The sequence below is a fragment of the Streptosporangium sp. NPDC023963 genome (assembly GCF_040639135.1).
Classification (GTDB): domain Bacteria; phylum Actinomycetota; class Actinomycetes; order Streptosporangiales; family Streptosporangiaceae; genus Streptosporangium.
Map to the genome: position 1 here is coordinate 242556 of NZ_JBEZZK010000003.1, position 57671 is coordinate 300226.

The 57671-nt window shown below is 71.7% G+C and carries 46 protein-coding genes (1 of these 46 only partly in view); 21 read left to right on the top strand and 25 right to left on the bottom strand.

Annotated elements, in window-relative coordinates:
- Window positions 1-162: 162 nt before the first annotated feature.
- The 5 genes from AB0F88_RS12370 to AB0F88_RS12390 all read right to left on the bottom strand — a co-directional run bounded on the left by AB0F88_RS12370 (window position 163) and on the right by AB0F88_RS12390 (window position 5366).
- Complete coding sequence (locus AB0F88_RS12370) at window positions 163-1611, bottom strand: trehalose-6-phosphate synthase (protein WP_362681290.1); 1449 nt, start codon at window positions 1609-1611, stop codon at window positions 163-165.
- A gap of 55 nt (window positions 1612-1666) precedes the next feature.
- Window positions 1667-2446, bottom strand: coding sequence for a hypothetical protein (locus AB0F88_RS12375; RefSeq protein ID WP_362681293.1), 780 nt, complete (start codon window positions 2444-2446; stop codon window positions 1667-1669).
- A gap of 288 nt (window positions 2447-2734) precedes the next feature.
- Window positions 2735-3034 carry a DUF4193 domain-containing protein gene (locus AB0F88_RS12380; RefSeq protein WP_030914836.1) on the bottom strand — a complete coding sequence of 100 codons (300 nt, stop codon included), beginning with the start codon at window positions 3032-3034 and terminating at the stop codon, window positions 2735-2737.
- 272 nt (window positions 3035-3306) lie between these two features.
- Window positions 3307-4716: a HAMP domain-containing sensor histidine kinase gene (locus tag AB0F88_RS12385; protein ID WP_362681296.1), complete on the bottom strand. Its 1410-nt coding sequence runs from the start codon at window positions 4714-4716 to the stop codon at window positions 3307-3309.
- Window positions 4713-5366 carry a response regulator transcription factor gene (locus AB0F88_RS12390; protein WP_350976070.1) on the bottom strand — a complete coding sequence of 218 codons (654 nt, stop codon included), beginning with the start codon at window positions 5364-5366 and terminating at the stop codon, window positions 4713-4715. The genes AB0F88_RS12385 and AB0F88_RS12390 overlap by 4 nt, the downstream gene beginning before the upstream one ends.
- A 222-nt stretch (window positions 5367-5588) precedes the next feature.
- On the opposite strand from AB0F88_RS12390, the gene AB0F88_RS12395 reads away from it, so the two are divergent.
- A complete protein-coding gene (locus AB0F88_RS12395) occupies window positions 5589-5753 on the top strand; it encodes a hypothetical protein (RefSeq protein WP_362681299.1) in 165 nt (54 codons plus the stop codon).
- Window positions 5754-5899: 146 nt separating this feature from the next.
- Here AB0F88_RS12395 and AB0F88_RS12400 read toward each other — a convergent pair whose 3' ends face one another.
- Both AB0F88_RS12400 and AB0F88_RS12405 read right to left on the bottom strand, forming a co-directional pair.
- Complete coding sequence (locus AB0F88_RS12400; RefSeq protein WP_362681302.1) at window positions 5900-6694, bottom strand: inositol monophosphatase family protein; 795 nt, start codon at window positions 6692-6694, stop codon at window positions 5900-5902.
- A 154-nt stretch (window positions 6695-6848) separates the two neighbouring features.
- A complete protein-coding gene (locus AB0F88_RS12405) occupies window positions 6849-8870 on the bottom strand; it encodes a S9 family peptidase (RefSeq protein WP_362681305.1) in 2022 nt (673 codons plus the stop codon).
- Window positions 8871-8963: 93 nt separating this feature from the next.
- Between AB0F88_RS12405 and AB0F88_RS12410 the strand changes: the two genes are divergently transcribed.
- Complete coding sequence (locus AB0F88_RS12410) at window positions 8964-9932, top strand: ferrochelatase (protein WP_362681308.1); 969 nt, start codon at window positions 8964-8966, stop codon at window positions 9930-9932.
- 186 nt (window positions 9933-10118) lie between these two features.
- Here AB0F88_RS12410 and AB0F88_RS12415 read toward each other — a convergent pair whose 3' ends face one another.
- Window positions 10119-11615: a lytic murein transglycosylase gene (locus AB0F88_RS12415; protein WP_362681311.1), complete on the bottom strand. Its 1497-nt coding sequence runs from the start codon at window positions 11613-11615 to the stop codon at window positions 10119-10121.
- A gap of 222 nt (window positions 11616-11837) precedes the next feature.
- On the opposite strand from AB0F88_RS12415, the gene AB0F88_RS12420 reads away from it, so the two are divergent.
- The 3 genes from AB0F88_RS12420 to sepH all read left to right on the top strand — a co-directional run bounded on the left by AB0F88_RS12420 (window position 11838) and on the right by sepH (window position 16267).
- Window positions 11838-12284: a hypothetical protein gene (locus AB0F88_RS12420; RefSeq protein WP_362681314.1), complete on the top strand. Its 447-nt coding sequence runs from the start codon at window positions 11838-11840 to the stop codon at window positions 12282-12284.
- A 142-nt stretch (window positions 12285-12426) separates the two neighbouring features.
- The gene (locus AB0F88_RS12425; RefSeq protein WP_362681317.1) at window positions 12427-13746 is read left to right on the top strand and encodes a D-arabinono-1,4-lactone oxidase; all 1320 of its coding nucleotides are present in this window, start codon (window positions 12427-12429) and stop codon (window positions 13744-13746) included.
- A 598-nt stretch (window positions 13747-14344) separates the two neighbouring features.
- Window positions 14345-16267 carry a septation protein SepH gene (gene sepH / locus AB0F88_RS12430; RefSeq protein WP_362681320.1) on the top strand — a complete coding sequence of 641 codons (1923 nt, stop codon included), beginning with the start codon at window positions 14345-14347 and terminating at the stop codon, window positions 16265-16267.
- A gap of 57 nt (window positions 16268-16324) precedes the next feature.
- Here the strand turns inward: sepH and AB0F88_RS12435 are convergent, their stop codons facing one another.
- A complete protein-coding gene (locus tag AB0F88_RS12435; protein ID WP_362681322.1) occupies window positions 16325-17983 on the bottom strand; it encodes a PH domain-containing protein in 1659 nt (552 codons plus the stop codon).
- 383 nt (window positions 17984-18366) lie between these two features.
- A complete protein-coding gene (locus tag AB0F88_RS12440; RefSeq protein ID WP_362681326.1) occupies window positions 18367-18975 on the bottom strand; it encodes a PH domain-containing protein in 609 nt (202 codons plus the stop codon).
- A 243-nt stretch (window positions 18976-19218) separates the two neighbouring features.
- On the opposite strand from AB0F88_RS12440, the gene AB0F88_RS12445 reads away from it, so the two are divergent.
- The 9 genes from AB0F88_RS12445 (at window position 19219) to AB0F88_RS12485 (ending at window position 31139) form a co-directional block, all read left to right on the top strand.
- Complete coding sequence (locus AB0F88_RS12445) at window positions 19219-20205, top strand: ATP-binding cassette domain-containing protein (protein WP_362681329.1); 987 nt, start codon at window positions 19219-19221, stop codon at window positions 20203-20205.
- Window positions 20202-21011: an ABC transporter permease gene (locus AB0F88_RS12450; protein ID WP_362681332.1), complete on the top strand. Its 810-nt coding sequence runs from the start codon at window positions 20202-20204 to the stop codon at window positions 21009-21011. The genes AB0F88_RS12445 and AB0F88_RS12450 overlap by 4 nt, the downstream gene beginning before the upstream one ends.
- Window positions 21012-21074: 63 nt before the next feature.
- On the top strand, window positions 21075-24458 hold the full coding sequence (locus AB0F88_RS12455; RefSeq protein WP_362681335.1) for a DEAD/DEAH box helicase: 3384 nt from the start codon (window positions 21075-21077) through the stop codon (window positions 24456-24458).
- A gap of 15 nt (window positions 24459-24473) precedes the next feature.
- Window positions 24474-24779, top strand: a complete 306-nt coding sequence (locus AB0F88_RS12460) for a pentapeptide repeat-containing protein (protein WP_362682478.1) — start codon at window positions 24474-24476, stop codon at window positions 24777-24779.
- A 165-nt stretch (window positions 24780-24944) separates the two neighbouring features.
- Entirely contained in the window at window positions 24945-25511 is a 567-nt protein-coding gene (locus tag AB0F88_RS12465; protein WP_362681338.1) for a YbhB/YbcL family Raf kinase inhibitor-like protein, read from the top strand.
- Window positions 25512-25694: 183 nt separating this feature from the next.
- Complete coding sequence (locus AB0F88_RS12470; protein WP_362681341.1) at window positions 25695-27311, top strand: hypothetical protein; 1617 nt, start codon at window positions 25695-25697, stop codon at window positions 27309-27311.
- Between the two features lie 72 nt (window positions 27312-27383).
- A complete protein-coding gene (locus tag AB0F88_RS12475; RefSeq protein ID WP_362681344.1) occupies window positions 27384-29642 on the top strand; it encodes a bifunctional SulP family inorganic anion transporter/carbonic anhydrase in 2259 nt (752 codons plus the stop codon).
- Between the two features lie 68 nt (window positions 29643-29710).
- Window positions 29711-30703 carry an NAD-dependent epimerase/dehydratase family protein gene (locus tag AB0F88_RS12480; protein WP_362681347.1) on the top strand — a complete coding sequence of 331 codons (993 nt, stop codon included), beginning with the start codon at window positions 29711-29713 and terminating at the stop codon, window positions 30701-30703.
- Between the two features lie 7 nt (window positions 30704-30710).
- Complete coding sequence (locus AB0F88_RS12485) at window positions 30711-31139, top strand: VOC family protein (protein ID WP_362681350.1); 429 nt, start codon at window positions 30711-30713, stop codon at window positions 31137-31139.
- 304 nt (window positions 31140-31443) lie between these two features.
- Here AB0F88_RS12485 and AB0F88_RS12490 read toward each other — a convergent pair whose 3' ends face one another.
- Entirely contained in the window at window positions 31444-31680 is a 237-nt protein-coding gene (locus AB0F88_RS12490) for a hypothetical protein (RefSeq protein WP_362681353.1), read from the bottom strand.
- Between the two features lie 28 nt (window positions 31681-31708).
- On the opposite strand from AB0F88_RS12490, the gene AB0F88_RS12495 reads away from it, so the two are divergent.
- The gene (locus tag AB0F88_RS12495; protein ID WP_362681356.1) at window positions 31709-32662 is read left to right on the top strand and encodes a hypothetical protein; all 954 of its coding nucleotides are present in this window, start codon (window positions 31709-31711) and stop codon (window positions 32660-32662) included.
- A gap of 402 nt (window positions 32663-33064) precedes the next feature.
- Window positions 33065-34237 carry a methyltransferase, FxLD system gene (gene fxlM, locus AB0F88_RS12500; RefSeq protein ID WP_362681359.1) on the top strand — a complete coding sequence of 391 codons (1173 nt, stop codon included), beginning with the start codon at window positions 33065-33067 and terminating at the stop codon, window positions 34235-34237.
- A gap of 48 nt (window positions 34238-34285) precedes the next feature.
- Here the strand turns inward: fxlM and AB0F88_RS12505 are convergent, their stop codons facing one another.
- From AB0F88_RS12505 to AB0F88_RS12525, 5 genes are all read right to left on the bottom strand, one after another.
- Window positions 34286-34807 carry a hypothetical protein gene (locus tag AB0F88_RS12505; RefSeq protein WP_362681362.1) on the bottom strand — a complete coding sequence of 174 codons (522 nt, stop codon included), beginning with the start codon at window positions 34805-34807 and terminating at the stop codon, window positions 34286-34288.
- Between the two features lie 132 nt (window positions 34808-34939).
- Complete coding sequence (locus AB0F88_RS12510) at window positions 34940-36640, bottom strand: trehalase family glycosidase (RefSeq protein WP_362681365.1); 1701 nt, start codon at window positions 36638-36640, stop codon at window positions 34940-34942.
- A gap of 36 nt (window positions 36641-36676) precedes the next feature.
- The gene (locus tag AB0F88_RS12515; RefSeq protein ID WP_362681368.1) at window positions 36677-37495 is read right to left on the bottom strand and encodes a carbohydrate ABC transporter permease; all 819 of its coding nucleotides are present in this window, start codon (window positions 37493-37495) and stop codon (window positions 36677-36679) included.
- The gene (locus AB0F88_RS12520) at window positions 37492-38355 is read right to left on the bottom strand and encodes a sugar ABC transporter permease (RefSeq protein ID WP_362681371.1); all 864 of its coding nucleotides are present in this window, start codon (window positions 38353-38355) and stop codon (window positions 37492-37494) included. The genes AB0F88_RS12515 and AB0F88_RS12520 overlap by 4 nt, the downstream gene beginning before the upstream one ends.
- A 120-nt stretch (window positions 38356-38475) precedes the next feature.
- The gene (locus tag AB0F88_RS12525; RefSeq protein WP_362681374.1) at window positions 38476-39741 is read right to left on the bottom strand and encodes an extracellular solute-binding protein; all 1266 of its coding nucleotides are present in this window, start codon (window positions 39739-39741) and stop codon (window positions 38476-38478) included.
- Window positions 39742-40055: 314 nt separating this feature from the next.
- Here AB0F88_RS12525 and AB0F88_RS12530 point away from each other — a divergent pair, with 314 nt between their 5' ends.
- A complete protein-coding gene (locus AB0F88_RS12530; protein WP_362681377.1) occupies window positions 40056-41081 on the top strand; it encodes a LacI family DNA-binding transcriptional regulator in 1026 nt (341 codons plus the stop codon).
- A gap of 97 nt (window positions 41082-41178) precedes the next feature.
- On the opposite strand, the gene AB0F88_RS12535 is transcribed toward AB0F88_RS12530, so the two are convergent.
- Both AB0F88_RS12535 and AB0F88_RS12540 read right to left on the bottom strand, forming a co-directional pair.
- Entirely contained in the window at window positions 41179-42630 is a 1452-nt protein-coding gene (locus tag AB0F88_RS12535; protein WP_362681380.1) for an arabinofuranosidase catalytic domain-containing protein, read from the bottom strand.
- A gap of 123 nt (window positions 42631-42753) precedes the next feature.
- The gene (locus tag AB0F88_RS12540) at window positions 42754-44655 is read right to left on the bottom strand and encodes a ricin-type beta-trefoil lectin domain protein (RefSeq protein WP_362681383.1); all 1902 of its coding nucleotides are present in this window, start codon (window positions 44653-44655) and stop codon (window positions 42754-42756) included.
- 943 nt (window positions 44656-45598) lie between these two features.
- Between AB0F88_RS12540 and AB0F88_RS12545 the strand changes: the two genes are divergently transcribed.
- The 3 genes from AB0F88_RS12545 (at window position 45599) to AB0F88_RS12555 (ending at window position 48295) form a co-directional block, all read left to right on the top strand.
- Entirely contained in the window at window positions 45599-46054 is a 456-nt protein-coding gene (locus AB0F88_RS12545) for a DoxX family protein (protein WP_362681386.1), read from the top strand.
- A gap of 296 nt (window positions 46055-46350) precedes the next feature.
- Window positions 46351-47361 carry an ATP-binding cassette domain-containing protein gene (locus AB0F88_RS12550; RefSeq protein ID WP_362681389.1) on the top strand — a complete coding sequence of 337 codons (1011 nt, stop codon included), beginning with the start codon at window positions 46351-46353 and terminating at the stop codon, window positions 47359-47361.
- A gap of 172 nt (window positions 47362-47533) precedes the next feature.
- A complete protein-coding gene (locus AB0F88_RS12555) occupies window positions 47534-48295 on the top strand; it encodes an ABC transporter permease (RefSeq protein WP_362681392.1) in 762 nt (253 codons plus the stop codon).
- Between the two features lie 173 nt (window positions 48296-48468).
- On the opposite strand, the gene AB0F88_RS12560 is transcribed toward AB0F88_RS12555, so the two are convergent.
- From AB0F88_RS12560 to AB0F88_RS12575, 4 genes are all read right to left on the bottom strand, one after another.
- On the bottom strand, window positions 48469-50508 hold the full coding sequence (locus AB0F88_RS12560; RefSeq protein WP_362681395.1) for a glycosyl hydrolase family 28-related protein: 2040 nt from the start codon (window positions 50506-50508) through the stop codon (window positions 48469-48471).
- A 159-nt stretch (window positions 50509-50667) separates the two neighbouring features.
- Window positions 50668-51069: a hypothetical protein gene (locus tag AB0F88_RS12565; protein ID WP_362681398.1), complete on the bottom strand. Its 402-nt coding sequence runs from the start codon at window positions 51067-51069 to the stop codon at window positions 50668-50670.
- A gap of 164 nt (window positions 51070-51233) precedes the next feature.
- A complete protein-coding gene (locus AB0F88_RS12570) occupies window positions 51234-51881 on the bottom strand; it encodes a response regulator transcription factor (RefSeq protein WP_362681401.1) in 648 nt (215 codons plus the stop codon).
- A complete protein-coding gene (locus tag AB0F88_RS12575) occupies window positions 51872-53338 on the bottom strand; it encodes a sensor histidine kinase (RefSeq protein ID WP_362681404.1) in 1467 nt (488 codons plus the stop codon). The genes AB0F88_RS12570 and AB0F88_RS12575 overlap by 10 nt, the downstream gene beginning before the upstream one ends.
- Before the next feature lie 330 nt (window positions 53339-53668).
- On the opposite strand from AB0F88_RS12575, the gene AB0F88_RS12580 reads away from it, so the two are divergent.
- Window positions 53669-54295 carry a hypothetical protein gene (locus tag AB0F88_RS12580; RefSeq protein ID WP_362681406.1) on the top strand — a complete coding sequence of 209 codons (627 nt, stop codon included), beginning with the start codon at window positions 53669-53671 and terminating at the stop codon, window positions 54293-54295.
- Here the strand turns inward: AB0F88_RS12580 and AB0F88_RS12585 are convergent.
- The 3 genes from AB0F88_RS12585 to AB0F88_RS12595 all read right to left on the bottom strand — a co-directional run.
- Window positions 54275-55420, bottom strand: a complete 1146-nt coding sequence (locus AB0F88_RS12585) for a carboxylesterase family protein (RefSeq protein WP_362681409.1) — start codon at window positions 55418-55420, stop codon at window positions 54275-54277. The two genes, AB0F88_RS12580 and AB0F88_RS12585, sit on opposite strands and share 21 nt — an antisense overlap.
- A 295-nt stretch (window positions 55421-55715) precedes the next feature.
- Window positions 55716-57098 carry an ATP-binding protein gene (locus AB0F88_RS12590; protein WP_362681412.1) on the bottom strand — a complete coding sequence of 461 codons (1383 nt, stop codon included), beginning with the start codon at window positions 57096-57098 and terminating at the stop codon, window positions 55716-55718.
- A 270-nt stretch (window positions 57099-57368) separates the two neighbouring features.
- A protein-coding gene (locus AB0F88_RS12595) for an FMN reductase (protein WP_362681415.1) crosses the window boundary here: on the bottom strand, window positions 57369-57671 show its 3' portion. 309 nt of this gene lie beyond the right edge of the window; only the last 303 of its 612 coding nucleotides appear in the window; its start codon lies beyond the right edge, outside the window; its stop codon occupies window positions 57369-57371.

Below are 57671 nucleotides of genomic sequence, written 5' to 3' on the forward strand. Positions count from 1 at the left end.
GCCTCCGCTGCGGCGCCGCCGCTTCGTACGGCCTGGCGGGAGGCCGGAACGACGCGGTCGCACCGGCCTTCCTCCGGGGATGTCGCTCCCCGGCGCGGCGAGGCCCGGAGGGACTCGACCGCGCCGGGGCTCCGTGTGTATCCCGGTGATCCCGGCGAGAGGTCAGGAGGGTTCCGGGGACTCCGACGGCTCCAGGGCCTCCGGGTGCAGCTGGGAACCCGGGGACGCCGTGGACCCCGAGGACTCCAGCGAGGTGAGGAACTCCTGCGCCCAGCGGTCCACGTCGTAGGTGGACACCCTCCGGCGCAGTGACCGCATCCGGCGTGACAGGTCGTGCGGGGTGGCCCGCATCGCGGTCAGCATCGCCCGCTTGAGGCCGTCGACGTCGTAGGGGTTGACCATGAACGCCTGGCGCAGCTCGTCGGCCGCCCCGGCGAACTCGCTGAGAACCAGGGCGCCGCGCAGGTCGTTGCGGCAGGCGATGTACTCCTTGGCGACCAGGTTCATCCCGTCGCGCAGCGGCGTCACCACCATCACGTCCGCCGCGAGGTAGAGCGCGGCGAGCTCGTCCCGGCCGTACGACTGGTGCATGTACTGCACGGGCTGCTGCCCGAGCTCCCCCTGCTCGCCGTTGATCCGGCCGACCTGGAGCTCGATCGAGTCGCGCAGCCGCATGTACTCCTCGACGCGTTCCCTGCTCGGGGTGGCGATCTGTACGAACGCCGCCTCACCCGGCTTGATCGCCCCCTCGGAGAGCAGCTCGCCGAACGCCTTCAGGCGCTGGCCGATGCCCTTGGTGTAGTCGAGCCTGTCGACGCCGAGCAGCAGGCACTCGGGGTCGCCCAGCTCCGCGCGGATCTCCCTGGCCCTGGCGATGATGTGCGGCTCCCTGACCAGGGAGTCGAGCTCGCCGAAGTCGACGGAGATGGGGAACGCCCCGGCGCGCACCACCCGGTCCCCCACGTAGATCTCGTGCTTGTGGTGCTGGAGACCGAGCAGGCGGCGGCAGAGCCGGATGAAGTTGGACGCCCCGCCGGGGCGCTGGAACCCCACCATGTCCGCGCCGAGCAGGCCCTCGACGATCTCGCGCCGCCACGGCAGCTGGGAGAACAGCTCGACCGGCGGGAAGGGGATGTGCAGGAAGAAACCGATGCGCAGGTCGGGGCGGAGCTTGCGCAGCATGGCCGGGACCAGCTGGAGCTGGTAGTCCTGGATCCACACGACGGCGTTCTCCGCGGCCTCCGCGGCCGCGGCCTCGGCGAAGCGCTCGTTGACGGTGCGGTAGGCCTCCCAGGTGACCCGGGAGTAGGCGGGAGCGGCGACCACGTCGTGGTACAGCGGCCAGAGGGTGGCGTTGGAGAAGCCCTCGTAGTAGAGCTCGACCTCGGATTCGGACAGCGGGACGGGGACGAGCTGCATGCCGTCGTGTTCGAAGGGTTCGAGGTTCTCGTCGGGGGCGCCGTGCCAGCCGACCCAGGCCCCCTCCCTGCGCTGCAGGACGGGGGCGATCGCGGTGACGAGGCCGCCGGGACTGCGCCGCCACATGTCCTCACCGACTCGGTCGACGGGGAGACGGTTGGCGACGATCACAAATGCGCTGCGGCCCAGCACAGATTCCTCCAGGTAGTCGGGGGCTTACTGAATTAACTACCCGTTTGAGAGGTTTCTATGACTTCCCAGGCGGGAGGGCACGGTTGACCCTCAGATCGGCCCGTACGACCTCGCCGAGCTTCTTCGTGGCGGCGCGGTTGAGGAACCCTCCGGCCACGGCGCCGGTGAGGAACGGGCCGAAGGTGGTGAGGTGGCGCCCGAGGGTGCGCATCAGCCTGTTGCGCAGGGCCGTCTTGGCCGCGGTGCCCAGGGCGACGGTCATCGTCCCGGGTGCCATGGGGTCGACGCCGCGCTGCTTGGACCAGGCCATCGCGAAGGCCATGGCACGCTGGGAGCCGGTGCCCGGCACCTGGATCCCGTACACCTCGTGGAGTTCGGCGATGAGCTTCACCTCGATCGCGGCCACGACGAGCGTCTCGGCCACGAGCTGGGCGGGGGCGGAGAGCAGGAGGGGAGGAGCGGCGAACTCGGCGGCGGCGACGGCCCCGCCGATGGCCCCGACCGCCATGGTCGCCTTGGTCGCGGTGCGTACCAGGTCGTCGGCGAGCGCCTCGGAGGTGCGACCGTGATGATGCTCGGAAAGGGTGTGCAGGTCGCGGATGGGGATGCGGGGTGCCACGGCCATGAACACGTCGGTCAGCCAGCGGCCCCGGCCCTCTCCCGACTCCTTGGCCCTCTTCGCCCCTCGCGCCAGTGATTTCGTGAGACGGCCGAGCAGCCGCCGCCGCTCGGCCCCGTCCATGTCCCCCGGCTCGGCGAGCCTGCCGACGAGCTCGGCCACCTCCTGGTCGGACCGGCCGCCCGCGGCCGCCTCCCGATCGGATCCGTCGTCCACGGGTACTTTCCTGCCGGATCCGCCGTCCGCGGCCGCTCCGTGACCAGGCGCGCCGTCCGCGGGCGCCTCCCGGCCGGCCCCGCCGTCCGCGGCCCCCTTGTGATCGGGACCGTCGTCCGCGGCCACTTCGTGATCAGGCGCGCCGGCCGACTCCCCGGCCGTGGAGTCGTCCGGCGCGGCACCGGTCCGCCTGTTCTCTGACGTCATGTCTCGGAACCTCCTCAAGGCTGTCCTGAGGCCCTACCCATACTTGGAAGAGCACACCTCGGACAGGCCATCGGAATCATCTCAAGCCGCGCATTCCCGGCAGATCTGCTGGCCGTTCTTCTCAACGGCGAGTTGACTGCGGTGGTGCACCAGGAAGCAGCGCGCACAGGTGAACTCGTCGGCCTGACGAGGAATCACCCGGAGCGAGAGCTCCTCATTTGACAGGTCCGCGCCCGGCAGTTCGAGCGATTCGGCGAGATCGGTCTCGTCGATGTCGATGCTGCCCGAGGACTTGTCGGTACGGCGGGCCTGCAGTTCCTGAAGACTGTCCTCGCTGAGGTCGTCGTCGGTCTTGCGTGGGCTGTCGTAATCGGTAGCCATCGGTCTGCTCCATCCCCCTCATCTATCTGTCTGCGCTCACTCGCGCGTGTGTAACGTTCGAGAGGCACGACTTGTGCCCGATCCGCCAGAGAGATTCCTGCTTCGGTACCCTGCCGGAATGGTCACTGAACCTCCCTACACGTGAGGGACGTACTGCCAATGGCCACGGTTAGCCAAATATGGCGTAAACCACAGCATCGGCGGCATGCACCACCGTGTTCGACGGCACATCCAACCACATGTACGGCGTGAACGAGACGCCCCCCGCCGGATCAACGTGACTGAAGTCGCACGGTGACCACCAGACCCCCTCCGTCCCTGGGTATGGCGGTCACGTTGCCCCCGTGGGCGCGCACGACCGCGCGGACGATGGACAGCCCGAGCCCCGCCCCCTTGTCCGAGTCGACCCGGTCGGCGTTGAGCCGCCGGAACGGCTCGAAAAGGCTGTTCACCTCGTACGCGGGCACATGCGGCCCCGTGTTGGCCACCTGAACAACCAAGGCACCCTCCACCATTCCCGTCCTGACCCACAGACGTCCGGAATCGGAGAGATTGTGCTTTATCGCGTTCTCCACCAGGTTGGCCACGCACCGCTCGAGCAGCACCGGATCGCCGACGGTCTCGGCGCTGCGAAGCTCGGGGATCACGGTGACCCCGGCCTCCGCGGCCCGCGTGGCGAGCTGGTCGACGACGGTCTCGGCCACGTCCTTCATGTCCACCGGCTTGCGCACGCTCAGCTCGCGCTCGCTGCGGGCCAGCAGCAACAGGCCCTCGATCAGGCGCTCGTTGCGGGCGTTGACCTCCAGGAGGGTGCGGCCCAGCGCCTTCAGGTCACCCGACGCCTCCGGATCACCCAGGGCGATCTCCAGGACCGTCCGGTTGATCGTCAGGGGGGTGCGGAGCTCGTGCGAGGCGTTGGCCACGAACCTTCGTTGTGTGTCGAACGCCACATTGAGCCTGGTCAGCATCGCGTCGAAGGTGTCGGCCAGCTCCTTCAGCTCGTCGTCGGGCCCCTTGAGGTCGATCCGCTCGTGGGCGAGCGTGGAGCTCGACAGCTTGCGGGCCGTGGCGGTCATCTGCTGGATCGGCTTGAGCGCCCGGTCGGCGACGATGTAGCCGATGATGACGGCCAGGATGCCGACCCCCAGCAGGGCCAGCAGGGCGCGGGCCAGCAGCTCCCGCTGCGCCCCGGAGATCGCGGCGTGCTGCTGCCAGTACCACTGCTGCTTGAAGATGGCCGCCGCCTCCGGCCCCACGAGCTCCCGCAGCTCGTCGTACGGGAAGGGCGGCCACCCCGAGGAGAGCGCCCAGCCCACCATCAGGTAGATCACGGCCATCAGCAGGGCACCGGCGATGAAGAACAGCGCGGCGTAGGTGAGGGTGAGCCGCCACCTGATGCTGAGCCGGTCCAGGACCGTCCGCAGCCGGTCCAGCGGGGTCCGCGGGGCCGGGGCGGCACCCTCCGGGGGCGGCCCGTCCCAGGCGGGCGGGCCGGTCGGCGGCGGGGGCCGCTCGGCCGGCCTCCCCTCCTTCCCGGGGGGCCCGGACTCCAGCTGCTCGCTCTTCCAGGTGCCCCGCTCGGAGTGGGGGCTGATCATCGGGTGGGTCGGCACCGACTCGCGGTTCTCGCCCACCGGGACGAACGTCGGGCGTTCCTCTCCCCCGCCTGCCGGAGTGCTCACAACTTGTACCCGACCCCGGGCACCGTCTCGATCACCTGAGGCTCGCCCAGTTTCTTCCTCAGCGTCATCATGGTGACGCGCACCACGTTGGTGAACGGGTCGATGTTCTCGTCCCACGCCTTGTCCAGCAGGTCCTCCTGGCTGACGACCGCGCCCTCGGCGCGCATCAGCTCCTCCAGGACCGCGAACTCCTTCTTGGTGAGCGCGATCTCACCGCCGTCCCTGGTCACCAGCCGCTTGCCCGGGTCCAGGCGGACCCCCGACCGCTCCAGCACCGGCGGCAGCGCCGGGGCGGAACGGCGGCCCAGCGCCCGCACCCGCGCGACCAGCTCGACGAACACGAAGGGCTTGGCCAGGTAGTCGTCGGCGCCCAGCCCCAGCCCCTCCACCTTGTCGTCGACGTCGCCGGAGGCGGTCAGCATGAGGATCCTGGACGCGGTGCGGGAGGCCACGAGGCGGCGGCAGACCTCGTCGCCGTGGACCTTGGGCAGGTCCCTGTCCAGGACGATGACGTCGTAGTCGATGTATCCCGTCCGTTCCAGCGCCCCGGCGCCGTCGTAGGCCACGTCCACGGCCATCGCCTCGCGCCGGAGCCCGGTCGCGATCGCGTCGGCGAGCACCCGCTCATCCTCAACCACAAGCACTCGCACGGCTTATGGCACCTCCCGTCACATTCCCTGAGCAACCGCCGGCCCGGCTCCCCATTCTCGCCTCACCACCTGTAAGCACACGGTAAGGCCCTCACGAGAGGGGACACCGCGTGTGATGTCGGGAACACGTAGGTTTAGCTCGTGGTTCACCCTGGGTACAGCCGGTTCCAGTCTCTATCGCGGTACCTTCCGTCCCCATGAGCCCGTGAGAAAGAAGGTGAGATGGGCGAGTTCACCACCACAATCGAACACCGCCTCGACCAGGCACGCAGGAATCTGCAGGAGGCCAGGACCTCCGGCGACGACTACCTCGCCGACACCTTCACCGCCGAGATCGAGGATCTCCACCGTCTGGCCACAGACAACGGCGTCCCCATTCAGCGCTGATGGGAAGGAGCCCCCCGGCCCACCGGCCGGGGGGCTTTTTCGTGCCCTCTTCCCCTCTTTCCCTCGCCCCGTCGATCGGGAGCCGGGAGCTGAGAGCCGGGAGCCCTCACGACCGGGGCGGACGGCCGGGCGGGGGAACACCGGGGTCAGGCGTCGCGTTCCGGGTCGAGCGGGAGCAGCAGGTCGTGCAGTTCCTCGAACAGGCCGGGTGCCGCGCACAGGGTGAGGCCGGGGCCGGCCGGCCTGCCCTCCAGCCCGCCGACCCTGGCCCCCGCCTCGGCGGCGATGAGCCCGCCGGCCCCGTAGTCCCAGTACTGGGGGCCGCGCTCGTAGTAGCCGTCCACCCGCCCCGCCGCCACCGCGCACAGGTCGGAGGCGGCCGAGCCGCCCCTGCGGATGTCGCGCACCCGGGGCAGCACGTGGCGGAGCACCTCCGCCTGCACCTCGCGCCGCCCGCTCTCGTAACCGAACCCGGTGGCGATCAGCGCCCGCTCCAGCGGCACGCCGGTGTTGCAGCTCAGGCGCTCCCCCGCCAGCCACGCGCCCCCGCCCCTGACGGCGGTGAACACCTCGCCGCGGGGCACGACGTTGACCACTCCCGCGATCACCTCGCCGTCCACCTCGACCGCGATGCTGACCGCCCACTCGGGCACCCCGTACAGGAAGTTGACCGTCCCGTCGATCGGGTCGACGACCCAGCGGACCCTGCCGTCGCCGGTGGGACCACCCTCCTCGCCGAGGATCGCGTCGTCGGGCCTGACCGCCTTGATCCTGTCTCGGATGAGCTCCTCCGAGGCCCGGTCGAGGGCGGTCACCACGTCGGTGGGGCTGGACTTGGTGGCCAGCACCTCGGGGCGGGGCGGCCGCTTGGCCAGCAGCATCTCGCCGGCCTCCCTGGCGATCTCCTCCGCCAGCCGGCCGAAGGTCACGGCGCTGTCCACGATCCGCTCCTCACTCGTTCCAACGGATCCACGATGGCACCCGTCGCCCCCATATGCCCAGCCGGGCGTACCGCATTCCCCGCTCGTCCCGCCCGCCCCCGGGTCCTCCGTGGCCGCTCCCGCCGCACGGCGACCCCCGCTCGCCGCGCCGGGCTCACGACAGCGACTCCGGGCGCTTCCACTCGCGCCCGAGGACGTGCTGGGCGAGGAAGGCCAGGATGGTCTCGTACCAGACGACCGCGTTGCCCGGCTTGAGCACCCAGTGGTTCTCGTCGGGGAAGTACAGGAACTTCGACTCCACCTCCGAGCGCTGCAGGTCCCACCACAGGCGCAGCGCCTCCCCGATGGGCACCCGATAGTCCTTGTCCCCGTGGACGACCAGCATCGGGGTGGAGATGTTCTCCAGCGACAGGTGCGGGGAGAGCTTCGCGTACAGGCTGGTTCCCGGGGAGCCGAACTCGCGCTGCCAGTACATGGACGCGTCGGTGGTGCCGGCGAACTGGTCGAGGTTCCAGAGCGAGGCGTGGGTGACGATCGCCTTGAACCTGCCGGTGTGCCCGGCGACCCAGTTGGCCATGTAGCCGCCGAACGAGCCGCCCATGGCGGCGGTCCTGGCGGGGTCGACCTGGGGCAGCTCCAGGGCGGCGTCGGTGATCGCCATCAGGTCGGCGTGGGTCCGCGGGCCCCAGTCGGCCCAGCCGCGCCGGATCATGTCCGGTCCGTAGCCGGTGGACAGGCACGGATCCGGCAGCAGCACGGCGTAACCGTGCTGGGCCATGATCCACGGGTTCCAGCGCCAGGACCAGTCGTTCCAGCTGGACAGCGGGCCGCCGTGGATCCACAGCAGGAGCGGGGCGGGGTTCTCCGCCGAGGCGCCCTCCGGCAGCACCAGCCAGGCCCTGATCTCCGCGCCGTCGTCGGCGGTCACGGTGACCTCGGTGAGCGTGCCGGGCAGCTCCGGCTCGGGGGCGGGGGAGGCGAGCTTCCCGACCGTGCCGTCCGGGGCCACCCTGACCGGGGCCGCGGGAGCGTCCACGGCGCTGCGCAGCGCGTAGACGGCCCCGTCGGGCGCGACGTTGAGCGAGGAGTAGGCGGCGTCGTCGGCGGTGAGCCGCTCCGGCGCGGACCCGTCGGCCGGGACCCGGAAGATCGGGCGGCGGCCGCGGTCGTCGGCGGCCACGAACAGCGAGCGGGAGTCGGGCGCCCAGGCGATGTCGGACGGCCAGAGCTCGCCGCCCGCCGGATGGCCCTCTCCGGTGGCCATGTCGACGATCCACAGGGTGCTCTCGGGGATCCGGTCGATGTCGGCGTGGTTGTTCCTGACGCACGCGACCAGGCGCCCGTCAGGGGAGATCTTGACCGGCTCGTCGAAGTCGTGCTCGTCCGCGGCGGCCAGGACCCGCCGGGCGCCGCCGTCGTTCGTGTCGATGGCGACCAGCTCGAAGCGGAGCTCGCCCCGCGGCATCGACACGCCCCAGGTCGTCACGACCGTGGAGCCGTCCGGTGTCACGTCGCACGCGCTGTGGCTGGACAGCGCCTTGCCCGGCTCCGGGGTGAGGTCCCTGACCTCGGTCAGCCGCTCGCCGTCGCCCAGGGTGCCCGCGAACAGCCGGGGCTCTCCGGGGCCGAGGTCGTGATCCCAGTAACGCACCGGGTAGCTCTCGTGCAGGATCGCGCTGATCCCCGCGTCCTTGCGCGTCTTGCGCCGCTCGGCCTCGCCCGCCTCGTCGCCGGGGAGCACGTCGGAGCCGAAGACCACGGTCTTGCCACCGGTCACGAACCCGGCGATGCCCCCCGGCCGGGAGGCGACCTGCCGGGCCTCGCCCCCCGCCGCGGGCAGCAGCCAGAGCGCGGGGACCTCCTCGTCGGTCTCCTTGACGGTCGGGTCGGGCCGGCGCGAGCCGAAGAGCAGGTCGCCGTCCTGCGTGAACGCGGCCCCGGCCTCGCCCTTGACGGATCTGGTCAGCCGGTACGGCCGGCGGCCGTCGAGAGGGATCTCCCACAGGGAGGTCCCGTAGGATCTTCCGTCGGGATTGAGCGCCTGCACCACGCTGACCAGACGCGCTCCGTCGGGGGATAGCCGCAGGGATGCCACCCGCGGCAAGCCGACATAATCGCGGATGTCGTTAAATGGGGTCACGGTTTCGAACCTACCTCGGCGATCGTCTCCGAACATGCATCCGAACACGCATCCACAAACCTTGTTGATAACGAACTACTCAAGGTGACCAGGCAAGAGGACACCCCGGCATGCGGTTTGATGAATGCCATGGGGAATTACGACGCGCTTCTCGTCGTCTCGTTCGGGGGACCTGAGAAGCCGGACGACGTGATGCCGTTCCTGGAGAACGTGGTCCGGGGCAGGGGGATCCCGCGTGAGCGGCTGCTGGAGGTCGAGGCGCACTACCAGCGCTTCGGCGGGGCCAGCCCGATCAACCAGCAGTGCCGCGACCTGATCGCGGCCGTGGAGCCGACCGTCGACCTTCCGGTCTACTGGGGCAACCGCAACTGGCATCCCTACCTGGAGGACACGCTCCGCCAGATGGCGTCGGACGGGGTGCGCAGGGCCGCGGCCTTCGTCACCTCCGCCTACAGCTCGTACTCGGCCTGCCGCCAGTACATCGACGACATCGCGCTGGCCAGGGCCGCGGTCGAGGGCGCCCCGGAGGTCGTCAAGCTCCGGCACTACTTCGACCACCCCGGGTTCGTCGCGGCGATGGCCGACCACACCCGCGAGGCCCTGGACCGGCTGCCCGCCGGGCTCCGGGACTCCGCGCGGCTGGTCTTCACCGCGCACAGCATCCCGGCCTCGATGGCCGCGACGGCCGGACCCGGCGGCGGGGCGTACGAGGCGCAGCTGCGCCGGGCGGCGGCGCTGATCACCGCCGAGGTGAGCGGCGGCGGCGACAGGGAGTGGGACCTGGTCTGGCAGAGCCGGAGCGGCGCCCCGCACATCCCGTGGCTGGAACCCGACGTCTGCGACCACCTGCCGGAGGTCGACGCCCCGGCGGTGGCGCTGGTGCCGATCGGCTTCGTCTCCGACCACATGGAGGTCGTCTACGACCTCGACGTGGAGGCCGCGGAAACGGCGAGGAAGATCGGCCTGCCGCTGGTCAGGGCGTCCACGGCCGGCACCCACCCGCGGTTCGTCTCGATGGTCGGGGAGCTGCTCGCCGAGCCCGAGCCCGTCGCGTGCGCGGCCACCTGCTGCCCGGCCCCGCCGCGCCGCCGCGGGTGACCGCGCGACCGCGGACGGTCGCGGGGCCGTAGGCGGTCACGGGACCGCGAGTGGTCGCGGCACGGCCGGTCACGGGGCCGTAGGCGGTCATGGCACGGCCGGTCGCAGGGTCGCGAGTGGTCACGGGCACTGCCCGGTCGCGAGCGTGGCCGGGCGCGGGTGCTCCGGCGGACAGGTGCGGGCGCCTCAGGGGTAGGCGGCGGCGTAGCCGCGGGAGATGCCCATGACCTTGGAGACGTACGACCAGGAGTGGTTGTAGAACCAGATGGCCTTCTCCAGCTTCTTGCCGCCCCGGCCCGCCCCGTTGGCGCACAGGTAGTTGGCCGCGCCGGGGACCGCGTCGTAGGGGTTCCAGATGTCGGCGATGCCGTCGCCGTCGCCGTCCACCCCGTAGGCCTTCCAGGTGGCGGGCATGAACTGCATCGGTCCCTGCGCGCCCGCCGAGGAGGGGCCGTTGTTGCGCCCGTGCGAGCTCTCCACCTGGCCGATCGCGGCCAGGACCGTCCAGGAGAGCCCCGGGCAGACTCCGGCCGCCTTGCGATAGAGCTCCAGGTAGCTGCCCGGCCTGCCGATCGCGACCCGCCGCACCCGGCCGGCGCCCGCCCTGCCGGTCGTCGCGCCGGTGGTGGGCTTCAGGGTGGGTTTCACCGTACGGGCACCGCCGACGGCGACCACCTGGGAACCCGGGCCCAGCAGCCTGCCCACCCGGGTCCTGAGGACGCCGGCGGCCCTCTCCGAGCTGTGCACGAGCAGCGCCACGCCCGGCAGCAGGCCCAGCCTGCGGCCGGTCTCCTCCCCCACGATGCCGTCCACACCGGGCAGGCCGAATCCGGCGGAGGCCGCGGCCCGGAGCCGGGGGCCGCCGTCCACCTGGTACTCCGAGCCGAGGACCAGTCCGAGGCGGCGTGCCGCCGCGCTGTCGGCGACGAACTCCCCTCTGGCGAGAGCGTTCCAGATCCCCTGCTGTTCGGCGACGGCCCTGGGTGCCCACGCACGGAAGCGGGCCGGATCGACCGCGATGAGGTTGAGCCCGATCCCGGACACCTTGACCGCCCCTCCGTCGAAGGAGTCGATCTTCTGGACGTACTTGAGCCGGGAGATGTCCTCCTTGGTCTGCTCGGTCAGCGTCGAGGGGGAGATCACCAGCAACCTGGGCGGGGTGGAGGCGGGTCCGGGAGTTCCCGTCGTCCCCGGTTCGGGGACGGGGGTCCGCCCGGCTTCCGGCCCGGGGGTCGGTCCCGGGGAGGCGGGGTCGCTCGAGCCCGAATCCCGCGGGTCCGGGTTCCGCGGGCCTGAACTCCGCAGGTCCTGGTTCTGCGGGTCCTGGTTCTGCGGGGTCTGGCTCCGCGGGTCCTGATTCTGCGGGTCCTGGCTCCGCGGGTCCTGGCTCCGCGGGTCCTGATTCTGCGGAGCCGGGTCCTCTCCGGCCGGAGCGTCCGGATTCGGCTCGGGGCTCGGGTCCGGGTTCGCCGGGACCGTGGGAGAGCCGGTCACCGGCGCGATCGCCGCCAGGTCCCGGATGCGGGACTCCACGACGGCGCTCTCACCGGAGGCCGCGGAGGCAGCGGGAGCGGAGGGGCGACCGGCGTTGATCACCGCGAGCGCGACGCCGCCGAGGGCGAGAAGGGCGGTCATGACCACTACTACTGGGACGAACAACCGCAACCCGGGAAGACGTGACACCGCGCTCACGTTAGCTCCAACGGACCGTGTCGTGAGCCGTTGCCCGGAAAATCACGTGCCGGTCGGCGGTTCTGGGCGAATCTAGGCGAAATCGTCGGCCCGTTCCACGCGCGCAGGGCGGCAGGGAGATGATCGGCGGTCGGGCCGTACCGGGGGCTCTCCAGCACGCCCGGCGTCAGGGGTTTCGCCGCCGCGGGATTCTTCGGGCGGATACCCGTGTCGATGCTCGGCATCGGCGTCATTCTGCTCATCGAGGCGCTCACCGGCTCCTACGCGACGGCGGGCGCGGTCGCGGCCGTCGTCGGCGTCTCCTCGGCCGTCGCGGCCCCGCCGTCAGGGCCCGTCGCGGCCCCGCCGTCAGGGCGCCTGGTGGACAGGTTCGGCCAGGCCAGAGTAGTCATCCCGCTCACCCTGACGCACGGCGCCACGCTGACCGGCATGACGCTCCGCACCCACCACGGCGCCCCCGCCGGACGCTCTTCGCCACCGGCGGCGCGGCCGGCGCGACCGCGCCCTCGCCCGGCTCGCTCCGTACGCGCCCGCCGGTCGCACCTGCCGGCCGGCTCGGGGAGGCCGCACACGGCGTTCTCCTTCGCCCGCGCCCTACCGGCCGTGACGATCGGCGTCGGCGGTTTCACCTGGTTGCGGACCCCTGTCGCCCGGCAGTGATCGTGAGTATCGTTCATATTCCCTGGCGAACCACACGAACGTGAACCGGCGGCGACCCACCTGATCCCGGGCGGGACTCCCCCACGAGCGGGGCGTCGGCGTCCCCGGACGGCGGGGTGCCGCCCGCGGAGCAGGAGTGACCATGGGCGAGACCTTCCGTAACTGGGCCCGGAACCAGTCCGCCACCCCCGCGGAGGTCCGCGCGCCCGCCTCCGCCGAGGAGGTCGCGCGGGCCGTGCGGGACGCCGCCGCGGCGGGCCGCCGGGTACGCATGACCGGCACCGGCCACTCGTTCACCCCGGTGGCGCTCACCGACGGCCTCCTGCTGCGCCCCGGCGCGCTGACCGGGATCCGCGAGACCGGCGACGGCTGGGTGACGGCCGAGGCCGGGACGACGGTCGGCGAGCTCAACCGGGAACTGCACCGGATGGGCCTGGCCCTGGCCAACATGGGCGACATCGACGCCCAGACCGTGGCCGGGGCCATCCAGACCGGCACCCACGGCACCGGCAGGGACGTCGGCGGGATGGCCGACCAGGTGCTGGCGCTGGAGTTGGTGCTCGCCGACGGGGAGATCGTCACGGTCCGCGGCGACGGCGACGGCGACGGGAAGATCCGCGGGGTGGCCGAGCGGGACCTGTTCGACGCCGCCAGGGTGAGCCTGGGCGCGCTCGGCGTGGTGACCGCGGTGACCTTCCGGGTGGAGCCGGCCTTCCTGCTGCACAGCGTCCGGGAGCCGATGACGCTGACCGCGATCCTCGGCTCCCTCGACGCGCTCGTCGCCGGCAACGAGCACCTCGACTTCTTCTGGCTGCCGCACACCGACACCTGCCTGACCAAGCGCAACAACCGCAGCCCCGGCCCGGCCCGGCCCCCGGCCGCGCTGAAGCACTGGCTCGACAACCACTTCATGGAGAACACCCTGTTCGGCGCGCTGTGCGGGGTCGGCGGACGCTACCCGGGCGCCATCCCCCGGCTCAACGCGCTCTCGGCCGCGACGCTGTCGGCCTCGGCCCACACCGACGCCTCGCACCGGGTCTTCACGAGCGTGCGGGAGGTGCGCTTCCTGGAGATGGAGTACGCCATCCCGCGCGAGCACCTCGGCCAGGCCCTCCGCGAGGTCCGCGACCTGCTGGAACGGCGGGACTGGAAGATCAGCTTCCCGATCGAGGTGCGGGTCACCCCGGCCTCGGACGCCTGGCTGTCCACCGCCTACGGCAGGGACTCGGCCTATCTCGCCTGCCACGTCTACCGGCCGACACCGAACCCGGCCTACTTCGGGGGCGTCGAGGAGATCATGACGAGGCTCGGCGGCCGGCCGCACTGGGGCAAGCTGCACACCCGCGACGCGGCCTACCTGGCACAGGTATATCCCCGTTTCGCTGACTTCCTGGCGGTACGGGATGTTCTTGACCCGGGCCGTACCTTCGCCAACGACCACCTCGACACCGTCCTGGGCTGAGGGACGGTGCCCTGCGCCCCCCTGCCGCACGGTCCCCGGACCGCGCCCCGTTCCCCCGAATCGGCCGCTTCTCACCAGCTTTCGGTAAAGGGTGGCGCAAAGGCTCGCTCGAAGAGTGACGCGTCCGCGTGTCCCGTCGTTCCCCGGGCGCGCACGAGGGGCAGATTCGCAGACGCCCGTGCCGCTCGACCCCGAGGGAGTCCGCTGGAGATGACCTTCTCCCGCCGTCCATGTCAGCCGCCGCCGCGTCCCGTCGTCACGGACCGCGACGACCGGCCCCCGCACATCGCCGCAATCGCGGCATACCCGCCCTGGACCGGCGGACCGGCCTCACCGCCATCTCCCGGTTCTTGGTGGAAGTCCGCAGCGGTTCCCGGTGTTATCCGTGAGAATCCCTTGAGGACCCCGAAGTTGCTGCTCCAGACCGGTGCCCTGTAATTAGATGAATGGAGCAAATGTGACCGGCGTCACATCGCTGCGAGCCCCATCCAGGAAGGCGATGTTCGGACATGCCGGGTACGGTGCTGGCAGGCAACCGGCACACGCGAGAGACTCAAGGGTCCGGGGGAAGATTGAGCACGACGACGAAGGGACTCGCATGCAGGAGCTCCGACTCGTCGCGGTGAGTGAGGACGGGACCTATCTCGTGCTGGCGACAGCCGGCCGGGGCACCCGGTTCACGCTGCCCGTCGACGACCGGCTCCGTGCTGCCGTCCGCGGCAACTTCTCCCGTCTCGGCCAGTACGAGATCGAAGTGGAGAGTCCGTTGCGCCCCAAGGAGATCCAGGCCCGGATCCGTGCCGGCGAGACCGCGGAGGAGATCGCCAACACGGCGGGAATCCCGGTCGAGCGCGTGCGGTGGTTCGAGGGCCCCGTGCTCCAGGAACGTGAGTACATGGCACAGCAGGCGCAGCGCTGCGCCGTACGCCTGCCCGGCGACTCCGCTCCCGGTCCCACCCTCGGCGACCTGGTCGCCGAGCGGCTGACCCGCCGCGGCGTCCCCGCCGACGAGATCGAGTGGGACTCCGCCAAGCGGGACGACAACATGTGGCGCATCAAGCTCGGTTTCGTGTGGAACGGTCACACGCGCAACGCCGAGTGGCTCTTCGACCCGCGCCGGCGCCACATCACGCCCCACGACGACGAGGCCCTGCGGCTGTCCAGCGGCGAGGACGTCGAATCGTTCGAGGACACCACGGTCACGCCGTTCGTTCCGCGCGTGGCCAAGCTCGCGCCGGTGCCGCCGCTGGCACCCGAGCCGCTGAACCAGCCGCCGGTGGCCTTCCCCTCGGTCCTGCGGCACGAGGCCCCGGCCCAGCCCCGGCCCGCCTACGCCCAGGCTGAGTCCTCGGCGTCCTCGGCGTCCTCGGCGTCCTCGGCGTCCTCGGCGCCCCCCGCGTCCTCGACGCCTCCCGCGCCGGTCGCGCCCTCGGCGTCCCCGGCCGCCTACCAGCAGCCGCCCATGCCCCCGCTCCCCGCCGGATACGAGGCGCCGAGGGTGTCGGTGCCGCCGCTGCGCGCTCCCGACCCGGCCGGACACCAGCCGGAAAGGGCCGCCGAGCCCGCCTCCCCCGCGGCCCAGGGTGCCGATCCCGTCACGCGGGTCAGGCCCCCCGAGCCCGTGCTGCCCGAACCCCTCGCCCCGTACCCGCCCCCGTACGAGCCGGTCGCCCCGGCCGCGCACGAGCCCGTCACGTACGAGCCGGCCGCGTACGAGCCGGTCACACCGGCCGCGTACGAGCAGCTCACCGCCCCGGAGCCGGAGCCCCCGGCACCCGTCGCGCCGCGGCCCGTCCCGGCGCCGCAGCCCGCCGCGCCGGTGGCCGGACCGCCCTCGGCGACCGCGCCGGAACCGGCGCCCGCCGCGCACGGACCCGCCGCGGGGGAACAGGTCGTTGCGCGGGAGCCGTCTCCCGAGCCCGGACCGGCTACTCCCCCCGGGGAGGCGGTCACCGGGCCGGAGCCCGTGGCCGAGCCCGCGGCGGCGAAGACGGCGGAGGTCGTGCGGGCCCCGGAGGTGGCGAAGACCCCGGAGGTCGTGAAGGCTCCCGAGGTCGCCGAGGTCGCGAAGCCCTCGCCGCCCCCCGCGGCGGCCACACCCGAGCCGGCCGGGCCCGCTCCGGCCGCCGTCCCGTCCGGCCCCTCCGACCAGCGATCCCCCGCCGCCGGAAAGGCCGTCGAGCAGGCTTCCGCGAAAGCGGAGAAGACCGTCGCGGCGAAGGAGACCCCCGCCTCCGAACCCGCGCCGGAGACCGGATCGGCCCAGGAGGGTTCGATAGCTGTACCGGCGGCGCGCGTCAGCGTGGACGAGCGGGCCAAGGCCGAGCCGGGCAGGCAAGAGACACAGGGGGACACGGGGGCAATGCAGGAGACCAAGGTCGACAAGCCCGCGGCGGAGAAGCCCGCGGAGCCGCCGAAGCCGGCACCGGCTCCGGCGCGGCCTGCCAAGAAGTCCCGGGGACGGCGCGCGTCCGTGCCCACCTGGGACGAGATCATGTTCGGCGCTCGCCGCCAGGACTGACCGCACCGCACCAGGCGGGGGTGACCGGGACACCGGTCGTCCCCGCCTCGTCGTATGTCAGCCGCCCCCGGCGGCGTCCGGAGCGGTGGGGACCTCAGGAGCGGTGAAGGCGTCCGGGATGAGGAACGGGGTGAGCCAGGCGGGGGTGACCTCGGCGGCGAAGGCGGGCCCCTCGGCCTCGCCGACGTCCAGGGCCGCGTAGCCGCCGGTGCCCGCCCCCACGCCCGCGGTCACGGTCAGCAGGCCGGCGCGGCGCTGGAACCAGGTCTGGCTCAGGGTCCAGCCGACCACGGCCCGCCGCTCCACCACCGCCTGGGAGCGCCGCAGCGACCCCGACCGGACCGACAGGCGGCTCCCGTCGTACGTGTGGCCGAGGGACCGGTACCGGTCGAGGCCGAGCGGTACGCCCAGCAGCGCGAGGAGCAGGGCGGGCACCGCGAGCGCCCACCAGATCCCGGACCACAGCAGGGCGGCCGTCACCGTACAGGCGGCGATCACCAGCCAGGGGAAGATCGCCCGGAACAGCCTGCGCCTGCGCGCCGCCGGCGGGTGCGGCCGCAGCCCGGTGGCGATCGGGCCGATCGCCTCGCCCACCACGCCGAGCACGACGTCCCTCGGGGCCACGGGCATCAGCTGGCCCCGGGTCTCCGAGTCGCCGAGACCGGTCACGATCGCCCACGCGCGGCCGAGCCCCGCCCGGCGCTCGGCCGGTCCCTCGACGAACTCGAACCCCCGCACCCTGCGCCGCTCCAGCGACACGCTCCTGCGCGTGATCAGACCGCGCCCGGCGATCAGGTATCCCTCGCCGGCGCGGAGGGTGAAGTCCCAGTTGAACACCGCGTACATGATCACAGCGATCACCGGCATGGCCAGGACCAGCAGCACCGCGGCCGCGACGAGCAGGGGCGGGTGCTGCCAGATCCACTCCCCCAGACTCACCACGACCCGCCTGTCGATCCTGAACTCGCTGCCCCACTGGAACGCCAGGCCCACGGCACCGGCCACCAGCGCGAACGGGGTCAGCAGGTAGGCGCCGGAGAGGGGGCCGTACGCGAGCCACTTCCTCGGCATCACGAAGAACACCCGGTCGGGGGTCGTGTCGCCCACCTCGTGGCGGGTGGAGGATCCGGCGCCTCCCCTCCGCGACCCGGCGGGCACGCCGGACGTGCCGGACACACCGGCGGTGAGCTCGGTGGGACCTGAGGCGGCCCCGGCCGCCGAAGCCGCCCCGCGCGCCTGGACACGTCTCGCCGTCCGGGCGCGCGCGTGCCAGAGCAGCACGGCCTTGAGCCGCTCCCCCTCCTCGACGGTGACCCCGTCGAGCTCGCCCTCCTGCTTCTCGTCCCCGCCCGCGCCGGTGTCGATCCGCAGGACGGCGATGCCGAGCAGGCGGTGCAGCGGCGGGGCGCTGACGTCGACGCCGCGGATCCGCTCCAGCGGGATCGTCCGCACCGACCTGCTGATCAGTGACCGGGTGAGTTCCAGCCTGTCGCCGACGATCTGGTAGGTGAAGGTGACCCAGCGCACGGCCGCGAACACGACGGAGCCGACGACGGCCGTCGCCGCCCATCCGAACGACCCGAGGGAGAAACCGCCGAGGAACAGGACACCGGCCAGCGGCAGGAGGAGCGAGGGCAGCATCCTGATCGGATCGGTCAGCAGCACCTTCGGGCTGAGCCGCAGGGGCCTCTCCGTCGGCGTCCTCTCCGCCGGCACGCCTCCCGTCCCCTCCGCACCCGGCGCGACCGGGACCCCTTCCGGCACGGCTCCCGCACCGGCCACGTCACCGCCGGGCGTACGCGGGAAGCCCGGCCCGTCATCGCCGGGCGTACGCGGGAGACCCGGCCCGTCACCGCCGGGCACACGCGGGAGACCCGGCCCGTCACCGCCGGGCACACGCGGGAGACCCGGCCCGTCACCGCCGGGCACGCGCGGGAGACCCGGCCCGTCACCGGGGGAACCCGGGGCGCCGCCGTCGGGGGCGGCCCACGCTCCCGCCGGGGGACCGTCCGGCCCGGCCTGCGGGTCGGAGCCGGCCGGCGGATGCCCGTCAGGCACGTGTGCGGCCGGTGGACGGCTGGAGTCGGAGGAGGATTCGGTCATGTCGCGTCGTCCCTGAGCTCTTCCGCACGGCGGGCGAGGTTCTCGGCCAGCTCGGCGGCGATCTCGTACTCAAGACCCTTGATGGTGGACGAGCCCGCGTGGGAGGCGGTGCGGATCTCGACCGTGGCCAGGCCCAGCAGGCGCTCGAACCAGCCCTGTGCCTTGTCGACCGTCTGGATCCTGCTGACGGGGACGAACACCCATTCCCTGCTGAGCCACCCGGAACGGGCGTAGACGACGTCCCCGCTGAGCTCCCACCGGTGCACGGCGTACCGCCAGAACGGCTCGATGAGCGTGCCGGGGACCAGGAGCAGCACCACCAGCCACGGCAGCCACCGGATGTTGTCGAGCGCCCAGCCCGGCAGCCAGGACCACGGGTCCTCGTCGATCCACCCGGCCAGGAAGAAGGAACCCCCGGCCAGGAGAACGGACCAGAACAGCCCTTCCAGCAACCACAGCACGATGGCCTTGCGGGAGACCGGGTTGGCGGGGGCGCGCAGGGAGACGCCGGTGCGCCCGGGAACGCCGGCGCGGCGCTCACCCGGCAGATCGGCCGCCTTGGCCTCCTCGGAGGCGGCACTGTGCTCATCGGCTCGGTCGCTCACGCTGCCAGCCTAAACGCTCTTGTCCCGGCGGGGCGTTCCGGCCGCGTCACGGTAGGGACTCCTCCCGGCACGGGGGAGGGCGGCCCGGCGGGCCCGGAAACGGGCGCCTCGGCAGGAGGTCTCCCGCCGGCCGTTCTCCGGCGATCAACCGGGGTTTCCTCATTTCCGCCCCAGCCGAGTCCCAAAAAGTGTCGGTGCCGCAGTGCATGCTGGAGGTCCGATGATTACTGAGAGGTGCGAACGATGACCTATGCGATCCAGGCCGAGGGCCTGGTGAAGCGCTACGGGGAGACCCGCGCGCTGGACGGGGTGGATCTCGTCGTGCCGCAGGGGCGGCTGCTGGGCGTGCTGGGGCCCAACGGGGCGGGCAAGACCACCGCGGTGCGCATCCTGGCGACCCTGCTGCGTCCCGACGCCGGCACCGCCAGCGTCGGCGGCTACGACGTGATCCGCCAGGCACACCAGGTGCGCTCGCTGATCGGCCTGACGGGCCAGTACGCCGCCGTCGACGAGATGCTCACCGGCGTCGAGAACCTGATGATGATCGGCCGCCTGCTGGGCATGACCCGTGCCGACTCCCGGGCGCGCGCGAGCGAGCTGCTGAAGCGCTTCGACCTGTCCGACGCCGGAGGGCGCGCCACCAAGACCTACTCCGGCGGCATGCGCCGCCGTCTCGACCTGGCCGCCAGCCTGGTCGGCCGCCCCCAGGTGCTCTTCCTCGACGAGCCCACCACCGGGCTCGACCCGCGCAGCCGCACCGAGCTGTGGAGCGTGGTGCGCGGCCTGATGGCCGACGGCGTCACGGTGCTGCTCACCACCCAGTATCTGGAGGAGGCCGACCAGCTCGCCGACGACATCGTCGTCTTCGACCACGGGAAGGTCATCGCCTCCGGCACCTCCGACCAGCTCAAGGCGACCACCGGTGCCCAGGTCCTGGAGGTGCGCCCCCTGCAGGCCGAGCACCTCGACCTGGTCGGCAAGATCATGGCCGACGTGCTGGGCGAGGCGCCCGACCTCGGCGGGGGCAGGGCCACCGCGCCCGTCCACGACCCCGCCGTCGTCCCCGCGATCGTGCGCCGCCTCGACGACCAGGGCGTCGTCGCCTCGGAGCTCGCGCTGCGCAAGTCCAGCCTGGACGAGGTCTTCCTGTCCCTCACCGGCCGCCTGCCGGACGACGAGAGCGCCCCCGATGACGAGGGCACCCCCCGGAAAGAAGAGGCCTTCGCATGACCACGCTCACGACGACCATCCCGCAGGTGGCCGCCAAGCGCGTCACTCCCCTGGCCACGCTGCAGCAGACCATGACACTGGCCTGGCGCAGCCTGGTCCAGATCAAGCACAACCCGTGGGAGCTGCTGGATCTGAGCATCCAGCCCATCATGTTCCTGCTGCTGTTCACCTACGTCTTCGGTGGCGCCATCTCCGGATCCACCGGCGACTACCTGCAGTTCGCCCTGCCCGGCCTGCTCGTGCAGAACGCCCTGTTCTACACGCTGTCCACCGCGATCGGTCTCAACACCGACATCACCAAGGGCGTCTTCGACCGGCTGCGCAGCCTGCCCATCGCCCGCACCGCGCCCCTGTCGGGGCGCATCATCGCCGACACCGTCAAGCAGGTGTGGGCGTTCGCCCTGCTGATCGGTTTCGGCATGGTGCTGGGCTTCCGGGTGACCACCAGCGTCTTCGGCCTGCTGGGCGCGCTGGCCCTGCTGGTCGTGGTCGCCCTGGCGATGTCCTGGATGTCGGTGCTGATCGGGCTGAAGGCCTCCAGTCCCGAGAAGGTGCAGATGATCTCCTTCTCCACGATGATGCCGCTCACCTTCACCAGCAGCGCGCTGGTGCCCTCCGCCACCTTCCCCTCCTGGCTGAAGACCTGGTCGGACATCAATCCCGTCACGCACCTGGCGGACGCCATCCGCGGTCTGCTCATCGGCGGCGACGTCGGCCAGGCCGCCTTCTTCTCGCTGCTCTGGGCCGCCGGTTTCGCCGTGGTCTTCGCCCCGCTGGCGATCCGGGCATTCCGCAGCCACGTCTAGTCTGTCGGCAGGCCGGGCTCGGGGGTGACGCCCGCCGCACGACGGAGAACTAGGGGTGGTCGCGTGCTCGTGGTCCATGGCGTGTGGGTGGACGGGTTCGTGGGGGTCTGGGCGGAGGACACCGCCCAGACCCCCACGTCTGTCTCCCGTGCGGCCCTGCGCCCGCACCCCTTCGCGGCGTCCACGACCGCGCTGGTCGCCGCTCTCGGTGGCGTTTTGGGGGATTTATCAAAAGAAGCCGTGAATGAGCCGCTAAGCGAAGTTTTGGGTGGGGCCCTCCCCCGAGGTGCGGGCGGGGGCCGCGGGGGCGGTACGGGCCTCCAGGGGGTCGCCACGGGCATCCCTGCCGCCACGGGCGTCCCCTCCGCCGCGCGCGTCCCAGGTGCCACGAGCGCCGGGGGCGTCGCGACCCCGGCGAACGCCACGGCCGTCGAGGGGGAGCTGGTCGTCCTGCTCCCCGGTTCGGCCTCGGGCCCGCTGCCCTCTCCCGAGTCCGGCCTGGCGAGCCGGGCCCGGAGTCCGAAGATCTCCGCCTGGCGGGTCCCCGCCCTGCTGTTCCGTCCGGCCGTCGCGCTCGGCCTGCTCGGCTCGCTGTCGGGCCTCGGCCCCGTCCCCGCCGGTCCCACCGCCGGGAACGGGGGCGGGACCGAGGATCTCGCGTGGGAGCCCGCCCTCTCACTGCGCTACCTCGCGGTGGTCGCCGAGCACGCTCGCGGCCTGGTCCGGCGCGGCCGGATCCTGCCCCAGCTCGCCTTCGAGGGCGGCGTCCATGCGGCCCGCTGGCGCCCGGTGCTGACCGGCGCCGACCTGGCCGCACTGCCCGGTCTCGCCGCCGCGATGCCGCCGGTGTGCAGGGCGGCGGTGCGCGAGAGGCCGGCGGGAGAGGTGCTGGGCGAGGCTCTGGACGGCCTGGTCGACGGCGCGGCGCGGCTGTCGCTGCCCGGCCGCCTGATCCTCGGCAACCGTCCCGGCCCCAAGACCGCCCTGCCCGACCGCTGGCTGTACGCGCTGACCGGCGAGGACGCCTCGCTCCCCGGTGCGAGACAGGACGAGGTCACGGCGCTCGGCGAGGCCCTCACCGGCTGGCTCAGGTCGGCACACGAGCTGGGCGGGCCGGTCAGGGTCTGCTTCCGGCTGATCGAACCCGCCGGCGACGGCGACTCCTGGAGGGTCGAGTTCGGCCTGGCCCCGGCGGATGACCTGGACACCGTCCCCGGCGAGGGACGCGAAGGCGGCGAAGAGCTCCCGGGAGGCCCGGAACGCGAAGGCGGCGGAAAGCTCCCGGGAGACCGGGAACGCGAAGGCGGAGGGAACGGCGAGGACGGCGGGACCGGGCGGGGGCGTCCGGACAGCGGGCCCGTCCGGTACCTGTCGGCCGAGCGGATCCGGGCCGGTGAGCGGGCGCCGTGGCTGCCCGAGCGGCCCGAGGAGCTGATCCGCGCCGACCTCGGCCGGGCCGTACGCCTTCATCCCGACCTCTACGTCGCGTTGCGCGCCCCCGAGCCGGTCGCCCTGACGGTCGAGACGGCGTGGGCGTTCTCGTTCCTCCGCAACGGCGCGCCCATGCTCAGGGCGGCGGGATACGGCGTGCGGCTGCCGGCCTGGGCCGGACGGCAGGGGCTGGGCCTGAAGCTGACCACCCGCACGCTCACCGGCGACGGCGAGGGCGAGGGGTTCGGCCTCGGCGGGCGGGTGAGCGTCCGGCTGGACGTCGCCGTCGGCGACCACACGATCGGCGCGGAGGAGCTGGCCGATCTCGCCGGGCTCCGCGTCCCCCTGGTGCGGGTCAAGGACCGGTGGGTCGAACTGGACGACCAGCAGGTCAAGGCCGCCCTGAAGGTGATCGAGCAGCGCGGCCGCGGCGAGAGGACCGTCGCCGAGGTGATCCGCGAGGTAGTGGAGGGCGGCGACGAGAGGCTGCCGCTGATCGCGGTCGACGCGGACGGCCTGCTGGGCGACCTTCTCTCCGGCGAGGCCGACCGCCGTCTCACCCCGGTCGCCACGCCCCGGGCGCTGCGCGGATCCCTTCGCCCCTACCAGGAGCGCGGCCTGTCCTGGCTGAGCTTCCTGTCCGGGCTCGGCCTGGGCGGCATCCTGGCCGACGACATGGGCCTCGGGAAGACGATCTCGACCCTCTCGCTCCTGCTGGCCGAGCGCGAGACCGGTACGCCCGGCCCGACGCTGCTGGTCTGCCCGATGTCGCTGATCGGCAACTGGCAGAAGGAGGCGTCCAGATTCGCCCCGTCGCTCCGCGTCCACGTCCACCACGGCGGCGCGCGCAGGCGCGACGAGGAGCTGGCCGCCGCCGTGCGTGAGGCCGACCTGGTCGTCACCACGTACGGCACCGCGCTGCGGGACCTGGGGGCGCTCGCGGGACTCGGGTGGGAGCGGGTGGTCTGCGACGAGGCGCAGGCGATCAAGAACAGCTCGGCGCAGCAGTCCAGGGCGGTGCGGTCCATCCCCGCCCGCACCCGGCTGGCGCTGACGGGCACGCCGGTGGAGAACCACCTGGCGGAGCTCTGGTCGATCATGGAGTTCTGCAACCCCGGCCTGCTCGGCCCGGCCAGACGGTTCAGGACCCGCTACCAGGAGCCGATCGAGACCCGGCGCGACCCCGACGCCACCGCGGCGCTGAAGCGGGCCACCGGCCCGTTCGTGCTGCGGCGGCTCAAGACCGACCGCTCGATCATCTCCGACCTGCCGGACAAGCAGGAGATGAAGGTCTGGTGCACGCTCACCCCGGAGCAGGCGGAGCTGTACAGGGCCGTGGCCGGCGAGATGCTGGGGAAGATCGACGCCTCTACGGGCATCGAGCGGCGTGGCAACGTGCTGGCGACCATGACGAAGCTCAAACAGGTCTGCAACCACCCGGCCCAGCTGCTGAGGGACGGCTCGCGCCTGGCGGGCCGGTCGGGGAAGCTGGCCCGGCTGGAGGAGCTGGCCGAGGAGATCGTCGAGGAGGGCGACAAGGCCCTGGTCTTCACCCAGTACGCCGCGTTCGGCGCGCTGCTGCAGCCCTACCTGGCCGCCCACCTGGACCGGCCGGTGCTGTGGCTGCACGGCGGGCTGTCCAAGGGCAGGCGCGACGCGCTGGTGGAGCGCTTCCAGAACGACGACGAGCCGATGCTGTTCCTGCTGTCGCTCAAGGCGGCCGGCACCGGCCTGAACCTCACCGCCGCCACCCACGTCGTCCACGTGGACCGATGGTGGAACCCCGCCGTCGAGGACCAGGCGACCGACCGGGCCTTCCGGATCGGCCAGACCAGAAACGTCCAGGTCAGAAAGTTCATCTGCCTTGACACGCTGGAGGAACGGATCGACGAGATGATCGAACGCAAGAAGGCGCTCGCCCAGAGCGTGGTCGGCACCGGCGAGGACTGGATCACCGACCTGTCCACCGACCAGCTGCGCGAGCTGTTCCGGCTCGGCCCCGGGGCGGTGAGCTGACGTGGCCGGCACCGGATCCGGCGACAGGCCGCGGGACGGGCGGACCTCCGGGAAACGAGCTTCCGGGGAACCAACCTCCGACGAACGGGCCTCCGGGAAACGAACCTTCGAGGAACAGACCTCCGAGGAGCGGACCTTCGAGGAGCGGATCGGGGACTTCTACTCCCCCGCCGTCTCCCTGAACCGCCTGCGGCCCCGGCCCGACGTCACCGGGGCCCCGGCCGACCTGCTGCTGCGGGCTCTCGAGCCGCCCGCGGTCAAGGTGCGGCACATCCCGCTCGTCGATCTGCTCAGGAAGCCCTACCGGGAACTGGGCGGTGACTGAGGCTCCGGAACCCGGCGGTCCGGCGGGCGGGCGAAACTCGTTTTGGAAGTCACTCCAACCCCTTCCGTCCCTCGATTTTCCCATATTTCCGGATTTTTCCCCGCAGCAGAACCTCGCGATCCGGTCTGCACATCTTCCAGACCCGCGTAGCATCATCGGGCATGGGGCAGCCGAAAACGTCTACGCGCCGCCTGCGGCACATCTCGAAGGTGACGGTGGCCGCGGCGCTCGTCGTCATGTCCTCGGGCTGCGGGATGGCGAACGGCATGGCCTCGACGGAACGGTTGCAGCTGGAGCCGATCGCCGTCTCCAGCCCTCAGGTCAGAGACGGCGGCCCCCTGCCGTCCGACTACTCGTGCAAGGGTTCGGCCGGTAACCCGCCGCTCCGCTGGTCTCGCGTGCCGGAGGGAACGGAGTCCGTCGCGATCGTGGTGGACAACAACTCCCGGACCGGCGGCGAGGTGAACTGGGTCGTTTTCGGCATCGATCCGCGGACTAACGAGCTACCGGAGGGTAGCGTCCCGGTGGGAGCCGTCGAAGGGAGCACGACGAGTGGCAAGGTGGGCTATAGCCCTCCGTGCGACACCCAGGAGAACTATCGTTTCACTGTCTACGCGCTGAACGGCAAGGTCGAGCTTCGCAAGGGATCCCTCCTCGACAAGACCTTGAAGAGCATCGCGGACAAGACGATCGCCTGGGGACGGCTCACCGCGGCGCACATCGAGTGACTGGTCAAACACCGGAGGTAGTAATGGTTACCGATTCTTCACTTAGGGTGTGACAACGCTCATAGTGGTCCGACACAATCAGATCCAATGTCCAAGCGCAGGTGATGCATGGGGGCAGGTCGCGTCGATGGCCGCGCGACCTCACCGGCGCCGCTGTAAGGCCATGGCCTTGAGGGTGGTGCAATGATCGCGGTCGTAGTAAGCCTGGTCGCCGTCGTGCTCCTCGTGCTCGTCGTCGTGGCACTGGGAATGCGGTCGATGAACCGCAGGGAGAGCGCACTCCCCGCGGAGCGTCTGCGGGAGATGGCGGAGAAGGAGGCGCTGACTCCGACCATGTCCAGCGACGACTTCGCCACCAGAGAACCGAAGATGAACCATTTCACCCCCGACCTGACCCCGTTCGACGAGCCGAAGCCGCCACGCCAGCCGCGGCCGCCGAGCTCGCGGGGCAAGCGCGGGCTGAACGAGTTCGGCCAGGTGGACGACTACGACGACGACTACTGGACGCGGCTCCAGGCCGACGAGGGCGGTTTCGGAGGGTCCTTGGCGGCTCGGATGGGCGCGAGCCGTCCCGTCGAGCAGGACGACCAGAAGGTCGACGCCGACGCGGTGACCGTGCAGGCTCCGCTGCCGACCAGGCCCCAGCCGTCCCGCGGCACCCCGCAACGCCCCTCGGCCCCGCCGGCCAGGCCCGCCGCCGAACCGGCCATCGCCTCCGCCTCGTTGCCCTCCGGTCTCTCCGACCTGGTGGCCCCGGTCCAGCCGAACCCGGCTCCCACGGCCGCCTCGCTCGCCGAGCAGAAGACCGTGACCTTCGCGGCTCCCACTCCCGGCGCCTTCGGCGAGTCCCGCCCCTCCCGGGCGAGCTCCCGTCGCGGCGGCAACAGGGCGTCCTCGCAGCCGGCCGCCCAGTCCGCCCAGGGCAACGGCGGTTCGCCCCGGTCCGCCCAGGGCGGCCCGTCCCGGCCCGACCCGCTGAACGACCCGCTCGGCGCCTCCTACTCCCGCCGCGGCGCGGGCTCCGCGGCGAACGGCGCGGGATCCCGGCCCAGCGGCGCCGCCTCCCCTGCGGCCGCCAACGGCGCCCCCGGCGCCCGGCCCGGCCCGACCGGCGGCCGTCCCGGCGGCAGTGTCGGTGGCAGTGTCGGTGGCACTGCTCCGATGCCCCCCATGGGGCCCACGACCAGCGGCGGCTTCCCCGCCGCGGCCGCTCCCGACCCGCTCGCCTCCTCCTACCGCACCCCGGCGCAGCCGCCCAAGACCGGCAACCCGGCGGACAACCCGTGGGCTCAGGCCACGAACCCCTCGTCGGGGGGCTGGCCGGCGGCGAACACCGCCGACATCCTCGACGACCCCGGCCCGTCCTACTCCTCCTACCAGACGCCGGTCTACAACGCTCCGCCCGCCGGCTCGTACGAGGTCAGCTCGGGCTGGGCCACCATCGAGGACGACGCGATCACCGGCCCGAGCCCGGCGGTCTCCACCTCGACCGGCCCCTCCCGGACCTTCTCCTCCACCCCGGACCGTCCGGCCGACCCGCGGGGCGGGGCGACGGGCGGATCGCCGGGCGGGTACGGCTACGAGCCCCGGCAGGCGAGCCCGGCCAGCCCGGCCGCCTGGCCGGAGCCCGGCACTCCCCACGGGAGTGACGCGGCGAGCTGGCCGAGCTACGGCGAGCTCTACGGCACGGCGCCGGCCCCCGAGGCCGCGGCCACCGGCTCCGACGCACGAGGCCGGGCAAGCTCGCGGGGCAACCACCACCGGGCCCAGGAGCCCGACTACCCCGACTACTACCGTTGATTCTTTCCGTCCTCCGTAAAGGCCTCGGGTAAACGCCCGGATGGCATGGGGCAGCACCGTAAGGTCTGCCCCATGGAGACGGACACGAAGAGCGACGGTGTTCTGACAGCGGGTGGCCTCGCCCCCGTGCTGCGACATGATCTGCCCGCCTCCCTGGTGGTCTTCCTGGTGGCCGTACCCCTCTCCCTGGGCATCGCGGTCGCCTCGGGAGCGCCGCTGGCGGCCGGGCTCATCGCCGGTGTGGTGGGCGGCGTCGTGGCGGGTTTCCTGGGCGGTTCCGTCGCCCAGGTGAGCGGGCCGGCGGCCGGCCTCTCCCTGGTGGTGGCCGATCTCGTGGTCACGTACGGCTGGCGGGCCACCTGCATGATCACTCTGCTCGCGGGCGTCCTGCAGCTGCTGCTGGGCGTCTGCCGGGTCGCCCGCGCGGCGCTGGCGGTCTCTCCGGCCGTGGTGCACGGCATGCTGGCCGGGGTGGGCGTGGTGATCGCCCTCGCCCAGTTGCACGTGGTGCTCGGCGGAAGCCCGCAGCGCTCCGCGATCGAGAACCTGATCGAGCTGCCCCACCAGATCATCCACAATCACACGCACGCGGTCTTCGCCGGCCTGCTGACCATCGCGGTCCTGGTCGCCTGGACCCGCCTGCCGCAGCAGCTGCGGAGCCTCCCGGCGCCGCTGGCGGCCCTGCTCGTCGCCTCGGTGACCGCCTGGGCGCTCAACTGGGAGGTCACCCGGATCGACCTGTCGGCCAGCCTGGACTCCTGGGCCGGGCCCGTCTGGCCCCAGGGCGACTGGCACGGGATCATCGGGGCGGTGCTGCTGGTGGCCCTGCTCGCCGGGGTGGAGTCGCTGCTCTGCTCGGTGGCCGTCGACAAGCTGCACGACGGCAGGCGCTCCGACCTCGACAGGGAGCTCACCGGCCAGGGCGTGGCCAACATGGTGACCGGCGCGCTGGGCGGGCTGCCCGTGGCCGGGGTCATCGTCCGCAGCACCACCAACGTCCGCGCCGGGGCCCGCAGCCGGTGGTCCACGATCATGCACGGGATCTGGATCCTGCTGTTCGCGGTCGGGCTGGGGTGGATGATCGCGCTGATCCCGATGGAGGCGCTGGCCGCGCTCCTGGTCTTCATCGGCGTGCAGATGGTCAACATGGGGCATCTGCGCAACCTGCGCGGCCACAGCGAGGTCCCGGTGTACGTCGTCACGATGGCCGGGGTCGTGCTGCTCGGCCTCGCCGAGGGCGTGCTGGTCGGTCTCGGGCTCGCCGCGCTGTTCGCGTTGCGCCGCCTCACCCGGGTGACCGTGCGGGCCATGGCCGAGCCCGACGGCCGCTGGCACGTGGTGATCGCCGGCTCGCTGACCTTCCTGGGGGTGCCCACGCTCACCTCGGAACTGCGGGCCATCCCCGCGGGGGCCGCGGTCGACCTCGACCTGAACATCGACTTCATGGACAACGCGGCCTTCGAGGCCATCCACGACTGGCGCAACGAGTACGAGCGCGCCGGCGGGACCGTGAACATCGACGAGATCCACGACGAGTGGTACTCCATGGCGGCCAGCGGGGCCCGGGTGTTCCCCGCCAAGACGCCGCCCCGCGCTCCCGACCGGTGGTGGCTGCCCTGGTCCCACCGGCGGAACGGGCAGCGGACCAGCCGCCAGCCGCTGCTCGCCGCCCGGCACGCGCCCCGCGACGACGGCCCCGCGAGTCCCGCCGTGCCCGACCTGCTGGCCGGGGCGCGGGAGTTCCACCGGCGGACGGCTCCGCTGGTCCGCCCCCTCCTGCACGACATGGCCCGCGGGCAGGAGCCCTCGCACCTCTTCATCACCTGCGCCGACTCCCGCATCGTGCCGAACCTGATCACCGCCAGCGGTCCCGGCGACCTGTTCACCGTCCGCAACCTCGGCAACCTGGTGCCCCGGCTGGGATCGGTGCCGGCGGACGACTCGGTGGCGGCGGCGATCGAGTACGCCACGGGCTCGCTCAACGTCCGCACCATCACGGTCTGCGGGCACTCGGGCTGCGGGGCGATGGCCGCGCTGCTCAGCGGGGGTGAGAAGGCGGCGGGCCTGCCCGCGTTCGGCCGCTGGATGCGCCACGGCAACCACACCCTGGCGCGGTTCATCTCGGGCGAGAGCGCCGGTGAGGACGACGGGCCGCTGGACCGCCTCTGCCGGGTCAACGTGATCCAGCAGCTGGAGAACCTGCGGACCTACCCGCAGGTGGACCGGCTGTTCCGTGCCGGGCACCTGGAGCTGGTCGGCATGTACTTCGACATCGGCACCGCCCGGGTGCACCTGCTGGAGCATCCTCCGGCCGCGAGCCGTCCGCTCTGAGCGGATGCCTTGCGCCACGGGTGAAAGCCGGTGGTCCCGCACCGGCCGGGTGCCCAGGATGAGGTGCTATGAGAATACTGATCATCGGCGGCTCGGTCTTCGTCGGCCGGGCCATCACGGAAGAGGCGCTGCGGCGCGGGCACGAGGTCACGACGTTCAACCGGGGGCGCAGCGGGGTGGACCTGCCGGGCGTGGAGGCGGTCAGGGGCGACCGTGAGGTGCCGGCCGACCTGGACCGCCTGGTGGAGGGCCGGGAGTGGGACGCCGTCATCGACGTCATGGGCAGGATCCCGAGGGTGGTCGGCGAGTCGGTGCGCCGGCTCAGCGGCCGGGCGGGCCTCTACACGTACATCTCCAGCATCTCGGCGCTCGCCGGCTTCCCCGCGAAGGAGTGCGACGAGAGCTCGCCGCGGTACGAGTGCGCGCCGGACGCGGGGCCGGAGGACGGCGAGTACGGCGTGCTCAAGGCGGGGTGCGAGCGGGCGGTGGAGGAGGGCTTCGGGGGCGACGCTCTGATCATCCAGCCGGGTCTCATCCTCGGCCCGTACGAGGACGTGGGCCGCCTGCCCTGGTGGCTGGACCGGATCTCCCGGGGCGGGCGGGTCCTGGCGCCGGGCGACCCGGACCGCGCGATGCAGGTCATCGACGTGCGCGACCTCGCCGCGTTCGTCCTCGACCGCACCGAGGCCGGGAAGGCCGACCGGTTCCTCGCCGGCGGGGTGCCGGGCAACGTCACCTACGGCGGCTGGCTGGCCGAGTGCCGCGCGGTGACCGGCTCCGACGCCGAGTTCGTCTGGGTCGACGACCGGTTCCTGCTCGACCGGGAGGTACGGCCGTGGACGGAGTTCCCCGTCTGGGCGCCGGACGGTCCCGAGTTCGCCGCGGTCTGGCTGACGTCGTCGGCGAAGGCCCTCGCGGCCGGGCTGACCTGCCGCCCGGTCGCCGAGACCGTACGCGACACCTGGGCCTGGCTCCGCGACGTCCCGGCGGCGGAGCGGTCGTTCCGCGGGCACGGCATCGATCCGGAGAAGGAGGCCAGAATCCTCGCCGAGTGGGCATAGGGGCTCCATGGAGATTCAGATCACTTTCGACGCCGGCGATCCGCGGTCGCTCGCCGCCTTCTGGGCGGAGGCCCTCGGTTACCGCCTCCAGCCGCCTCCCGAGGGGTTCGGCAGCTGGGAGGAGTGGGCGGAGGTCCAGGGCATCCCCGAGGAGAAGCGCTCCGACCGGTCCGCCATCGTGGACCCGGACGAGGGGCGGCCCCGCTTCTACTTCCAGCGCGTGCCCGAGGGCAAGACCGCCAAGAACCGTCTCCACCTGGACCTCAACGTGGGCGGTCCGCCCGGCACGCCGCTGGAGGAGCGCCGCAAGCTCGTGGAGGCGGAGGTGGGACGGCTCGCCGCCCTGGGGGCCGTCGAGGTGCGGACGGTGGAGGAGAACGGCGAGTACTGGACGGTCATGACCGATCCCGAGGGCAACGAGTTCTGCCTGCAGTAAGCATGCATTTCTACGCATACATCGTGCTGGTGGACGCATAGATTCATCGCTGTCCGGCTCCGTCCCCCGAATGCCGGACAGCGGTCCACGCTCCCAGGGCCGGGGGTGGAGGGCGGCCGATTCCGCCCTCCACCCACCTGGACCCCCGTGCTCGGGCCGATTCACGGGTCCCCATCCCGGCGCGGGCACGGGGCCCGGCTCCGGCGCGGCGCGGAGGTCCGTTCGACGGGCGACGTGGGCCGGTCGCCCGCAGGCGGCGCCTGTTCCCCGGCCGCCTTGACGCCGTATCCGACACCGCAGATGATCAACGCATGTTCTCACGCGCGGGCCTCATCGCGGCGGGGTTGCTCACGCTCGGGCTGGCCGGAGCCTGCACCGCCGAGCGGAACCCGGCCAAAGGCCCGTCGTCCCCCGCGGCCGCGTCACCGTTTCCCTCCTCGTCGCCGCTCCCGTCGTCCACGTTCCCGCCGTCGCCGTTCCCCTCGTCATCGCCGTTCCCGTCCCCGCCCGGCACGACCACGCCGCCGTCACACCCGGCCACCGTCCCACCGGCGGCGGAGCCGGAGCCGATGGAGACGTCCCTGGCGCTGCCCGCGGCGACCTCCCCGCCCCTGCCGCCGACCGGTCCGCCGCGGTTCTTCCTGGCCGCGGGCGTTCCGATCGCACGATTTCCCGAAAGGTCCAAGACAGCGACCTTCACCCCGGTACGGCCCACCGTGCACGACGCCGCGACCGGGGCGCTCCTCGCGTCCGTCCGGCTGCCGCCGGGAGTGCGATCCTCGTGGCAACTGCTGGCCGCGGCACCCGACAACCGCACCTTCGTGCTCTCCGGATGGACCGGACCGGACTCCCCCATCCGGTTCTTCCGCGTCACCCTCGCCGAGGACGGGCAGCCGGGCGATCCGATGCCCGTTCCCGGATTGCGGAGCGATCGGCTGGGTCCCGGGTACGCCCTCGCCCTGAGCCCGGACGCGACACGGCTCGTCTACGCCAAGGCGGCCTCGGGAGGGGTGAGGGTCTCCGTCGTCGAACTCGCCACCGGGCGGCGCCGCGACTGGAGCACGGGCGCGTTCTTCACGGTCAGCGGGCTGTCCTGGGCTCCGGACGGCCGTCGGATCGCGCTGGCGGCCGGGAACTGGGGCCTTGGCGTCCTCGACCTCGACCGGCCGGGATCCGACCTGCTGGCCGCCACGCGCCTCGTCAGGCCGCACAGGGGCCTGCCCCCCTTGCATTCGGTGGCCTACACCCCCGACGGAGGTGCCCTCGTCTACTCGGCCGGTCACGCCATAGAGCGCGTACCGGTCGACGGCGGGCAGGCACCGCGGCTCCTCGCCCAGGTGAAGCTGCCGCCCACAGCGTCACTGAGCCTTCCCTTCAGCCTCGACGGAACCGGCCGGTACCTCCTCTACGTGCACCGCCGGCAGAGCTTCCGGATCGATCTCACCGATGGTTCGACCACGCCGCTGCCGAAGAGGATCGGTGAGCGCCCGGGCAGGGGCGGCTCCCCGAACGCCGCCTGGTAACGCCGGCCCCGAAGGCGAGGCGGTGCCGGCGGGGTGCTTGCCGGGCTCCCCGAATCCGCGTGGATCGGGTACGACGACCTGGCGGGTGAAGGCGAGCAGGCCGGCCGTGCCGGTGGCCGCCCCGGCCACCGGGCGATCCGTGGAGCAGCACGGTGAGTGATCTCCTTGCCTCCGGGGCCGAGAGGTCGAACCGGGATGCCGCCACGCCCGCCGGCCGGACATCACGGAACGTGACGGGCGTTGCGCGGCACCCGTATGAGAGGTACCGTCACGGCCCCCGGACCGTGCGCTTTCCCGCCCGATTCCAGCACGGGCGCCCGGGGGACGGCGTACCACGGGGACGTTCCACATGTGCGGGGGCATATAACTCAGGGCACTACGCATACGGCACGGAGGTCGGCGATGACTGAGTGGCACGCGTTACGGGAAGAGCTGGTCTCGCAGGTACGCGCGCGGGGCATCAGCGAGATCGTGGTCGACGCGTTGCGGACGGTGCCGCGCCACGTGTTCCTGCCGGAACTCGCGGCGGAGGCCGTCTACCAGGACGACGCGATCGTGACCAAGCGCGACGCGGAGGGCCGCCCGATCAGTTCCTCCTCCCAGCCGGCGATCATGGCCCTGATGCTCGACCAGCTCGGCGTGCGGCCGGGACAGCGGGTGCTAGAGATCGGGACGGGAACGGGCTACAACGCCGCCCTGCTCGCCCATCTGGTGGGACCGGAGGGCCTGGTGGTGAGTGTCGACATCGACCCCGACCTGGTGGCGGCGGCCGGTGGGCACCTGGCGGCCGCGGGCCACCCCGAGGTGAGGCTGGTGTGCGGCGACGGCGCCGAGGGGTTCTCACCGGAGGCGCCCTACGACCGGGTGATCGCCACCGTCGGCGTGTGGGATCTCGCCCCGGCGTGGCTGGACCAGCTCGCGCCCGGCGGGCGCCTCGTCGCCCCGCTGGACCTGCGGGGGGTGCAGCGCTCGGTGGCGATGGAGCGGGACAACGGGCACTGGACGAGCCGCTCGGTGCTGCCCTGCGGGTTCATGCGGATGCGCGGCCCCTTCGCCGGTCCGGAGACGACGCTGGTGCTGGACCGGGAGTCCGACCTGGCGATCTCGCTGCCCGAGGCGAGCGAGATCGGCGACGTGCTGGGGGCGCTCGACGGGCCCGTGGTCGAGCTGTCCACCGAGATCAGCGCCAGCCTCTCCCAGCTCCTCGACGGGCTGAGCCTGTGGCTCGCGGTGCACGAGCCCCGCTGGTGCACGATCTCGGAGGCGCGGCCCGGGTGGCTGGCCTCGCCCCCGCTCGACATGACGGGCTTCAGGATGGCCGTCGGCATCGTCGAGCGCGACAACCTCTGCCTGCTGGAGCCGTCACCGGACGGGACCCTGATCGCGCGCGGCCACGGGCCGGACAGGATGCGGCTGGCGAGCGAGATGGCCGCCCACATCCAGGCGTGGGACATGGCGGACAGGCCCATGACCTCGGGGCTTCGCATCGACGCCTACCGGGGTGACCCGCCCGACGGCGAGCTGCTCATCCGCAAGCGCCACACCACGCTCGCCCTGTCCTGGAAAGACCTCTGACTCCCGCCCTCCCCTCCACCCGAGCGGGGGCACACCGGTCTGATCTCTTCACCGTGCGGCCGGGTGACCCTCGGCCGACGTGGTGGCCATACGGCCGGCAGGCCGTGCGGGGAGACCTGCGGCCCAGATCGCCACGCCGATGTAGAGGATCTGCTCGGGGACTCGCCGCCACAGCGGCTCCGCCGCACCGCCTGCGAAGGGCACGTCGGCCAGCGCGGCGTAGATGTTGGCCGGGAGCATGAGCACGAACAGCAGCGCCAAGCACAGACCGGCCGCACGCCTGGTGCCCGGCAGAACCAGTCCCGCCGCCCCCGCCAGTTCCAGCACGCCGGTCAGGTAGACCACGAATGCCGGGAACGGGACGAACGGCGGAACCATGGCCAGCATGTCGGCGTGGTTCGGCATGAAGCTCACACCTGGCGGCACGAAGTGCGCGCCGGCCGTCATCACCAGCATGACGGCCAGTCCGTGCGCGGCGCTCACTCGCCAGGTGGCGAAACGGGCCGACCCCGACAGCGTCCCGAGCAGGCGGAAACCCACACTGGCCAGGACGAGGACGATCACGGTCATGAAACTCACCCACCTTTCGATAGCGACACTATCCAATATTGGATAGTACCGCTACCCAATTAGGCGTCACCTCGATCCACGCGCGATCGATCTCGCCGGACGACCGGTCCGTCCGGCCGGCTCGCACGCGGGTCATGACGCCCGGCGTATGTGGGCGGCGGCCAGGATGAGGTACGCGCTGGCCGTCCAGGTGTAGGCGCGGTCACGGAGCCCCGCCCCGGTGCGGGCGTCGAAGTTCTCCGCGAACCCCGATTTCTCGCACAGGGCGCGGAACCGGGCGCTGACCTCGTCGGCGAGGACGGTCTGCCCGGCCCGGCGGAGGCCGTCCTCGATCAGGACCGTCGAAGGGGCCCAGATCGGGCCGCGCCAGTAGCCGTCGTCCTGGTAGTGCGGTGAGGTCGGCAGTTCGGTGGCGAGTCCGTATTCGGTCAGGTGGGTCTTGATCCTGGCGGCCAGGGCCGTCTGGACGTGCTGGGGCAGCTCCTCGCCCAGCACGATCGGCATGAGGTCGAGCAGGCTGCTGCTGGTCCAGGTCTCCTGCGAACTCGCGCTCCGGGTGGCGAACCGGTCGTCGCGCCACAGCTGGGCGAGCATCGCCTCGCGCATCCGGTCGGCCGCCTGCGACCAGCGGGCGGCATCGCCGGGCAGGGAGAGTTCGGTGGCCAGGCGGGCGAGCGTACGCATCTGGAGGACGAGGAACGACGCCAGGTCGGCCGTCTCGACGACGCGTTCGGGTGCGAATGTGGTCGCGTTGTCCCATCCGCTGTCGTTGCCGTGCTGGTAGTGGGCCAGTTCGTGTCCGGGCACGCGCCGGGCGGTGAGCCAGAAGGTGGTCCACCGCTCGAGCAGGCGGTAGACGCCGGCTCGTTCCTCTCCCGGCACCGGCGGGAGATGCCGCAGGACCCAGCCGTGGATGGGTGGCTTGACGAAGTTGTACAGGATCTCGGAATGGGTGATCGAGTCGGGCAGCGCGCCGGCGGCCTCCTGGTGGTCGAAGGGCAGCCGGAACTGGTCCCAGGCCAGCGCGGGCAGACCCTCGGCGAGGGCGATCGCGTTGAAGCAGTGGTCCCAGCTCCACACCTTGTCCATCCAGTGCTTGGACATCAGCACCGCCGGGCGGGTGACGAACCCCGCCGCGCGTACAGTGGCCGACCACAGCACGTAGACGGCGAGTTCGGCGGCGGGTGTCCGGTCGTCCCGCCAGGGCGCCACGGCGTCGAGGTACTCCTCGTAGTCGCGCCGGGCCGCGCCGGCCACCTGCTCGAAGTCGTGCTCGCTCGTGTACGGGGCGCGGGCGGTCTCGAACTCCTCGACGGCGATCTCCCACGCGTCCCCGTCCCCGTCCCCGGTGACCACGACACCCCGCTCGGTGGCGCCGAGCTCCTGCGCGCCCAGGTGTTCGGTGATCCGCCCGGCCAGGAGCGTGACGCGGTAGCGGCGCCCGGTCTGGTAGACGGTGAAGACCGAGGACCCGTCCCGGGGGTCCTGGAAGAAGTAGGGACCGCTGAACGGCGTCAGGACCGGGTCGGCGGCCAGCAGTCGCAGGCCGGCTCCGCGCCCGCGCACCCGCACGGTGTCGGTGCTCTCGTAGGCGAGGTCGATCCGCCCGGGGTCGCAGTCCCAGGTGAGCCGGTGCGGGGTGGCGGTGACGACGCTGCCGGCGGTGGGGACCAGCCGCAGGATCGGGTGCATGCCGGTCTGGTGGGAGACCAGGTGGACGTCCTGGGCGTAGGTGTTCTCGCCGATGACCGGTGAGAAGCCGAACCAGGACCCGCGGAAGCTGAACGGGATTTCCTGCAGGGAGAACACCGGGCCGGTGACGGCGGCGGTCATGAGGAGATGGTCCTTTCGTGTGGGAGGAGAGCCCGGTCAGTCCTTGACGGCGCCCGCGGTCACGCCGGCGGTGACGTAGCGCTGTGCGATGACGAGGAGAACGACGGCGGGTATCGACGCGACGACGGCGGTGGCCATGATCGCGTTCCACTGCTGGTTGTTGTTGCCGATGTAGTGGTAGATGCCCAGGGTGATCGGCTGGTGGTCTCCCCCGCCGTCCAGCGTGCTGGCGAAGACGAAGTCCGACCACGCCCACAGGAACGCGAACAGCGACACCGTGATGATCGCGTTGCGGCTGACCGGCAGGACGATCGACCAGAAGGTCCGCACGGCTCCGGCGCCGTCCACCCGGGCGGCCTGAAGGAGTTCGTGCGGGATGCCCGACATGAACGCGGTGAGGATGAGGACCGCGAAGGGGACCGCGAGGGTGGAGTCGGCCACGATCAGCCCGGGAAGGGTGTTGAGCACGCCGAGGTTGAGGAACATGGCGTAGAAGCCCATCGCCATGATGATCCCGGGGATCATCTGGGCGATCAGCAGCACGAAGCTCAGCGCGCCACCGCCGCGCGGGCGCAGCTTGGCCAGCGAGTACGCCGCCGGGGCCGCGATCGCCAGGGTCAGCAGCACCGTCCCCAGCCCGACCACCAGGCTGACGCCCAGGTAGGGAAGCTGCTGGTCGAGGACCGCGCGGTAACCGTCCAGGGTGCCGTGTACGGGGAACCACGACGGCGGGCTCCTGCGCATGTCCCGGTCCCTGGTGAACGACACGTTGATCATCCAGTAGACCGGGAACAGCATCACGCCGGTCAGCGCGAGCCCGATCAGGGTCTTCCACCAGCGGCGCGGGGTGCTCACGAGAGGTCCTGCCTTCGCTGGAGGCGGATGTAGAACAGCCCGAAGACCAGCGCCATCGCGATCAGGAGGTTGCCGACCGCGGCCCCCGGGCCGAAGGACGGCACCAGGTTCCCGAAACCCAGCCGGTAGGACCAGGTGGCGAACGTGGTGGAGGAGCCGCTCGGCCCGCCCTTGGTCATGATCCAGATGATGTCGAACACCTTCAGCGTGTAGACCAGCCCGAGCAGCAGCGTGATCGCCGAGACGGGTCGCAGCAGGGGGAGGGTCACACTCCAGAACCGCTGCCGGCCCGACGCGCCGTCCAGGGCGGCGGCCTCGTAGACGGACGGGCTGATCGACTGGAGGCCGGAGTAGAGGATCACCAGGTTGAACGGGACGCCGATCCAGATGTTGGCGACGATCACCGACCACAGCGACCAGTCCGGCGAGGTCAGCCAGTTGACCGGGCCGGCCCCGAACGCGCCGAGCACCGCGTTGACCACGCCGGAATCGCTGTTGAGCATCCAGGCCCAGGTCGAGGACGACACGATCAGCGGCAGCAGCCACGGCACCAGGAACAGCGCGCGCAACGTCGCCGACAGCGGGAAGTTCCTGACGAAGAACATGGCCAGGGCGAGCCCGACGGTGAACTGGAAGGCCAGTGACACCACGGTGAACACCACGGTCTGCCACAGCGCGGGCCCGAACGTGGCGTCCTTGAGCACTTCGGCGTAGTTGGCGAACCCGGTGAAGGGCGCGTCACCCTGGACGAACGAGCGCACCGTGTAGTCGCGCAGGCTCAGCTCCACGTTGCGGAACAGCGGGTAGGCGTAGAACACCAGCAGATAGACGACGATCGGTACCAGGAAGCCCCACGCCACCCACCGATCCGACCCCCGCCGGGCCGCTTTCCGGCGGCCCGATCCGTTCGGGACGGGGCCGCCGCCGGCGGATGACGGGCGCCGGGTGGACGCCTGGGCGGTTCGACTCATGATCCGGGCCTACTGGATCGCGCTCGCCGCCGCGGTCTGCGCGTCGGTCATCGCCTGCTGGGGGCTCTTGGCCCCGCTCAGCGCCGCCTGCACCGCGCCCCACATCGGCTCGGAGATCTTCGGGTACTTGGTGCCGAGGTCGTCGCCGGTACGGCCCTTGGCCGCCTTGACCGCCTCCACCCACACCTTGAGCTCGGGATTCTCGGTGCTCTGCCGGGTCTGGACCTGGTCGGTGGGCGCGATGTACGACAGCGCCGTCGCCGTGGCGAAGGAGTTGTCGGTGCTGGTCAGGCACGTCACCAGCTTCTGGGAGGTGGCGTAGCGCGCCGTGTCCTGCTGGACGGGGACGCTGACGAACTCGCCGCCGGTGGGCGCCGCCGCGGTTCCGCCGTCCTTGGCCGGCACCGGGATGATCCCGTACTTGAAGCCGGTCTCCTTGGCGCCCGCCAGCTGCCAGGTGCCGTTCTCGGCGAAGGCGTAATCACCGCTCGCGAACTCCTGCCAGCTGGTGGTCTGCGTGTTGTTGATGACCGAGTTGGGGGCGAGCCCCTTCTTCAGCCAGTCGGTCCACAGCGCCACCGCCGACACGCCCTGCGGGGAGTCGAGCTTGGTGAGCTGCGCGCCCGACCCCCAGAACCAGGGCAGGAACTGGAAGCTGCCTTCCTCGGTGCCGATGGCGGAGAACGTGATGCCCTTCTTGCCCGCCGCCTTGACCTTCTCCAGGGCCGCGGTCAGCGACGCCCAGTCCTTGACGGAGGCGATCTCCACCCCCGCCTTGTCGAGCACCGCCTTGTTGTAGTAGAGCGCCAGGGTGTTGGCCCCGATCGGGACGCCGTAGGTGTTGCCGCCGCTCTGCCCGGCCGCGATGAGGTTGGGCGAGATCGCCGAGATGTCGAGCTTGTTCTCCGCGGTCGTGGTCAGCACGCCGGCCTCGGCGAGCGTCGACACCACCGGGTTGTCGACGATGAGCACGTCGGGGGCGTTGCCCTGCTGCGCGGCGAGCAGCGCCTTGTTGGTCAGGTCGGTGGTGTCGTAGCCCGTGCGTTCGACCGTCACGCCGGCCTGGGTGCCGCAGGTGTCCAGCAGCTTCACCCAGTCGGAGGTCTTGTCGTACTGCGGATAAGGGTCCCAGATGGTGTACGTTCCGCCGCCCGCCGCCTTGCCGGGGGCCGTCGCGGTGGCCGCGGTGCCCTCGGTGGAGGAGGTGGCCGAACAGCCGGCCAGGCAACTGGCGGCCAGGAGAGCCAGGCCCGCGCCGAGCGTGCGCCTGCTCAATCCTGCTGATCTCGGTGCCGACATGGATCCGGCCGTCCTTTCGGGGGCAGGTGATGTGGGGATGGCGAGGTTCGTCGTTCGCACGGTTCCGGCCTCCGCCGACCGGCGTCACGTGCCTGTTTCCGCCCGACGTCGAACCGGTTACTCGAATCGGTTCGACTGAACCTAAGGCGATGTCGTATGCACGTCAATGGGTCACCCGGGATATCCTCGCCCGTGAAGCCGTTCTTCCTGGTCAGGTCGTGACTCCTCCAGGCGAATCGATTCCATCTACCATGGGGAGGCGTCGTGGCCAAGTCCGCTGAGGAGTGCCGGTGAACATCGGAGAGATCGCCAGGCGGTCGGGCGTGTCCCGCAGCACGGTGTCGTACGCGTTGAGCGGCAAACGGCCGGTGGCGGAGGCGACCCGGCAGCGCATCCAGGCGGTCATCGACGAGCTCGGCTACCGCCCCAACGCCGCGGCCAGAGCGCTCAAGGAGGGCAGGACACGCACCATCGGGCTGGTCATCCCCCCGGCCAGCCGGCGCCTCACCGACGCCCAGCTGGGCTTCGTGGCCAGCGTGGTCGACGCCGCCGCACGCGCCGACCTCGACGTGCTGCTCTCGCCGTCCGGCGGGGAACACGACCGCTCGTTCGAGCGCGTGGTCACCGGTGCCCGCGTCGACGGGGTCATCCTCATGGAGATCCGGCTGGAGGACGACCGGGTCACCCGCCTGGCGGAGGTCGGGCTGCCGTTCGTCGGCATCGGCCACACCAGCCGGCCCGACGAGATGACCTGGGTGGACATCGACTACGAGACGTTGATCGCCCGCTGTGTCCGTCATCTGGCCGACCTGGGGCATCGTCACGTCGCCCTGATCAACCGCTCGGCCGAGCTGGTCGCCGCCGGGTACGGCCCCGGCCATCGAGCGCAGCTCGGCTTCACCCGCGCCGTCGCCGAGCGCGGCCTGGAGGGCGTGCAGGTCTGCTGCGCCGACGACGCCCAGGCGGGACGGGCCTGCGTCGAGAAGCTGCTGGTCACACACCCCGAGCTGACCGCCATCGCCACCATCAACGAGGCCGCCATGCCCGGCATGCAACGCGCGCTGGCGCACGCCCATCTCGCGGTGCCCGGCGATTTCTCGCTCACCGGGGTCGCCGCCCGGCACTGGGCGGAGAACCTGCACCCGCCGCTCACCGCGGCCGACATCCTGGCCGACGAGCTGGGCGCGCACGCCGTCGAGCTGCTCATCCAGCGCATCGCCGATCCCCGCCTCCCGCATCGCCGGCTGCTCGCCGCCCCGCCGATCTCGCTGCGCGAGTCGACCGGACCGGCGCGCCCCCGCGTCAGCCTCGCCTGACCCGCGAGCACCGCGCCGGCCCGCGCCGGCCCGCGCCGGCCCGCAGACCGGCGCGGCCGGGGCCGCACGGAGTCCGGATCCCCCGCGTGCCGGCGGGTCAGCTACGCAGGCTCCATTTCTGGCTGCTCGTGCCGGTGCAGGACCACAGCTGGACCTTGGTCCCGTTGCCGGTCCCGAAGTTGCTCGCCTCCAGGCACTTGCCGGACTGCACGCCGGTGATGCTGCCGTCGGCGTTGACGTTCCACTGCTGGTTGGTGCCGCCGTTGCAGTCCCAGATGATCGCCTGGGTGCCGTTGGCGGTGCCCTGGCCGTTGGCGTCCAGGCACTTGTTGCCGTACACCTGCAGCTGCTTGGAGGAGGTGTGGGTCCAGCGCTGGTTGGTGCCGCCGCCGCAGTCCCACAGGTGGGTCTGGGTGCCGTTGGCGGTGCTGGCGTTGGGCACGTCCAGGCAGCGGCCGGACTGGGCGCCGACGAGCTGGACGCCCTGGGTGGGGGTGCCGCCGGACGGCGCGTAGCCGGCGGCGGCGATGTTGGCCTGGACCGCGTTCTCGGTGGCCTCCGACGGGTAGCCGGAGGTCAGCACGCCCTCGAAGAAGGTGCCGCGGCCGGAGACGCTGTTGTCGCCGCCGATGCCGAGCAGGATGGCGCCCTCCTTCTTCATCGGGTGGTAGCCGTCGGGGCGCCGCCCGTCGAAGTAGGTGGTCAGGCCGCCCGACTGGGCGTTGCCGCCCCGGATCGCCCAGTGGTTCGGCTCGCCCTTGACGATGGCGGTGACGAAACGGTGGTTGATGGGCGCGAGGTTGTTGTAGCCCGCGTTCACCCCGGAGAACAGTCCCCACTCCAGGTCGGCCATGATCCAGGGTCCGGCTCCGGCCCCGTAGCCCCACTGTTTGTTGGCGCCGAAGTAGACGGTCTCCATGATGGCGCGCTCGTCGGCCTGGCCGTCGGTCTGCGCGTTGCCGTAGTCGAAGCAGCACCACTGGTTGTAGTGCGTGCCGTCGACGACGGCGTAGATGCCCTCGGGCTGGTCGCCGGTCGCCACACCGTTGGTGTTGTTGTTGCGGTACCCGGTGCCGGGTTCGATGCGGACGCCGTAGGCCTTCTGGCCGCCGACGGTGATCGGGGCCGCCTTCGCGTCGGCGAGGTTGTCCCATCCACCGGGACCGGGGCCGGGCCAGAAGCCGGGCGGCGCCTGGGTCAGGCGGTTGTTGCGGCCGGACTGGTCGTACAGGACGGTGATGACACAGTTGGTGCCGGCGCAGAACGCGTCCTGGGTGGCGGCGTTGACCACCCCGCCCGCGCTCAGCACGCCGACGTCGCGGACGGTGTTGTCCGAGGAACGGCGCACCTGGTACAGCGGGCCGTTGTAGGTGCCGTACAGCGCCCGGGTGGTGCTGTGCGCCGCCACGCACGGCGTCCCGCCCGAGGCGTAGATGTCACACGGGCCGGTGGTGGCGGCCTGGGCCGTACCGCCGCCGGTCAGGCAGGCGGCGGCGACGAGCGCGCTCGCACCGGCCGCGAGCGCCCTTCTCAAGCTTGCGAGGGGCATGATGCCTCCTTCTTGCCGGACCGCGTCCTCCGGAGGCGCGGGTCGTCCCGCGACGTCCGGAGGCGCGTCTCATCGAAGAAACGGATTCCCTGCGAACCCCGGTGAGCCTCGCCGGTCAGCGGGTCAGCTCCTGGTCCATTTCTGGCTGCTCGTGCCGGTGCAGGACCACAGCTGGACCTTGGTGCCGTTGCCGGTCCCGAAGTTGCTCGCCTCCAGGCACTTGCCGGACTGCACGCCGGTGATGCTGCCGTCGGCGTTGACGTTCCACTGCTGGTTGGTGCCGCCGTTGCAGTCCCAGATGATCGCCTGGGTGCCGTTGGCGGTGCCCTGGCCGTTGGCGTCCAGGCACTTGTTGCCGTACACCTGCAATTGCTTGGAGGAGGTCAGGGTCCACTGCTGGTTGGTGCCGCTGCCGCAGTCCCACAGCTGGGTCTGGGTGCCGTTGGTGGTGGTCGCGTTCGGGACGTCCAGGCACCGGCCGGCGTTGACGTTGCGCAACACCGACGTCGACCCGTTGCCGGGGCCGGAGGAGGGCGGCAGCAGCGTGATGGTGTAGGAGTCGTCGATGGCGGTGTGCGGCAGGTTGACCGTCGTGCCGTTGCCGGACAGGGTCACCACGGAGTTCTGGACGGTGACCGGAGCCGTGACGGCGCCGCCGCCGTTGTGGGGGATGCGCTCGGCGACGACCCGCACCTGGTTGTTCTCCACGATGCCGCTCGTGGCGTCCAGGCGCCGCAGGTTGACGGCGATGTTGCCGGTCGTGGTGCCGCCGCCGACCAGGATCTTGGCCGACCCCGCCGCCTTGGTGGCGAACGCGTCGTACGAGGCGCTGGGGGTGACGGACGCGATCTGGCCGGTCTGCGAGCCGTAGAAGCGGTAGGCCCACCATTCGCCCTTCGGCTGGTACTGGCCCGCCGAGTTGCGGACGAGCAGGTTGCCGAGGTCGTTGTGCAGGTTCCCGCCGCCCGCCCAGTTGGCGCGCAGGCCGTCGGCGCCGGCCCGCTCCAGGCGGGCGATGTACCAGGCCCCGTCGGCGGGGTTCTGCTCGTTGGACGCCCCGTACTCGTTGATCTGGTAGGGCCGCGGGTGCGCGATGCCACGGGAGTTCAGCGTGGTGTCGGCCGCCGCCACGTTGGCCACCGGGTCGCCCGGCAGGGAGTGCCAGCTGATGATGTCGGGGACCACGTTGTTGGCCTTGACGTAGTCGAGGTACTGGTTCCAGAAGGCGTGGCCGGTGGACGGCACGCACGCGCAGCTCGGCCCGACGATGAGCTGCGCCGGGAACGCGGCCCGGATGCGCTGGTAGGTGCGTCGCCACAGCTCGAAGTACTGGGACTGGGGGCGGTTCCAGAACAGCGTGATGTTGGGCTCGTTCCACAGGTCCCACTGCACCGGGGCACCCGTCGCCCGCACGTCGTTGATCAGGCGGGTGAGGAAGTTGTCGTAGTCCGTCCAGTTGCCGTTGTCGCCGGGGAAGCGCGAGATCGGGTAGCCGTCGGCGCCCCAGAGGTCGTGGACGAGCAGGATGAACTCCCCGCCCAGTGACCGGGTGCGCAGCAACTGGGCGCGGGTGGCGTTCCACCGGCGGTCGTACTTGCCCGACACCCAGCCGCCCGGGCCGTCGAGCTGTGCCCCACCGGCCCGCATGTACCGGAACCTCACGTCGGTGAAGAACTGGTCGGGCGGGCCGGCCGCGTTCTCGGTCATGCCGTAGATCCAACCGGAGGCACGGTAGGTCGGGGTGCCGCCGCCGGCGGAGAAGTCGACGGCGATGGACTGGTCCGCGGCCTGGGCCGGCGTGGCGGACGTCACGACGGGACCCGCGACGAGCGCGCCGACGGCGAGAAAGGCGGCGATCGCGCGGCGGCTCCTGTGCCGCCTGCCGGGTGCGATGCCCGTACGTGACTCCTCGGACGGGGAGGGTCCACGTGGCTCCTCGGACGGGGAGGGGCGGAGTGGATGGGCCGGGAGCGATGGAGTGGAAGGCCACAGCCGGGCTCGGCGGAGGATGTCGCCAACGTTCATCTTGGACTCTCCTCACTCGTGGGCGCTGTGCGCACATGTGAGTGGAATGGCTTCGTGGGGGGGAGGGTGGCGCGAAAACCAGGATGTCCATCATCGAATCGATTCGACCGCAGCCTAGATCTCGCTGTCAGTGATGTCAACAACGTGTGTTACGGAAGTAAACGCACGGTTTCCGGCGCCGCTCACTCCTGCCGGGCGCCGGCCACCGGTCCCGAGTCGCCGGCGGACGACGTACGGCGTGAGCGACAGCGTGAGTGACAGGAAGCCTCCAGCGGAGGTGCGGATCGTTCCCGCGGCAAAACAGACATACCTAGGAGTCCCTGCTAAGCGGGCTAATCCATGAACGCGCGCAAGCTCGTCCGCTACCTGCGTTGATCTTTTCCTGCCCCAACCTGGACGTCTATCGCTGTCAAGAGTGACAATCGCATCGTGGGTGAATCACCTTTCCCGACCAGGAAGGCTTCAGACCGCAAAATCCATCATTCTGACGCGCGATGAGTATGAAACTTTCATCTCTCACGCGAGGGCTGTGCCTGCCCGCCGTGCCGCCCGCGAGACCCGCGCCGGGAAAGCTCTCCCCGCCTGCCTGTCGAAACGCCGAGACCGTCGCCGCCGCCGACATGCATGATCATCGCCACCGGCACCGGCCACGGCCGACGCGGGAGGAGCCGCCTTGACAGCGGAGGACCGGCTCCTACCCTGAGATCCTCGACGGATCGAATCGATACGACCGCACCCCGACAGGAGCCGGTGTGCCCCCCACCGAACTGTCGTGGTTACGCGATCGGACCGCGCCGGGTTTCACGGAGACCCTGATGTACCCCGGCGACGCCAAATCTTGACAGGGGATCACCAGGACCCGCGCGTGGGCGCGTCCTGGGACAGCGGCGGTGCGAGGCTGGACGGAGGACCGGCCTCGCACCGCGACAACAGGGGTGATTCGATGAACATCGACCGATTCGGCGGGCCGGTGCTCTCGCTCTTCCGCATGGTGACGGGCTTCCTCTTCCTGTGCCACGGCGTGGCGTCGATGTTCGGCGTCTTCGGCGGCAACCCCGCCACCGGCCGGGCCGTCGACTTCGCGGTCTGGCCCGGCTGGTGGGCCGCGCTCATCCAGGTGCTCTGCGGCGGGCTCGTCCTCGCCGGATTCCTCACCCGCCCCGCCGCGATCCTCGCGTCCGGTTCGATGGCGTACGCGTTCTTCGTGGTGCACCTGCCGCAGGAGCTCCTGCCGCTGCGCAACGGCGGCGAGCCGTCGGCGATGTTCTGCTGGTCGTTCCTGCTCATCGCCGTGCTGGGCGCGGGCCCGTGGGCGATCGACAGCCTGCTCCGGCGCCACCGGGAGGACTCCCCGGAGCCCGGCCTCGCCCACGTACCCGCGCGTTCCGGGGGGAACTGACCACCGGGGTCCGGCGGGCGCGCGGCGGAAGATCCGCGCTTTTCTCATCTTTTTCCCGGGATTCATGAAAAGCCCACGTCAGCGCGGGTGGACCGGTTCGGGGCGAAGCTCGGCGGTGCCGCGCGGCACGCCACGCGGGGGCACGTTTCCGCAGGTCAGACAGAACGTGAACATACGTTTCACGTTTGCCAAACCCGGATCGCCTGGTCAAGGATGAAGCATCTCCAGCCGAGCCCCCGACCAGGGGTCTGTTCGGCATGCCATCCACCGCCCGCGCCCACCCCGAGGAGGGGACGATGATCCATGCCCGAGGGCTGACCCGGCGATTCAAGGTGAGGAAGGGAAGCGTCGACGCCGTACGCGGCCTCGACATCGATGTGGAGGCGGGCCAGCTGGTGGCCTTTCTCGGTCCCAACGGTGCCGGGAAGTCCACCAGCCTGCGGATGCTGACCTCCCTGCTCCCGCCGACGTCGGGAACCGCGATCGTCGCGGGCCGCGACGTCGTGTCGGACCCGGCGGGGGTCCGCGCCCGCATCGGGTACGTCGGCCAGAAGAACGGCTCGGGCGAGAACTTCCGCGTCCGCGACGAGTTGGTGACCCAGGCGCGCTGCTACGGCCTCCGCGGGCCGGAGGCGCGCCGGCGGGCCGACGAGATCCTCGGCCTGCTGGACCTGGAGCCGCTGGCCACCCGCAAGCCCGGCACCCTGTCCGGCGGCCAGCGCCGCCGCCTCGACATCGCCCTGGGGCTCGTTCACCGGCCCGAGCTGCTGTTCCTGGACGAGCCCTCGACCGGTCTCGACCCGCAGAGCCGCGCCAACATCTGGGAGCACATCCTGCGGCTGCGCGAGCTGCACGGCACGACCCTCTTCCTGACCACCCACTACCTGGAGGAGGCCGACAGCATGGCCGAGCGAGTGGTGATCATCGACCACGGCCGGATCATCGCCGACGGGACGGCCGAGCGGCTGAAAAGCGACCTGGCCGGTGACCGCGTCACGATCACCGTCCACGACGGGCCGGCGGCGGCGAGGGCCGCCGGGATCGCCGAGCGGATCGCCGGTCCCGGCGCGGTCACCGTCGACGGGACGACGGTGCGGCTGCGGGTGCCCCACGCGGGCGCGGCGCTGCCGGAGTGTCTCCGGGCGCTGGAGTCCTCCGGGGTGAAGGTCGGCACCGCCGAGACCACCCGTCCCACGCTGGACGACGTGTTCCTCGCGCTGACCGGCCGCAGCCTGCGCGAGAGCGACGAGACCGGCGAACTCCCGGCCGAGGCCGGCGGGCTCCCGAACGCCACGAGCGGTGTTTGACCGTCACCGCCCCGCCCGCCCCGCCCACCTCCCCCGCGATCCCCCTCTCCAGCCCCGCCCTGCCCGCCTTGCCCGCCTCGCCCGGCGGCGTCCCTCCCCCGCGATCCCCCTCCCCGGCCCCGCCCTGCCCGGCCCCCCGGCCCTGTCCCCCACCGGCCAGAAAGGCCCCACCGTGAACGCGCAGTTCCTCCGTGACACCGGAACCGTCTTCTCCCGCGAGTTCGCCCCCGTGGTGCGCGAACCCCTCGGGCTCCTCTTCACCATGGGCCAGCCGCTGCTGTTCCTGTTCCTGTTCGGCCCGCTGCTCGCGGGAACGGGAAGCTTCGAGGGGCAGGGCTCGCCGTGGCAGTGGTTCGTGCCCGGCATTCTGATCATGATGTGCCTGTCCGGGCCGATGATGGCCGGATACTCCCTGCTGATCGATCTGATCGGCGGTTCGATGGAGCGCATGCTGGTCACCCCGCTGAACCGCACGGCCATGCTGATCGGCCGGACGATGAAGGAGTTCGCCATCCTGCTGGCCCAGGGCACGCTGATCGTCGTCCTCGCGATGCCCCTGGGATTCCGCCCGCACCTGACGGGCATGCTGGCCGGCCTGGCGGTGCTGACCGTGTTCGGGATCGGCCTGGGCGCGCTCTCCTTCGCCCTCGCGATCGCGTCCAGCCCGGGCGGTGACCTGTTCTACGGGGTCACCCAGCTGGTGATGTTCCCGCTGATGCTGCTGTCGGGGGTGCTGCTGCCGGTGGACTCGGGCCCGGGGTGGCTCCGGGCCGTCGCCGCGCTGAATCCGGTCTCCTACGTCGTCGAGGCGGAGCGGGCGCTGTTCTCCGGCCGTTTCGCGGACATGTCAGTGCTGTACGGGACGCTCTGCGCCTGCGCCGTCGCCGCGGTGGGCCTGATGGTCGGCACCAGGTCGATGCGCCGAGGCGTCTGACGCCCCGATCACCGGTCACCGGTGTGCCCGCCCGGCCGGCCGTCGTGGCGACGCGCGCCTCGGCCGGTACGGAGAACGGCCGGCCGCCCGGGGACTCCCGGGCGGCCGGCCGGTCAGGTCGACGACGTCGGAGACGCGCCGCGGCGAAGGATCACCGCGGACTCATCACGGGATCACCACGGGGACGGCGCCGGCGGCGCGACGACCGGCGGGCGGTCGTCGCAGGTGATGGTGTTCGGCAGCATCCACGGGGCGAGCCAGGCTCCGGTGGTGCCGCCCCCGTCGTTGCCGCCGAGGTCCGTCAGCGAGAACTCAGAGCCGGTGGGCGGGAAGTTGAACGAGCCGCAGTTGTTGACGCCGACCGCGCCGACGTTGCGGGCGTCCACGTTCTCGAAGGAGGCCGATCCCTTCACCCGGGCGCTGACCACGGAGGTACCGGTGCCGTCGACCCTGATGTCCTTGAAGTGGACGTTCGTGATCGAGTAGAGGTCCTTCACGCCCCAGTCGCTGACCAGCATGATCGCGTTGTAGGTGTTGTCGAGGAAGTGGTTCCCGACGACCTGGATGTCCGCCTCGATGTTCTTGTCGAGCGCGTAGAGCCAGATGGCCCCCAGGCCGATGTTCCAGTTCAGCTCGTAGGTGCCGGCCCGGACCGTGGTGTTGTCCTTGATCGACAGTTTTCCGGCGAACGCCTCGGCGCCGAAGCGGGAGCCGACGTGGATGCCGCTGCCCTCGCGGATCGGGTCGGCGACGAGGTTGTTCGAGACGGTGTTGTCCGTGCCGCCGTAGACGGCGATGCCGTTCGCGAGGGTCGGCGTCTGCACGGTGTTCCGGTCGAACGTGTTGCGGGCGTTGGCGATCTTCTCGGACCACAGGGCGAGGCCGTCGTCACCGGTGTTGCGGGTGAAGTTGTTCGACACGACCGAGTCCGTGACACCGCCGTGGAAGTTGAGGGCGTCGGCGATCTGGTCGACGATGATGTTGTTCGTGATCTTCAGGTTCCTCATCGGCCCGTCGAACCACATGCCCACCTTGGTGCGGTGGATGTAGAGGCCGTCGACGGTCGAGTCGCTCAGCGCCCCGCCGATGCCGTTCACCTGGTCGGTGTCGATGCGCTCGCGGACGTCGCCCTCGATCGCGAAGCCGGACAGGTGCACGTTCCTGCTGCCGCCGTCCGCCGCGTCCTTGCCGTAGAAGCCGACGCCGGTGTGCACCGAGCCGTCGGGGGCCGGGGCGGGGAGGGTGACCTCCTTGCCCTTGATGATCGTGTACCAGTTGCCGGCGCCCTCGATCGTCACGTTGTCGACGATGATGTGGCGGTTCACCTGGTAGACGCCCGGCGGGATGTAGACCTTGAGGCGGTTGCGCTTGGCGAAGGCGATCGCCCTGTCGATCGCGTCGGCGGAGTCGCGCCTGCCCAGCGGGTCGGCGCCGAACGCCAGCACGTTCGCCGCGACGAGCCTGACGTGCGGCGCGCCGACGAGCTCGGAGTCGAGCAGGTCGATGACCGTCCACGCCGCGTTGCTCCCGGCCGGGACGGTGAGCCGCACCTTGTCACCCGCGCGGTACGTCCTGCCGAGCAGGAGACGCTGCTCGTCGTAGAAGTGGGTCGGGCGGAACGGCTTCGTGATCGTCGGGGCGGGCGTCGTGGCGCTGGGCACGCAGGCGCACTCGGTGATCCACCAGTCGGGGTGCAGCAGGTCGGCGTTCGGGTCGTTCGTGAACGGATACTGGTTGTACAGCCACGAGTACTGCGACGTGAGGGTCATCGTCTTCTTGCCCCCGCCGTTCACCGTGACGTCGAGCGGCGCGGTGATGCCGCCCCCGCCGGGGGCGTCCGGGATGCTGTAACGCACGGTGATCGCGTTGGCCGTCTTCGGCAGCGTGAACTCGACGTGCCGGCCCGGTGTCAGCCTGACCGCCTTGCGGCCGGACGCCTCCCCCGCCAGCGTGTACGCGGCACGGTCCGGGCCGATGGCCGTGCCGTTCGTCGTGGCGTTCTCCGCCTCCTGCTCGGCGAAGGCGACACTCGCGCCGCGGCCCGCGACGAGCGACGGGTCGAGGGCGGCGCGCGTCACCACGGGAGCCGGTGCCCCGCCCGTGCCGGCGAGGGCCGGGGCGCCGGGGACGACGGCGAGACCGACGGAGGCCGCGACCACCGCCGCGACCGCCGCCGACGCCCTTCGCGGTGGCCTGCCGGTCCATCTCGCCACAGCTCCTGTGATGCTCCGTGACATCGGATGCTCGTTTCTCTCGGGGGGTGAACACCTGAAGGCACTCGGGGCGGAGCGAACGCCACGAGGGTGAGGTGACAGTAGGACTCCGATGCCTCGTTCCACAAGGCTCCTGCGAAATAGTTTCGTAATCTTGCTTTATAGCTGCGGATACCTCTTAGGTTCTTGCAGCGCTTGTCGTGTGTCGTTGCGGTGTCCCGCGCCGGCCGCCAGCAGCCCTGCGGCCACGACGCTGGGGATGATCAGGGCGAGGTGGTTCGCTCCGTCCGCGAAGGCTCCACGCGTGATGTACGTGCAGAGCGACACGGTCCAGACGGCCGCCGACCAGGCGAGGGCGAATATCATCGCCGGCACGGCGAACCGGCCGCGGAAAGCGGCCGAGGCGGGCAGGAGCACCGTGAGAATCATGTCGGGCACCAGGAACGGGTTCCCGGGGCGTATCGCGTTCGAGGTGACGAAGTAGTAGATCATCGTCCCCGTCAGCGCGACGATCACCCACCGGGCCGTGGTCGTCGCGTTCCTCGTCGTCATGGCGGACATCGCCGTCCTCTCCTCTTCTCCGGGCGATCGGACGTCCCATCAGAGGCCGGGGGCCTCGGACGTCCGAGTCGTCTGACGTCCGAGTGTGCGACGGCGGCACCGGCGCCGGAAGCCGGGCAGCACCCACCCGGGGACGGTTAACCGTCCCCCGCGACCACGGCAGGCTAGGTGTTGAGGTAACGCAGGACGGCGAGCACCCGGCGGTGGTCGTCGGCGCTCGCCCGCAGCCCGAGCTTGGCGAAGATGCTCGTGCAGTGCTTCTCCACGGTCCGCTCGGCGATGCCGATCCGTTCCGCGACGGCCTGGTTGGTGCGGCCCTCGGCCATCAGCGCGAGGACCTCTCGCTCGCGGCCGGTGAGCGCGCGCAACGGGTCGTCGGCGCGGTCGTGCCGGCCGACCAGCTGGTCGACGACGATCGGGTCGAACGCCGAACCGCCGCCGCCCACCTGCCGGACCGACGCCGCGAACCCCGCCAGGTCGGACACCCTGTCCTTGAGCAGGTAGCCGACACCGTGGGCGCCGTCGTCGAGCAGTTCGACGGTGTAGCTGACCCGTACATATTGGGATAAGACGAGCACCCCGGTGCCGGGATGGCGCCGGCGGATCTCCCGGGCCGCCCGCAGCCCCTCATCGGTCTGGGTGGGGGGCAGGCGGATGTCGACGATGGCCACGTCCGGGCGGTGCCGCGCCACCTCGGTCAGCAGCGCCGTGGAGTCGGCGACGGCCGACACGACGTCGAAGCCGCTCTCGGCCAGTAGCCGGGCGAGCCCCTCGCGCAGCAGCATGTTGTCCTCGGCGATGACTACCCGCATGGCAGCACCGCCTGGACCAGGGTGCCGTCACCGGCGGGGCTGTGCGTCCTGAGGGTTCCGCCGGTGGCCGCCACCCGGTCGGCGAGCCCGCGCAACCCGGATCCGCGGGCCGGGTCGGCCCCGCCGCGGCCGTCGTCGGATATCTCGACCAGCAACCGCCCGCCCCGGTGCTCGACGCGCACCCGTGCCTCCCGCGCGCCGGCGTGCTTGGTGATATTGGCCACCGCCTCGGCGACCACGTAGTACGCCGTCGTCTCGATCTCCGCCGGCAACGGCGCCGGGATCTCGAACGACAGCCGCAGGGGCACCGGTGCGAGCGCGGCCAGCTCCCGGACGGCACCGCGCAGGCCGCGCTCGGTCAGCATCGGCGGGTGGATGCCCTGCGACAGGGCCCGCAACTCGTCGAGAACGGCCAGTGTGGTGGTCTTCGCCTCGCCGACGAGCGCCCGCGCCTGGTCCGGATGGGTGGTCAGCCTCGACTCCGCCAGGCCGAGCGTCATGGGGATGGACAGGAGCCGTTGCTGCACGCCGTCGTGCAGGTCCCGCTCCAGCCGCCGGCGTTCCGTCTCGGCCGCGCGCAGAACCTGGCCACGCGACTCGGCGAGCTGGTGCAGCCCCGCCCTCAGCTCGGCGGTCAGCCGCTCGTTCGACAGGGCCAGCGCGGCCGCGGCGCAGGCGGCCTCGACCAGCTCGGGGTCGTCCAGCAACACCGGATCGTGCACCAGCAGCGCGAGCGGAGCGCCGTCGTGGTCGACGCGTGTCGCCACGCGGTCGCCGCCGTCCGGCAGGGGCAGGACCCGGCCGTCGACGTCCACGTACCGGCTCGACTCCGGCGTCCAGTACCCGACCTGCAGGGTCGGGTCGTGGAGGACCCCGGCCAGGGCTCGCTGGATGCCCGTCGGCCGCGAGACGCCGCGAAGGTGGACGACCAGCCCGGCGATCCCGCCACGGTCGATGCGCCGCCGCAGGAGACCGCCCACGTACGCCAGCGGGACGGCGGCGAGTGCCGTCTGCATCACCGGTGTCAGACCCTGTACCGCCACACCGGCGATCACCACCGGCTTGAGCGCCACGAACAGCGCCGTCGCCACCACGGCGGCGGCGAACACGGGATTGAGCGACCGGCGCCTTGTCACGGTGCTGTCACGCCACCGGCTCACCTGCAGGCCCATCACGGCCAGGCCGCTCAGCACGGCGCCCGCCGCCGCGGCGCCCTGGACCACCGCGCTCGGCGCGAGCCCGGTCGTGCCCAGCACCGCGACACCGGCCACGCTCAGGTACGCCGTTCCGACGACGGCGCGCGGCAGCCGCGCGCCGAGGCGCCCGGTGGGAAACGCCACCACCAGATGCGCGAGCACCGCCGCCCACGTGCCCGCCAGCGCCGTAAGGACACCGCCCGCCGCCGCCGGCAGGGGCGCGAACCTGGCGAGGAGCCAGAGCAGGCCAACAACGATCATCAACGGCCCGATCCGGTTGCGAGGCCGTACGCGGATGGCGACCAGACCGGCTCCGACGAAGGCCGCGGCGACACCCGCCGCCGTGACGGCGATGACCGTCCCACTCGCCGGAACAGCCGAAACGGGATCCACGAGGTCGGTGACGGCGACGATAGGGACCTCCGATCCGTGGCCGGCCCGGAACCGGGCCGGGCGCGAGACCCCCGAGGGGCCCCGGGGCCGCCGGGGCCGCGGCCGTTGCCACTCGCTCCAGGGTATCGCCCGGACCACGTCTCCAAGATCGGCTATGACGCGTTGACGGCGGGGTTCTGGCGATGTGACGATTCGCCGATGCCCGATCTCCACGCCCGGATGGCCTCCCTGACCGGTGACCTCACCGCGGCCGTGGTCACGCGTTGCTCGGCGGAGGTGCCGTTCTACGGGGCGCTGCCGCGCCGGACCCTCGACGGCGAGGTGACCCGGTCGATCCTGGCGGTGCACGGCCTGCTGCTGCGGGGACTGCGTGACGACGGCGCGATGGGCCCGGGTGACCTGACCCGGCTCATCGAGTGGTCGGCGCGCCGGGCCGAGGAACGCGTGCCCCTGGAGGCGGCGATCGCCGCCTACCTGATCGGCGCCGACGTGTGGTGGCAGGCACTGACCGAGGTCGCGGAGCCCGAGGAGCCGGCCGGGGCGGGTGCGAGCCTGCTCGCCTGCCTGCGCGCGGCCATGCCCGCCGTCGTGCTCGCCCACCTGCAAGCCCGGGAGGACATCCACAGCGAGGACAAGCGGATACGGCGGGCCCTGCTGACCGCTCTGCTCGCCGGCCGGCCGTACGAGGAAGCGGCGGAGGCGGCGCGGGTCGTGGTGGCCGGCGAGCACGAGGTCGTGGCGTTCGCGTTCGCGTCGAACCCGCCCGCCCGGCCTCTATCGCCTCGACGACGTGCTGCTGGAGTATCAGCTCGCGCGTCCGGGTGACGGGCTGGTCCGGCTGGCGGCCAAGCTCGATCCGCTGGAGGAGCTCTCGCCGAGGATCTCCCCGGGTCCGGCCCCCGGCCGGGTGGCCCGGTACAGCCGCGCCACCGGCCCCGGGATCCGGAACCTCAGCAGCGCCAGCCGCAGGGTGAGACCGCTGATCCGGTCCACCGTCCCGTTCGGCACGAACCACAACCGGTACTCCTCCCGGTTGGAGCCCAGCAGCAGGTCGACCTCGGGCGGCGGGGGGTCGGCGGGCACCACGTCGCCGTCGGCCACGATGTGGAAACCGGGCCCGCCGCCTATGGGGTCGGCCCTGCCGACCACCGTGGCCTGCGCGTCCAGCAGCCGCTCGCGATCCACCGCCGCGAACGCCTCGGCCGTGGCCGGCACCCGCAGCGCCTTCGCCATCGATTTCACGATCTTCGCGCCCTCGCCGCGCGGCACCGTGTGCGGCGGGCCGCTCTGCAGGATCGCCCGGTGGAACAGGCCGGCCGCGCGGGGACTGGTCATCAGGGCCGCGATGCAGATGGCTCCGGCGGACTCCCCGCACACGGTGACGTTGCCCGGGTCCCCGCCGAAGGCGGCGATGTTCTCCCTGACCCAGGTCAGGGCCGCGATCTGGTCGAGCGGGCCGCGGTTGCCGGGCGCGTCGGGGAAGACGCCGAACCCCTCGACCCCGAGCCGGTAGTTGATCGAGACGAGGACCACGCCGTCGCGCGCGAAGGCCCGCCCGTCGTAGAGCGGCAGGCTCGCCGAGCCGTTGCGCATCGAGCCCCCGTGGATCCAGACCATCACCGGCAGCCGTTCCTCACCGGCGGCCGGGGCCCAAACGTTGAGGTTGAGACACTCGTCGCCGGGGATGTCCGGGTCGGGGATCAGCCGGTCGAGAGGCGGCCGGTAGGGCCTCTTGGGGGCGGTCGGCCCGTACTCCAGCGCGTCGCGCACCCCCTCCCACGGCTCGACGGGGGCCGGGGCGCGAAAACGGCGGGCGCCGAAGGGCGGGGCGGCGTAGGGGACGCCGGGGCGGCGCCCACGCCGGCCGGGGCGGACAGGACGAGGGCGAGGACGAGCGAGATCAGCGGGACGAGCGGCTTTCTCCACAGCACGGCGAACTCCTGACGCCACGGTGAACCGGAGGTTTCGTCCGGCTCACACCTTGTTTGATCGCACATCCTGAAGGAGGAATCGACGGCCGTCTCTGCGCAATCGCGGCAATCACCGACGCTGGAGTTCGTGTGATGTTCCGACCGCGCCGGGACCGCCCGGCGGCGCGGGCCGGCTCGGCGGGGTGACGGGGCCTGGAGATCAGACGGCTCGGCGGGGTGACGGGGCCTGGAGATCAGACGACTCGGCGGTGTCGCGGGGCCTGGAGATCAGACGACTCGGCGGTGTCGCGGGGCCTGGAGATCAGACGACTCGGCTACGAGGAGTCGCGAATCCGTTCCCTGACGTCGTCACCCGGCGCCGCCTTGTGGAGGCGCAGGACGAAGCGTGCGCCGCCGGAGGGCGAGGTTCCGACCTGGAGCGTCCCGTCGTGGGCGTGGGCGATGCTACGGGCGATGGCGAGGCCGAGGCCCGTGCCCCCGCGGTCGCGGCTGCGGGCCGCGTCCAGCCGGGCGAACCGTTCGAAGATCCGTCCCCGGTCGGCCTCGGCGACGCCTTCCCCGTCGTCGTCGACGATGACCTCGGCGCCCTCGCCGTTCGCCCGCACCTCGACGACCACCGTCTCCCTGGCGTGCCGCTCGGCGTTGTCCAGCAGGTTGGTGACGGCGCGGCCGATCTGGCCGGGCACGACGTCGATGGGCACTTCCGGGGCGAGGACGAGTCGCACCTTCTGCGTATCCGCTCGCCGCGAGACCTCCGCCCGTACCAGCGTCGCCAGATCGACCCTTTCCCGGAGCTTGGGCGGGCTGCACTCGATCTTGGCCAGCAGGAGCAGGTCGGTGATGATCGACTGCAGCCGGTCGAGGTCGGACAGCGAGTGCGTGAGCAGATCGTTCAGGTCGGTCTCGCCGGGGTGCAGCCGAGCCTCCTCCAGCTGGACGCGAAGCCCGGCGAGGGGGGTGCGCAGCTCGTGGGAGGCGTCGGCGGTGAACTGCCGCTGACGTTCCATGGCACCCTCCAGGCGGGCCAGCGTGCGGTTGACGCTGTCGGCCAGCTCGTGGATCTCGTCATCGCCGGGCGACACGGGCACCCGGCGATCGAGGGAGTTCGCGTTGATCTCGTCGAGTTCGGTGCGAACGGCGGTCACCGGCTTGAGGGACACGGTGACGATCCGGTGGCCGATGTAGGTGATGGTGCCGGCGAGCACCGCCATGCCCCCGATGACCGCCGTGGCCAGCCACGGATCGACCAGTGGGGAGACCGTGGGAGAGGCACTGTAGACGATCCACTTCTCTCCCCCCCGATGGGCCCACTGCGCGACCACGATGTCGCATTCGCCGATGAGGAAGTCACCGCCGCACACGACGGAGGTGGAGACGTTCATGCCGTCGGGGGTGAACGTCGCCATGGGCGGTTTGCCGTACAGGCCCGGGGTCGAGGCGACGACCTTGCCCTTCGAGTCGACGACCTGCAGGTTGCGGGACCGGCGCTGCGCCAGGGGGTAATCCAGCTGGTTCCGCTCTATCTGCACGGCCACGCGGCCGCCGGCGGCGGTGATCTCCTCGATGAGAGAGTCGGTGACGAAACGGTTGATCGAGAACATGAGCATCGTGGCCACCAGTGAGCACAGCAAAAGGGCCACCACACCGGTGAACAGAGTGATGCGGGTTGTGATCGAGCTTCGCCGTCTTGTGCTCATCCTCCGGTTCCCCCTGGCCAGTGGACCATATGGGCCACCCGGCCCTGTGAGGGGGGGTGCGCATCGGCGCCTCCGGCGGAGCCCGGGCGGCACCCGGATGGCCGTCTCCCGCGCCCTCCCGGGCCGGAAACGCTCACCGGGCGGCGGGAGGGGAGCCCGCCTCACCTTCGTCGGGGCACACGGGCCGCGGCCGGGCACGGGCGGGCACGGGCGGGCACGGCCGGTCACCGGGGAAGGCGAGCGCGGCCGGTCACGGGGAGAGCAGGTCGCTCACGGGGAGAGCAGGTCGCTGAAGGGGGCCGGGGACTCGAAGGGGTCGTCGAAGGCGGGCGGGTCGCGGCGGTCGACCTCGCGGGCGAGTTCGGCGGCCGCTCGATCGACCCGTCTCGCCAGGGGCGCCTCGGTGCCCTCGGCGGCGCCCCAGTCCTCGGGACCGGCGAAGACCCCGGTCGGGACGACCACGGCCCGCAGATAGGAGAAGAGCGGCCGCAGCCCGTGTTCGAGCACCAGCGAGTGCCTCGCCGTGCCGCCGGTCGCGGCGATCAGCACGGGTTTGCCGATCAGCGCGGTGTC

Coding starts and splice junctions, on each gene's coding strand:
- AB0F88_RS12380 (WP_030914836.1), bottom strand. CDS start 3,034: ATGGCTACCGATTACGACAGCCCACGCAAGACCGACGACGACCTCAGC.
- AB0F88_RS12395 (WP_362681299.1), top strand. CDS start 5,589: ATGGGCGAGTTCACCACCACAATCGAACACCGCCTCGACCAGGCACGC.
- AB0F88_RS12405 (WP_362681305.1), bottom strand. CDS start 8,870: ATGTTCGGAGACGATCGCCGAGGTAGGTTCGAAACCGTGACCCCATTT.
- AB0F88_RS12410 (WP_362681308.1), top strand. CDS start 8,964: ATGGGGAATTACGACGCGCTTCTCGTCGTCTCGTTCGGGGGACCTGAG.
- AB0F88_RS12420 (WP_362681314.1), top strand. CDS start 11,838: ATGCTCGGCATCGGCGTCATTCTGCTCATCGAGGCGCTCACCGGCTCC.
- AB0F88_RS12425 (WP_362681317.1), top strand. CDS start 12,427: ATGGGCGAGACCTTCCGTAACTGGGCCCGGAACCAGTCCGCCACCCCC.
- sepH (WP_362681320.1), top strand. CDS start 14,345: ATGCAGGAGCTCCGACTCGTCGCGGTGAGTGAGGACGGGACCTATCTC.
- AB0F88_RS12445 (WP_362681329.1), top strand. CDS start 19,219: ATGACCTATGCGATCCAGGCCGAGGGCCTGGTGAAGCGCTACGGGGAG.
- AB0F88_RS12450 (WP_362681332.1), top strand. CDS start 20,202: ATGACCACGCTCACGACGACCATCCCGCAGGTGGCCGCCAAGCGCGTC.
- AB0F88_RS12465 (WP_362681338.1), top strand. CDS start 24,945: ATGGGGCAGCCGAAAACGTCTACGCGCCGCCTGCGGCACATCTCGAAG.
- AB0F88_RS12470 (WP_362681341.1), top strand. CDS start 25,695: ATGATCGCGGTCGTAGTAAGCCTGGTCGCCGTCGTGCTCCTCGTGCTC.
- AB0F88_RS12475 (WP_362681344.1), top strand. CDS start 27,384: ATGGAGACGGACACGAAGAGCGACGGTGTTCTGACAGCGGGTGGCCTC.
- AB0F88_RS12480 (WP_362681347.1), top strand. CDS start 29,711: ATGAGAATACTGATCATCGGCGGCTCGGTCTTCGTCGGCCGGGCCATC.
- AB0F88_RS12485 (WP_362681350.1), top strand. CDS start 30,711: ATGGAGATTCAGATCACTTTCGACGCCGGCGATCCGCGGTCGCTCGCC.
- AB0F88_RS12495 (WP_362681356.1), top strand. CDS start 31,709: ATGGAGACGTCCCTGGCGCTGCCCGCGGCGACCTCCCCGCCCCTGCCG.
- fxlM (WP_362681359.1), top strand. CDS start 33,065: ATGACTGAGTGGCACGCGTTACGGGAAGAGCTGGTCTCGCAGGTACGC.
- AB0F88_RS12505 (WP_362681362.1), bottom strand. CDS start 34,807: ATGACCGTGATCGTCCTCGTCCTGGCCAGTGTGGGTTTCCGCCTGCTC.
- AB0F88_RS12510 (WP_362681365.1), bottom strand. CDS start 36,640: ATGACCGCCGCCGTCACCGGCCCGGTGTTCTCCCTGCAGGAAATCCCG.
- AB0F88_RS12535 (WP_362681380.1), bottom strand. CDS start 42,630: ATGCCCCTCGCAAGCTTGAGAAGGGCGCTCGCGGCCGGTGCGAGCGCG.
- AB0F88_RS12540 (WP_362681383.1), bottom strand. CDS start 44,655: ATGAACGTTGGCGACATCCTCCGCCGAGCCCGGCTGTGGCCTTCCACT.
- AB0F88_RS12545 (WP_362681386.1), top strand. CDS start 45,599: ATGAACATCGACCGATTCGGCGGGCCGGTGCTCTCGCTCTTCCGCATG.
- AB0F88_RS12550 (WP_362681389.1), top strand. CDS start 46,351: ATGATCCATGCCCGAGGGCTGACCCGGCGATTCAAGGTGAGGAAGGGA.
- AB0F88_RS12565 (WP_362681398.1), bottom strand. CDS start 51,069: ATGTCCGCCATGACGACGAGGAACGCGACGACCACGGCCCGGTGGGTG.
- AB0F88_RS12570 (WP_362681401.1), bottom strand. CDS start 51,881: ATGCGGGTAGTCATCGCCGAGGACAACATGCTGCTGCGCGAGGGGCTC.
- AB0F88_RS12575 (WP_362681404.1), bottom strand. CDS start 53,338: ATGATCGTTGTTGGCCTGCTCTGGCTCCTCGCCAGGTTCGCGCCCCTG.
- AB0F88_RS12580 (WP_362681406.1), top strand. CDS start 53,669: ATGCCCGATCTCCACGCCCGGATGGCCTCCCTGACCGGTGACCTCACC.
- AB0F88_RS12590 (WP_362681412.1), bottom strand. CDS start 57,098: ATGAGCACAAGACGGCGAAGCTCGATCACAACCCGCATCACTCTGTTC.